General features: G+C 67.8%; 53 protein-coding genes and 3 pseudogenes (1 of these 56 cut by a window edge). 20 read left to right on the top strand and 36 right to left on the bottom strand.

The annotated features are described in order from the left end of the window. Positions 1 to 92: 92 nt before the first annotated feature. On the bottom strand, positions 93 to 254 hold the full coding sequence (locus H5U26_RS14910) for a Wzz/FepE/Etk N-terminal domain-containing protein (protein WP_366055921.1): 162 nt from the start codon (positions 252 to 254) through the stop codon (positions 93 to 95). 125 nt (positions 255 to 379) lie between these two features. On the opposite strand from H5U26_RS14910, the pseudogene H5U26_RS08480 reads away from it, so the two are divergent. Beyond that, positions 380 to 908 (top strand): annotated as a pseudogene (locus tag H5U26_RS08480) (transposase). A 104-nt stretch (positions 909 to 1012) separates the two neighbouring features. Here the strand turns inward: H5U26_RS08480 and H5U26_RS08485 are convergent. The 6 genes and pseudogenes from H5U26_RS08485 to asd form a co-directional block, all read right to left on the bottom strand. Next, positions 1013 to 1861 carry a Wzz/FepE/Etk N-terminal domain-containing protein gene (locus H5U26_RS08485; RefSeq protein WP_290618625.1) on the bottom strand — a complete coding sequence of 283 codons (849 nt, stop codon included), beginning with the start codon at positions 1859 to 1861 and terminating at the stop codon, positions 1013 to 1015. Positions 1862 to 2158: 297 nt separating this feature from the next. Then, a pseudogene (locus H5U26_RS08490) lies at positions 2159 to 2530 on the bottom strand (IS30 family transposase); the annotation flags it as partial. A gap of 19 nt (positions 2531 to 2549) precedes the next feature. Further along, entirely contained in the window at positions 2550 to 3635 is a 1086-nt protein-coding gene (locus H5U26_RS08495; RefSeq protein WP_290618627.1) for an aldo/keto reductase, read from the bottom strand. An 11-nt stretch (positions 3636 to 3646) separates the two neighbouring features. Beyond that, the gene (locus H5U26_RS08500) at positions 3647 to 4150 is read right to left on the bottom strand and encodes a MarR family transcriptional regulator (protein ID WP_290618629.1); all 504 of its coding nucleotides are present in this window, start codon (positions 4148 to 4150) and stop codon (positions 3647 to 3649) included. Next, a complete protein-coding gene (locus H5U26_RS08505; RefSeq protein WP_290618631.1) occupies positions 4147 to 4572 on the bottom strand; it encodes an organic hydroperoxide resistance protein in 426 nt (141 codons plus the stop codon). The genes H5U26_RS08500 and H5U26_RS08505 overlap by 4 nt, the downstream gene beginning before the upstream one ends. 124 nt (positions 4573 to 4696) lie before the next feature. Continuing rightward, entirely contained in the window at positions 4697 to 5587 is an 891-nt protein-coding gene (gene asd, locus H5U26_RS08510) for an archaetidylserine decarboxylase (RefSeq protein ID WP_290618633.1), read from the bottom strand. 128 nt (positions 5588 to 5715) lie between these two features. Between asd and hemC the strand changes: the two genes are divergently transcribed. From hemC to mnmA, 4 genes are read left to right on the top strand one after another with little or no spacing between them, the layout of a single operon-like run. Beyond that, positions 5716 to 6633, top strand: a complete 918-nt coding sequence (hemC, locus tag H5U26_RS08515; protein WP_290618635.1) for a hydroxymethylbilane synthase — start codon at positions 5716 to 5718, stop codon at positions 6631 to 6633. Further along, positions 6626 to 7402 carry a uroporphyrinogen-III synthase gene (locus H5U26_RS08520; protein ID WP_290618637.1) on the top strand — a complete coding sequence of 259 codons (777 nt, stop codon included), beginning with the start codon at positions 6626 to 6628 and terminating at the stop codon, positions 7400 to 7402. Before hemC ends, H5U26_RS08520 begins: the two co-directional genes overlap by 8 nt. A gap of 9 nt (positions 7403 to 7411) precedes the next feature. Continuing rightward, positions 7412 to 7855: an NUDIX hydrolase gene (locus tag H5U26_RS08525; RefSeq protein WP_290618639.1), complete on the top strand. Its 444-nt coding sequence runs from the start codon at positions 7412 to 7414 to the stop codon at positions 7853 to 7855. Further along, the gene (mnmA, locus tag H5U26_RS08530; protein ID WP_290618641.1) at positions 7855 to 9006 is read left to right on the top strand and encodes a tRNA 2-thiouridine(34) synthase MnmA; all 1152 of its coding nucleotides are present in this window, start codon (positions 7855 to 7857) and stop codon (positions 9004 to 9006) included. Before H5U26_RS08525 ends, mnmA begins: the two co-directional genes overlap by 1 nt. Positions 9007 to 9158: 152 nt before the next feature. Here mnmA and H5U26_RS08535 read toward each other — a convergent pair whose 3' ends face one another. The 20 genes from H5U26_RS08535 to gyrA all read right to left on the bottom strand — a co-directional run bounded on the left by H5U26_RS08535 (position 9159) and on the right by gyrA (position 30673). Beyond that, positions 9159 to 9506 (bottom strand): hypothetical protein, encoded by a 348-nt coding sequence (locus tag H5U26_RS08535; protein ID WP_290618643.1) that lies wholly within the window; start codon positions 9504 to 9506, stop codon positions 9159 to 9161. A gap of 31 nt (positions 9507 to 9537) precedes the next feature. Next, the gene (locus tag H5U26_RS08540) at positions 9538 to 10761 is read right to left on the bottom strand and encodes an aromatic ring-hydroxylating dioxygenase subunit alpha (RefSeq protein ID WP_290618645.1); all 1224 of its coding nucleotides are present in this window, start codon (positions 10759 to 10761) and stop codon (positions 9538 to 9540) included. Positions 10762 to 10921: 160 nt separating this feature from the next. Further along, positions 10922 to 11674: an SDR family NAD(P)-dependent oxidoreductase gene (locus H5U26_RS08545; RefSeq protein ID WP_290618647.1), complete on the bottom strand. Its 753-nt coding sequence runs from the start codon at positions 11672 to 11674 to the stop codon at positions 10922 to 10924. A 147-nt stretch (positions 11675 to 11821) separates the two neighbouring features. After that, positions 11822 to 12511 (bottom strand): ABC transporter ATP-binding protein, encoded by a 690-nt coding sequence (locus H5U26_RS08550; RefSeq protein WP_290618649.1) that lies wholly within the window; start codon positions 12509 to 12511, stop codon positions 11822 to 11824. Further along, positions 12504 to 13748, bottom strand: a complete 1245-nt coding sequence (locus tag H5U26_RS08555) for a lipoprotein-releasing ABC transporter permease subunit (RefSeq protein ID WP_290618651.1) — start codon at positions 13746 to 13748, stop codon at positions 12504 to 12506. Before H5U26_RS08555 ends, H5U26_RS08550 begins: the two co-directional genes overlap by 8 nt. Positions 13749 to 13751: 3 nt before the next feature. Next, positions 13752 to 14324, bottom strand: coding sequence for a DUF2946 family protein (locus H5U26_RS08560; protein ID WP_290618652.1), 573 nt, complete (start codon positions 14322 to 14324; stop codon positions 13752 to 13754). Then, positions 14321 to 15676, bottom strand: coding sequence for an MBL fold metallo-hydrolase (locus H5U26_RS08565; RefSeq protein ID WP_290618654.1), 1356 nt, complete (start codon positions 15674 to 15676; stop codon positions 14321 to 14323). Before H5U26_RS08565 ends, H5U26_RS08560 begins: the two co-directional genes overlap by 4 nt. A 22-nt stretch (positions 15677 to 15698) precedes the next feature. Continuing rightward, positions 15699 to 16694 (bottom strand): ADP-glyceromanno-heptose 6-epimerase, encoded by a 996-nt coding sequence (gene rfaD / locus H5U26_RS08570; RefSeq protein ID WP_290618656.1) that lies wholly within the window; start codon positions 16692 to 16694, stop codon positions 15699 to 15701. 2 nt (positions 16695 to 16696) lie between these two features. Then, positions 16697 to 17662 (bottom strand): D-glycero-beta-D-manno-heptose-7-phosphate kinase, encoded by a 966-nt coding sequence (gene rfaE1 / locus H5U26_RS08575; protein WP_290618658.1) that lies wholly within the window; start codon positions 17660 to 17662, stop codon positions 16697 to 16699. A 3-nt stretch (positions 17663 to 17665) separates the two neighbouring features. Beyond that, positions 17666 to 18376, bottom strand: coding sequence for an orotidine-5'-phosphate decarboxylase (gene pyrF / locus H5U26_RS08580; RefSeq protein WP_290618660.1), 711 nt, complete (start codon positions 18374 to 18376; stop codon positions 17666 to 17668). A gap of 28 nt (positions 18377 to 18404) precedes the next feature. After that, positions 18405 to 18698 (bottom strand): LapA family protein, encoded by a 294-nt coding sequence (locus H5U26_RS08585; RefSeq protein WP_290618662.1) that lies wholly within the window; start codon positions 18696 to 18698, stop codon positions 18405 to 18407. A gap of 154 nt (positions 18699 to 18852) precedes the next feature. Further along, positions 18853 to 20529, bottom strand: a complete 1677-nt coding sequence (rpsA, locus tag H5U26_RS08590) for a 30S ribosomal protein S1 (RefSeq protein ID WP_290618664.1) — start codon at positions 20527 to 20529, stop codon at positions 18853 to 18855. Positions 20530 to 20636: 107 nt separating this feature from the next. Beyond that, complete coding sequence (cmk, locus tag H5U26_RS08595; protein ID WP_290618666.1) at positions 20637 to 21335, bottom strand: (d)CMP kinase; 699 nt, start codon at positions 21333 to 21335, stop codon at positions 20637 to 20639. Further along, positions 21332 to 22633, bottom strand: coding sequence for a 3-phosphoshikimate 1-carboxyvinyltransferase (gene aroA, locus H5U26_RS08600; protein ID WP_290618668.1), 1302 nt, complete (start codon positions 22631 to 22633; stop codon positions 21332 to 21334). The genes cmk and aroA overlap by 4 nt, the downstream gene beginning before the upstream one ends. Before the next feature lie 9 nt (positions 22634 to 22642). Beyond that, entirely contained in the window at positions 22643 to 23488 is an 846-nt protein-coding gene (locus H5U26_RS08605; RefSeq protein WP_290618670.1) for a prephenate dehydrogenase/arogenate dehydrogenase family protein, read from the bottom strand. Next, positions 23488 to 24591 carry a histidinol-phosphate transaminase gene (hisC, locus tag H5U26_RS08610; protein WP_290618672.1) on the bottom strand — a complete coding sequence of 368 codons (1104 nt, stop codon included), beginning with the start codon at positions 24589 to 24591 and terminating at the stop codon, positions 23488 to 23490. Before hisC ends, H5U26_RS08605 begins: the two co-directional genes overlap by 1 nt. Beyond that, the gene (pheA, locus tag H5U26_RS08615; RefSeq protein WP_290618674.1) at positions 24588 to 25679 is read right to left on the bottom strand and encodes a prephenate dehydratase; all 1092 of its coding nucleotides are present in this window, start codon (positions 25677 to 25679) and stop codon (positions 24588 to 24590) included. Before pheA ends, hisC begins: the two co-directional genes overlap by 4 nt. A gap of 25 nt (positions 25680 to 25704) precedes the next feature. Then, positions 25705 to 26871 (bottom strand): phosphoglycerate dehydrogenase, encoded by a 1167-nt coding sequence (locus H5U26_RS08620; RefSeq protein ID WP_290618676.1) that lies wholly within the window; start codon positions 26869 to 26871, stop codon positions 25705 to 25707. A gap of 29 nt (positions 26872 to 26900) precedes the next feature. Continuing rightward, positions 26901 to 27983: a 3-phosphoserine/phosphohydroxythreonine transaminase gene (gene serC, locus H5U26_RS08625; protein WP_290618678.1), complete on the bottom strand. Its 1083-nt coding sequence runs from the start codon at positions 27981 to 27983 to the stop codon at positions 26901 to 26903. A 47-nt stretch (positions 27984 to 28030) separates the two neighbouring features. After that, positions 28031 to 30673 carry a DNA gyrase subunit A gene (gene gyrA / locus H5U26_RS08630; RefSeq protein WP_290618679.1) on the bottom strand — a complete coding sequence of 881 codons (2643 nt, stop codon included), beginning with the start codon at positions 30671 to 30673 and terminating at the stop codon, positions 28031 to 28033. Positions 30674 to 30986: 313 nt separating this feature from the next. Here gyrA and fumC point away from each other — a divergent pair, with 313 nt between their 5' ends. The 7 genes and pseudogenes from fumC to H5U26_RS08665 all read left to right on the top strand — a co-directional run bounded on the left by fumC (position 30987) and on the right by H5U26_RS08665 (position 37650). Beyond that, positions 30987 to 32381: a class II fumarate hydratase gene (gene fumC / locus H5U26_RS08635; protein WP_290618681.1), complete on the top strand. Its 1395-nt coding sequence runs from the start codon at positions 30987 to 30989 to the stop codon at positions 32379 to 32381. A 142-nt stretch (positions 32382 to 32523) separates the two neighbouring features. Continuing rightward, a pseudogene (locus tag H5U26_RS08640) lies at positions 32524 to 33389 on the top strand (IS5 family transposase). 164 nt (positions 33390 to 33553) lie between these two features. Then, on the top strand, positions 33554 to 34303 hold the full coding sequence (locus H5U26_RS08645; protein WP_290618683.1) for a hypothetical protein: 750 nt from the start codon (positions 33554 to 33556) through the stop codon (positions 34301 to 34303). Between the two features lie 26 nt (positions 34304 to 34329). After that, positions 34330 to 34644 (top strand): hypothetical protein, encoded by a 315-nt coding sequence (locus H5U26_RS08650; protein WP_290618685.1) that lies wholly within the window; start codon positions 34330 to 34332, stop codon positions 34642 to 34644. Positions 34645 to 34657: 13 nt separating this feature from the next. Then, positions 34658 to 35407, top strand: a complete 750-nt coding sequence (locus H5U26_RS08655; protein WP_290618687.1) for a hypothetical protein — start codon at positions 34658 to 34660, stop codon at positions 35405 to 35407. A gap of 4 nt (positions 35408 to 35411) precedes the next feature. Further along, the gene (locus H5U26_RS08660; protein WP_290618689.1) at positions 35412 to 35882 is read left to right on the top strand and encodes a hypothetical protein; all 471 of its coding nucleotides are present in this window, start codon (positions 35412 to 35414) and stop codon (positions 35880 to 35882) included. A 727-nt stretch (positions 35883 to 36609) separates the two neighbouring features. Further along, positions 36610 to 37650, top strand: coding sequence for a cytochrome-c peroxidase (locus tag H5U26_RS08665; protein ID WP_290618691.1), 1041 nt, complete (start codon positions 36610 to 36612; stop codon positions 37648 to 37650). 282 nt (positions 37651 to 37932) lie between these two features. Here H5U26_RS08665 and gloA read toward each other — a convergent pair whose 3' ends face one another. From gloA to alaC, 4 genes are all read right to left on the bottom strand, one after another. Continuing rightward, positions 37933 to 38325, bottom strand: a complete 393-nt coding sequence (gloA, locus tag H5U26_RS08670) for a lactoylglutathione lyase (RefSeq protein WP_290618693.1) — start codon at positions 38323 to 38325, stop codon at positions 37933 to 37935. A 398-nt stretch (positions 38326 to 38723) separates the two neighbouring features. Then, positions 38724 to 39797: a threonine synthase gene (gene thrC, locus H5U26_RS08675; RefSeq protein ID WP_290618695.1), complete on the bottom strand. Its 1074-nt coding sequence runs from the start codon at positions 39795 to 39797 to the stop codon at positions 38724 to 38726. 1 nt (position 39798) lies between these two features. Then, positions 39799 to 41112, bottom strand: a complete 1314-nt coding sequence (locus H5U26_RS08680; protein ID WP_290618697.1) for a homoserine dehydrogenase — start codon at positions 41110 to 41112, stop codon at positions 39799 to 39801. Continuing rightward, positions 41109 to 42314 carry an alanine transaminase gene (gene alaC / locus H5U26_RS08685; RefSeq protein WP_290618699.1) on the bottom strand — a complete coding sequence of 402 codons (1206 nt, stop codon included), beginning with the start codon at positions 42312 to 42314 and terminating at the stop codon, positions 41109 to 41111. Before alaC ends, H5U26_RS08680 begins: the two co-directional genes overlap by 4 nt. Positions 42315 to 42431: 117 nt before the next feature. Here alaC and H5U26_RS08690 point away from each other — a divergent pair, with 117 nt between their 5' ends. Together H5U26_RS08690 and sulP are read left to right on the top strand one after the other, a co-directional pair. Then, positions 42432 to 42833, top strand: a complete 402-nt coding sequence (locus tag H5U26_RS08690; protein ID WP_290618701.1) for an MTH938/NDUFAF3 family protein — start codon at positions 42432 to 42434, stop codon at positions 42831 to 42833. Between the two features lie 184 nt (positions 42834 to 43017). After that, positions 43018 to 44757: a sulfate permease gene (gene sulP / locus H5U26_RS08695; protein WP_290618703.1), complete on the top strand. Its 1740-nt coding sequence runs from the start codon at positions 43018 to 43020 to the stop codon at positions 44755 to 44757. A 75-nt stretch (positions 44758 to 44832) separates the two neighbouring features. Here sulP and H5U26_RS08700 read toward each other — a convergent pair whose 3' ends face one another. The 3 genes from H5U26_RS08700 to H5U26_RS08710 form a co-directional block, all read right to left on the bottom strand. Further along, positions 44833 to 45573, bottom strand: coding sequence for a metallophosphoesterase (locus tag H5U26_RS08700; protein WP_290618705.1), 741 nt, complete (start codon positions 45571 to 45573; stop codon positions 44833 to 44835). Between the two features lie 47 nt (positions 45574 to 45620). Next, complete coding sequence (locus H5U26_RS08705; protein ID WP_290618707.1) at positions 45621 to 46463, bottom strand: TauD/TfdA family dioxygenase; 843 nt, start codon at positions 46461 to 46463, stop codon at positions 45621 to 45623. 61 nt (positions 46464 to 46524) lie between these two features. Further along, on the bottom strand, positions 46525 to 47208 hold the full coding sequence (locus H5U26_RS08710) for a GntR family transcriptional regulator (protein ID WP_290618709.1): 684 nt from the start codon (positions 47206 to 47208) through the stop codon (positions 46525 to 46527). A 228-nt stretch (positions 47209 to 47436) separates the two neighbouring features. Between H5U26_RS08710 and H5U26_RS08715 the strand changes: the two genes are divergently transcribed. The 6 genes from H5U26_RS08715 (at position 47437) to H5U26_RS08740 (ending at position 53544) form a co-directional block, all read left to right on the top strand. Further along, the gene (locus tag H5U26_RS08715) at positions 47437 to 48111 is read left to right on the top strand and encodes an isochorismatase family cysteine hydrolase (protein WP_290618711.1); all 675 of its coding nucleotides are present in this window, start codon (positions 47437 to 47439) and stop codon (positions 48109 to 48111) included. A gap of 30 nt (positions 48112 to 48141) precedes the next feature. Beyond that, positions 48142 to 49710, top strand: a complete 1569-nt coding sequence (locus H5U26_RS08720) for a hypothetical protein (RefSeq protein ID WP_290618713.1) — start codon at positions 48142 to 48144, stop codon at positions 49708 to 49710. Between the two features lie 92 nt (positions 49711 to 49802). Then, complete coding sequence (locus H5U26_RS08725; protein WP_290618714.1) at positions 49803 to 50615, top strand: outer membrane protein OmpK; 813 nt, start codon at positions 49803 to 49805, stop codon at positions 50613 to 50615. Next, entirely contained in the window at positions 50603 to 52420 is a 1818-nt protein-coding gene (atzF, locus tag H5U26_RS08730) for an allophanate hydrolase (RefSeq protein ID WP_290618716.1), read from the top strand. The genes H5U26_RS08725 and atzF overlap by 13 nt, the downstream gene beginning before the upstream one ends. Positions 52421 to 52501: 81 nt before the next feature. Then, the gene (locus tag H5U26_RS08735; protein WP_290618718.1) at positions 52502 to 53188 is read left to right on the top strand and encodes an isochorismatase family cysteine hydrolase; all 687 of its coding nucleotides are present in this window, start codon (positions 52502 to 52504) and stop codon (positions 53186 to 53188) included. Further along, entirely contained in the window at positions 53185 to 53544 is a 360-nt protein-coding gene (locus H5U26_RS08740; RefSeq protein WP_290618720.1) for a cupin domain-containing protein, read from the top strand. The genes H5U26_RS08735 and H5U26_RS08740 overlap by 4 nt, the downstream gene beginning before the upstream one ends. A 52-nt stretch (positions 53545 to 53596) precedes the next feature. On the opposite strand, the gene H5U26_RS08745 is transcribed toward H5U26_RS08740, so the two are convergent. Both H5U26_RS08745 and clpB read right to left on the bottom strand, forming a co-directional pair. Beyond that, complete coding sequence (locus H5U26_RS08745) at positions 53597 to 53818, bottom strand: hypothetical protein (protein WP_290618722.1); 222 nt, start codon at positions 53816 to 53818, stop codon at positions 53597 to 53599. Between the two features lie 100 nt (positions 53819 to 53918). After that, a protein-coding gene (gene clpB / locus H5U26_RS08750; RefSeq protein ID WP_366055922.1) for an ATP-dependent chaperone ClpB crosses the window boundary here: on the bottom strand, positions 53919 to 56005 show its 3' portion. It continues 508 nt past the right edge of the window; the window shows 2087 of its 2595 coding nt (coding positions 509-2595); its start codon lies off the right edge, out of view; it ends in the stop codon at positions 53919 to 53921.

Consider the following 56005-nt stretch of genomic DNA (forward strand, 5'->3'; position numbering starts at 1 on the left):
TACTCGAGATCGGAAAAGCTCGTTTGCATGACGTCTGCTCACCCCCGCTGCGGACCAGGCCGCATTGTCTCAGGACCAAGGTCTCATGCCACCTAGACGTGGGAATAAATCAGCGTTTCCCTAGCACCGAGTAGAGCACCAAAGATTGCAATGCTTGCGATCAGCACTTTCTGCTGCCAGAGCACCGTGACCAACTGGCGGAGATCGATTTCGTCGCCGGCGTAGCCTTGGGCGCTTGACGATAAAGTATGCATACTGGGAAGGTGTGAATTTTTAGGCAAATGCTTTGGAAGCGCTGATGTATTCCCACCCGTTGGTGGCGTGAGACCTTGGCCCTGAGACAATGCGGTCTGGTCCGCAGCGGGGGTGAGCAGACGTCATGCAAACGAGCTTTTCCGACCTCGAGTACGCCGGAAAGAAGGAGCGGACGCGCCGCGAGCGCTTTCTGGCGCCGTTCTACCCGACCGGCAAGGGCCCCGGCCGACCGCTGCTCGGGCTCTCGCGCATGCTGCGCATGTACGTGGCGCAGCAATACTTCGGACCGTCGGACGAGGGCGTCGAGGAACGCTGTGTACGAAAGCCACGCCATTCGCCGCTGCGTCGACCGGCGACCGGAAACCCCGCGCCAGCCGGTCACCTGGCACGTGGCGCTGCGCCCTGGCATGCGCCGGGCCCTGCCTGACGATGCCCTCGGCCGGCTGCAACAGCGCATCGAGCGCGTCAAGGCGAGCTTGCGGGCGAAGGTCGAGCATCCGTTTTTCGTCATCAAAAACCTGTTCAAGCACCTCAAGGCGCGCTATCGGGGGCTGGCCAAAAACCAGGCGCAGTTGTTCACGCTGTTCGGCCTGGCCAATCGGGTGCTGGCCGGCTGGCGTTTGCGGGCGCGTGACGCCCTGCGCGTGTCCTGAGGACCGGTTCAGGTGCCCAACATCGACCCAATACCCCCAAAACGGCCACCCGCGATCGGCCTGACCCTCATATTTGTTTATTGCCGTAACCGCCTTTCCTTAGGTTATGCCTTCGGCGATGGGGGACCGGTCAGCGTTTCCTTAGACACGAACTCGGCGACCAGGGCGAGCATCACGCCGCCCATCATCCCTAGCACGGCAGTGAGTGCAAGAACCAGTGCCTTCCTCGGCTTGGAAGGCTTGGCCGGCGCGGCGATTTCGCCAATCAGTTCGGTGGGGCGGGTCGCTGGCGGCATCATCTGCTGCGACAGCGATAGCCGCTCGGTTGCTTGCTGATTGAGGGAATCGATGACCGAGCTGCGTTCGAGCATCAGCAGGGACGCCTGGACGTTGTCGTGCTCCTCTAGCTTTTCGGCGAGTTGGGTGAGGTCAGCGTACTGCTGCTTTAGTTCGACGCGCTGCTGGTCGAGGCTCTTGAGGCGCTCGGCGATGGGCTTGAGGTTGTTCTCGAACATCGCCGCGTGGGCTTTCTGTACCCCCCTGACCACGTCGCCCAGCAGGCGCACCGCGTCTTCGGCGGTATCGCCCTCGGCGGTGAGCTGGACGGTGGTCGTCACGCCTTTTTGCACGCTCGCTGCAGCAATAAAGGGCCGCTCGCGTTTGACGCCCGTGGCGACGTCCTCGCCATACTCGGCAAGGATGCGGGATGAGAGTTCCTCCGCGCTTTCGAGTATCACCGGTGGTGCAGCCTCCTCACCCTTGACTTGGCCGACCCTCAACTTGACGCTGGCCTCGTAGACCGGCGCTGTGAGGAACGCGAATGCCGCGCCCCCGGCCAGGCAAAGGAGAAAACTGACCATGATCAGCGCTTTTCTTTTGGCCAGAATTCGCCAGAGCTCGAGCAGGCTGATCTCGTCCTCGTAGGGCTGGGCAGGTGGCGGGGTGGTCAGCATGGTGGCGAACTTGTAGGCGGAATTGGAGATTGTCACACCTGCAGAAAAAAATATAAACCGCCCAAAGTAATGGTGGGCAAGATCCCAACACCGCGTCGGTTCTGCTCGCTGTTCCCAGTGCTATGGTAGGCACCGTCGCTCAAGGGCACCCGGCCCGGGCGAGCGCGCCCATGCTGGTTTTGGCCGCTTCAAGGCTCCAAGGACGCCCCTCAGGCAGCGCCGCAGGTGCACTCATTCTACATAACCGCAAACGGCGGGCAGCCAGGCTCATCTGCTTCATGCCGGCGCAGCTTGGATTCAAGAATCAAGTGCAACACGCTTTGAGAAATTGGCGATTTCTTCGGCCATGGCTTCGTCCGGTGTTCTCCAGTCCAAGGTTTTTCGAGGACGGCCGTTCAGAAGCCGGGCGATGTCGTTGAGCGCGGTCTGGCTGACCTCGGACAGGTCCGTGCCCTTGGGCAGGAATTGGCGCAGCAGGCCGTTGGTGTTTTCGTTGCTGCCGCGCTGCCAGGGCGCGTACGGATCGGCAAACCAGATGTCGATCTTCAACCGCTCGGCCAGCTCGACGTGACGGGCCATCTCGCTGCCGCGATCGTAGGTCAGGCTTTGGCGCAAAAATGCCGGCAGCTTCTTCATTTGCCGCGTGAAGCCTTCCAGCGCGGCATCGGCGCCGCAGCTGCGCGTGGCCTCAGGCCTTCATGTGATCCCGATACTGCGCCATCCTTTTCAGCATCCAGCCCGGATACTCCTCCGGCAGGCGGCTTACTTCATCCAGGGCCGCCAGTTCGTCGGCCGACAGGCGCACGCAGGCCGCCAGGATGTTGTCTTTGAGCTGCTCGGGCCGCCTGGCGCCGAGGATGATGCTGGTGACGGCTTTTTGATGCAGCAGCCAGGCCAGGGCGATGGCGGCCACCGAGACCGGCTGGCCGTCGATCTGTTTTCCGGCGGCGATCTCGCGCATCACTTGGATGACCTGGGCGCCGCGCTGGCGGTTGACCGGCGGGAAGTCGAACTTGGCGCGGCGGTTTTCTTCCGAAACGTTCGGGCCTTCGTATTTGCCGGACAGGTAACCGCCGGCCAGCGGGCTCCACACCATCAGTCCGACTTTTTCGGACTCGAGCATGGGGATGATGTCCCGCTCCAGGTCGCGGCCGACCAGGGTGTAGTAGGCCTGCAGGGAGACGATCGGGCACAGGTGCCGCGCCTGGGTGATGCCGATGGCTTTCATCACTTGCCAGGCCGCCCAGTTGGACAGGCCGACGTAGCGCACGTGGCCGTGCTGCACCAGGATGTTCAAGGCTTCGAGCGTTTCTTCGATCGGCGTGGCCGGGTCGAAGCCGTGGATTTGGTACAGGTCGATGTAGTCGGTTTGCAGGCGCTGCAGGCTGGCCTGGCATTGGCTCATGATGTGGCCGCGCGAGGCGCCGCGGGCGTTGGGGCCCTCGCCCATCGGCCCCAGGACTTTGGTGGCCAGCACGATATCCTCGCGGCGAACGCCGAGATTCTTCAGCGACTGGCCGACGATGCGCTCGCTGTCGCCGTAACTATAGACGTTGGCGGTGTCGATGAAGTTGATGCCGGCCTCGAGGGCGATCTTGATCAGCTCGTCGGCCTGCTCTTGCTGCAGGTTGCCGATCAGGCGCCAAAGATCCTTGCCGCCGCCGAAGGTCATGGCGCCCAGGCACAGTTCGGAGACGAACAGGCCGGAGTTGCCGAGCGTGCGGTAGCGCAGGCCTTGGTCGGCGTCGAAACGCGGTAGCGGGTGCGTGCTCATGGGATACCTCGTCATTCAGTGGGTTGATGGGGAAAAACGCGTCGCGCGGCTTGCTGATCGACGAGCGCTTGCAGGCGCTCGACCAGCGAGGTGGTCTCGCCGTGCAGCAGCACCGCGGTGGCGGCATCCAAACCGATCTGCGCGGCCAGCGTTTCCGGAATCCGCTGCGCCTGCTCACGCAGGGCGCTGGCGCGCGCGGTCAGGGCGACGATCACCCGCCGCTCGTCGGCGCTGTCCCGGCTGCGGGTCACCAGGCCGCCGCGCTCCATGCGCTTGAGCAGCGGGGTGATGGTGCCGGCGTCCAGGTACAGGCAATCGCGCAATTCGCCGACGGTGCTGCTGCCGCGCTGCCACAGCACCAGCAGCACCAGGTACTGCGAGTAGGTCAGCCCGAGCGGCAACAGCAGCGGCCGATACAGGCGCTGCATCAGGTTGGTGGCCGCGTACAGGGGAAAGCAGACCTGGCGGTCCAGGCGCAGCCAGCGGGCGTCGTGCGGGCGCTCGGCGTCGCTCATCGCGTCTTGACGTTAAGCGCGACGTCGATGTTGCCGCGCGTTGCGTTCGAATACGGGCAGACCTGGTGCGCCTGCGCCACCAGCGCCTCGGCGGTGGCCTGATCGACGCCGGCCAGCGTGACTTCCAGCGCCACGGTCAGCGCGAAGCCGCCGCCGGCGTTGGCCTGCAGGCCGACCGTGGCCGCGACCTCGACGTCCTCGTCCTTGATCTTGTGGGCCTGATTGCGGCTGACGTGGATCACCGCGTTGCCGAAACAGGCGGCGTAACCGGCCGCGAACAGCTGCTCGGGATTGGTGGCGCCGCCCTGGCCGCCCAGGCTGGGCGGCATGGCGAGCTTCAGGTCGAGCAGGCCGTCGCTGCTCCTGGCCGTGCCGTTGCGACCGCCGATGGCGTGGACTGTGGTCGAGTACAAAGCGCTCATGCCGCACCTCCAAAAATCGTGGTAGCCGATTATATGGCTAGCCAGGCGTCAGGTGCATGACGCGTCACGTCTGAGTCAGCCGGCCGCCGGCCCGAGCCAGACGCCCGGCCACGGCCGCCGCGGCTTACTGGCCCGCCTCGGCCGGCGGCCAGGCGCCCAGCGCCTGGCCGCAGCGCAGCGCGCTGCCCTCGCGCACGGCGCCGTCCCAGGCAAACGGGCCCGGCGGCAGCAGCAGGATCACCGTCGAGCCCATGGCGAAATGGCCGAGTTCCGCGCCGCGCGCCAGCTGCACGCTGCCGGCGCCGCTGGCCGGGTAGGTCTTGCGCCACAGGCCGCGGCGCGCACCGTGGGGGTTGATCTCGCCGGCCCACACGGTGCTGATGCTCGACACCAGCAGCGCGCCGACCAGCACCACCACCAGCGGCCCGCAGGCGGTATCGAACACGCACACCAGGCGCTCGTTGCGGGCAAACAGGCGGTCGATCCGGCGGACGGTCGCGCCCTGCACCGAAAAAAGCCGCCCCGGCACGTGCGTCATGCTGCGCAGCGTGCCGGCCAGCGGCATGTGCACGCGGTGGTAGTCGCCGGGGGCCAGGTACACGGTGCAGAACGCGCCGCCCGTGAATTCATCGGCCAGCGCAAAGTCGCCGCCGAGCAGCTCCGGCACCGTGTAGCTGCGGCCCTTGGCCTGCAGCAGCCGGTCGCCGGCGATGGCGCCGTGCGCGCTCAGCACGCCGTCGGCCGGGCTGACCAGGGTGCGCTCGTCGCCGGCCAGCGGCCGGGCGCCAGGGCGCAGCGCGCGGGTGAAGAAGCTCGCGAAATCCGGATAGGCGCGCGGGTCCGGCTGCGCGGCGTCGGCCAGGTCGATGTGGTAGGCGCGGATCAGGCCGTCGATCAGCAACTGCTTGAGCCACGGCTGGCGCGCCCGCGCCAGGTGGTAGACCAGGCGCGAGACGGCGTGATGCGGCAGCAGCCACGACGGCAGGCAGGCGAGCTGATCGGAAAGCCAGGACATGACGGGCACCGTGGCGAAGGGTGAGGCATTGTGCGGCGCTGCCCGCGGCGGCGCCAGCCGGCCGGCGGCGACTTGCTAGACTGCCGGGCCGCCCGCCCGCTGATCGAAACCATCCGTCGACCCACGCCATGACCGTCCTGCGCATCGCCACCCGCAAGAGCCCGCTCGCCCTGTGGCAGGCCCACCACGTCGCCGAGCTGCTGCGCCGCTACCATCCGGGCCTGCGCATCGAGCTGGTGGAGATGCTCACCGAGGGCGACCGCATCCTGGACCGGGCGCTCAGCGCCGAAGGCGGCAAAGGGCTGTTCATCAAGGAACTGGAGCAGGGCCTGGCCGACGGCCGCGCGGACCTGGCGGTGCATTCGATGAAGGACGTGCCGGCCGAGCTGCCGCCCGGCTTTGCGCTGCCGGTGTTCTGCGCCGCCGCCGATGCGCGCGATGCGCTGGTGGCGCCGCGGGCCGGCGGCCTGGATGAGCTGCCGCCGGGCGCCCGCGTCGGCACCGCCAGCCTGCGCCGCGGCTGTCAGGTGTTGGCCAGGCGGCCCGACCTGGTGCTGGTGCTGACCCGCGGCAACGTGCAGACGCGCCTTGCCAAGCTGGATCGGGGTGACTGCGACGCCCTGCTGCTGGCCGCCGCGGGTCTGGACCGGCTGGGCCTCGCCGAACGCATCACCGAACGTCTGGATACCGACGTGATGCTGCCGGCAGTGACGCAGGGCGTGCTGGGCCTTGAATGCCGCGAGGGCGACGCCGCCACGCAGGCGCTGATCGCGCCGCTACACGAGCCGGCCACGGCGCTGCGCGTGCAGGCCGAGCGGGCCTTTGCCGGGCGGCTGGGCGGCGGCTGCCACACGCCGCTGGCCGCGCACGCGGTGCTGGACGGCGAGCGGCTGCACCTGACCGGCCTGGTCGGCACGCCGGACGGGCGTCGCATCCTGCGCGAGTCGCTCAGCGGTTCGGCCGACCAGCCGCAGACGCTGGGCCTGGCCTTGGCGCAGGTTCTGCTCGAACGCGGTGCCGGTGAGATTCTGGCCGGCCATGGCTGACACGCATCGGCCGGGCGTGCTGGTCACGCGGCCAGCCGGCCAGGCCCAAGCGCTCGGCGACGGGCTGCGCGCCGCGGGCTTCACGCCGCTTTACTTGCCGACGCTGGCGATCGAGGCTGCCGATCCGGCCCTTGCCGTCGCGGCGCTGCGCGCCGCCCTGCCCTGCGACCTGGCCATCTTCATCAGCGCCAACGCCGTGCAGCACGCCCTGCCGGTCATCGCCGCGGCCGGCGGCCTGCCGGCCGGGTGCACGGTGGCGGCGGTCGGGCCGGCCAGCGCGCGGACGCTCGCCGCTGCCGGTTTTGCCGATGCACTGACACCCAATGCACGCTTCGACAGCGAAGGCCTGCTGACGCTGCCGCAGTTGCACCAGGTGGCCGGCCAGCGGGTGGTGATCTTTCGCGGCGAGGGCGGGCGCACGCTGCTGGCCGACACGCTCGCCGCGCGCGGCGCCGACGTGCGGGCAGTGGTCTGCTACCGACGTGTCGCGGCGGGCGATGCCGCGCAGCTCAAGGACTGGCTGGCACGGGGCACCATCGCCGCGCTGACCGCCACCAGTCGGGCCAGCCTCGACGGCCTGCTGGCGCTGGCCGGACCCGCGGCAGCGCAACTCAAGACCTTGCCGCTGGCCGTGCTCAGCGCGGCGCTCGTCGATTACGCCCAGCACGCCGGCTTTTGCGGGCCGATCATGTCGGCCCGCGAGGCCAGCGACGCCGGTCTGGTGACGGTCGTGCGCGCCCTGCTCGGCTCGCCCACACACCCCCGGTAAAATCCGCCCATGATCTGGACACCCCGCGTCACCGTCGCCGCCATTGTCGAGCGCGATGGCCGTTTCCTGCTGGTCGAGGAACTCGCCGAGGGCCGGCTGGTGCTCAACCAGCCGGCCGGCCACCTGGAACACGGCGAGAGCCTGATCGACGCCTGCCGCCGCGAGACGCTGGAGGAAACCGGCTGGAAGGTCGAGCCCGAATCGGTGGTCGGCCTGTATCGGCGCGTCGAGCCGACCAGCGGCATCACGACGCTGCGCGTCTGTTTCAGCGCCCGGCCCGTGGAGCACTACCCTGACCAGCCGCTCGACACCGGCATCGAACGCGCCGTGTGGCTGGATCGCGAGGCGCTTGCCGCCTGCGCGGACCGGCACCGCACGGAGCTGGTGCTGCGCTGCCTGGACGACTACCTGGCCGGCGCCCGCCACCCGCTGGCGCTGCTCGCGCACGCCTGATGGACGCCCCCTTCGGCCTGCCGCTGCCACCGCCGGCGCGGGTGGTGGTCGGCCTGTCCGGCGGCGTGGATTCGGCCGTCACGGCGCTGCTGCTCAAGCGCGCCGGCTACGAGGTGCTTGGCCTTTTCATGAAGAACTGGGAAGACGACGACCGCTTCGGCGACTGCCCGGCCGAGGCCGACATCGCCGACGTGCAGGCCATCGGCCAGGCGCTCGACATCCCGGTGCAGGTGGTGAACTTTGCCGCCGAATACCGCGAGCAGGTGTTTGCGCATTTCCTGGCCGAGTACCGGCGCGGGCGCACGCCGAATCCGGACATCCTGTGCAACCGCCAGATCAAGTTCGGCGTGTTCCAGCAGCATGCGCTGGCGCTCGGGGCGCAGGCCATCGCCACCGGCCATTACGCCGCGCTCCGGCGCGATGGCAAGCAGGTACATCTGCTGTGCCCGGCTGACCGCGACAAGGACCAGACCTATTTTCTGCACAGCCTGACGCAGGCGCAGCTGGCGCCGGCCGGCATGCCGCTGGCCGGCTTTGCCAAGCGCGCGGTGCGCGCCCTGGCCGCGCAAGAGCGCCTGCCGGTGGCGGACAAGAAGGACTCGACCGGCATCTGCTTCATCGGCGAGCGGCCGTTTCGCGAGTTCCTGAGCCGCTACCTGGTAGCCGAGCCAGGCGACATGCTGGACCCGGAGGGCCACATCGTCGGCCGGCACATCGGCCTGCCCTACTACACGCTCGGCCAGCGCCAGGGCCTGGGCATCGGCGGCGGGCACGGCACGGGCAACGCGCCGTGGTACGTGGCCGGCAAGGACGCCGCGCGCAACACGCTGCACGTGGTGCAGGGGCACGATCATCCGCTGCTGCTCAGCGACAGCCTGCTGTCCGAGGCGGCCACCTGGATCGCCGGCCGCCCGCCGGCCAGCCGCTTTTCCTGCACGGCCAAGACGCGCTACCGGCAAACGGCCGAGGCCTGCAAGGTGGAGGTATTGGACGACGGCCGCTGCGTGGTGCGCTTCGCCCGTCCGCAGCGGGCGGTGACGCCGGGCCAGTCGGTGGTGTTTTATGTCGGTGACGAGTGCCTGGGCGGGGCGGTGATCGACACCACCGTGCCCGTCACCGGCCGTTCAGCGCCGCAGCCGATGCTGGCCTGAACACGCGGCCAGAAGGCGCGCGGCCCTTGCAGGGGCACCCTGCGGCACATCGCTGCGGTGTGTGGGAGGCCCGCCCCGGGCCGAAAACCGGGGCGGGGGATTCGCGGCGGGGGCGCCGCTCCCACAAGGGCACCGCTCCCGCGCGCCCCTGGTCACCAGCCACCGCTGCGGCCCAGGTCCTCGTGGATGATGAAGCGCTCGGGCGGGAAGGTCTTGGTGACGATGGGCGAGTTGAAGCGCTCCACCGGCGCCGAGGCCTCCACGAAGGCGAACGCCAGGTTCAGCAGGTTTTCCTCGGCCGCCGGCAGGGCGCCCAGCGGGAAGCCGTTCAGGTGCTGGATGATGGCATCGAAGCGCGGCATGACGGCGTCGTAAAAGGCACGAATGCGCTGCATGTCGGCACTGATGCGGGCGCGGTTGCGCGCCGCCTCGGTGTCGTGCAGCCAGTACTCGCACAGCGGTTCGAGGTCCGCGAAGGCGTTGGGTAGACGTGCGCTCATGGGATGTGTCTCCTGGTGTTGAACCGCCCGCTCAGGGCCGGCGGCCGTTGACCCACTCGTCGGCCACCCAGTACTGGTGGCGCATGGCGATCTCGGTGTCGCCGATGGTCTGCTCGGTGATCACGCCCGAATCGAAGGCCTTTTGCGAGTACTCCATGGTGCTCATGTCCTCGTACACCGTGTCGCGCAGCACGATGCGCGTGAACTCCTGCGCCAGCCGGTCGCCGGCGGTGTCGGCCTGCACTTGGTAGATGTTCATGTTCCAGATGGTGTCGTTCTCGGACACCGGCCAGAAGTTGTAGGTGAAGTACCAGCCGCGGCCCAGATCGCAGAAGAAGTTCGGGAAGAACACGTTGATGTCGAACCACCACGACTCGTCACCCGACGGATTCAGGCCGCGCGAGTCCCCTTCGTCGGCCTTCACGAAGCCGAAACTGCCGTGCTTGTAGGCGATCGCCTCGGCCGGCGTGGGCTGGATGTCGGTCTTGAGCCAGCACGACACCGAGCGGTGCGGGCCGTAGAAGCGCACCGAGGTCGGCAGCGCCAGCTCAAGATCACCGGCGCCCGGAATGGCGTGCCGGTGCAGGTAGGTGGCGTGGTAGGCCTCCTGGAAGGCATCGATGCACAGCTTCCAGTTGGCCTTCACGCGCGCCGTGTAGTGGGCGATGTGCTGGCACTGGTCGAACGGAAAGCCGTCCATGTCCTTGGCCAGTTGCCCCATGAACTCGGCCAGCGACTGCTTCGGCTGCGGATTCCAGTGCACGAAGATGAAGCCGTTCCAGGTGTCGCAGGCCAGCGCCTTCAGACCCAGCTTGTCCTTGTCCAGGCCGGGGAAGGACTCGATCGCCGGCACCGCCTGCAGGCTGCCGTCCAGACCAAAGCCCCAGCCGTGGAACTCGCAGGTGAAGCCGCGCATGTTGCCGCAGGCTTCGGTCGCCAGCGCCATGCCGCGGTGCGTGCACATGTTGTGGAAGGCGCGCACCGCGCCGTCCTTGCCGCGCACCACCACGATGTTGCTCTTGAACACGTGCAGCTCGCGCGTGAAGTAGTCGCCCGGATTGGGGATTTCCTCCACCCGGCCGACCTGCAGCCAGGCCTGCTTGAAGATCTGCTCGCGCTCGCGCTCGAAATACGCGGCCGAGGTGACCGACTCGGCCGGGATCGGCCCGCTGCCCATGTCCGGCACCGGCGTGCCGAATTTCATCGCGTGACGCGGGCTGAACGGAAACGTGACCGGCGACTGCGGGGCGTTCATGGCGACTCCTCCTGAGTGGGGCCACGCACGCGGCCCGGAACTTTGTGCAACCGAACGGTCGGTTGCCGGGAGTCATTAGAAAGGCTGGTCGCCGCGCCGACTTGATGGCCGTCAAGACCACAGGCGGGCCCGCGAGCCCGCCTGCGGCGCCGACCTGCGACTACTTCGAGCGCATGCCCCCGTCCACGCGCAGCACCGTGCCGGTGATGTAACGCGCCTCGTCGGAAGCCAGGAACACCACCGCGGCGGCGATTTCGTCGGGCTCGGCCCAGCGCCCCAGCGGCGTGCCCTGGGTGATGAAGCCGGCCACTGCCGGGTCGGCGATCAGGTGTTCCGTCATGCCGGTCTTCACGCCGCCGGGCGCCACGCCGTTCACGCGCACGCCGTGGGCGGCGGCTTCGACGCCGATCTGGTTGATCAGACCAATCGTGGCGTACTTGGAGGCCGTGTATGCCGCCCCGCCGCCGCCAGCGCCCAGCCCGGCAACCGAGGCCGTCATGACGATGTTGCCGCCGGTTTTCTTCAGTTCCTTGAAGGCCGCCTGGCAGGTGAAGAAATAGCCTTTCACATTGACGCCGATGACGCGGTCGAACAGCGCCTCGTCGATGTCCGTGAAAGGCAAAAAGCCGTCGAACACGCCGGCGTTGGCGAACACCACGTCCAGCTTGCCATGCGCCGCCACGGCTGCCGCGACCAGTGCCTCGACGCTGGCTTTGTTCGTCGCATCGACTGCCGTGAAAGCCGCCTTGCGGCCGTTGGCGCGGATATCCGCCGCCACAGCCTCGCCGGCCTTGGCGTTGATGTCACCGATCATCACCGCCGCGCCCTGGGCGGCAAAGGCCCGCGCCGTCGCCGCGCCAATCCCTGAACCGCCGCCGGTGACGATCACCGACTTGCCGTCGAAGCGTGCCATTTTTGTATCTCCTCCGAGCCGTGGCGAACCTGCCACGGGGCCAACGATAACCGGACTGCGCGGCACGCCGACAGCCGTCTTTCGGTTAGCGCCCAGGACCGCGTCGCCCCCCGGAATCTCCAAGCGGGAGCAGCGTCCCCGGTCACATCAATCGCTGTCCGCGAGGCGTCCATCGGCCAGCATCAGCCGCCGGTCGAGCAGCTGCGCCAGTTGCGGGTTGTGGGTGACCACCACCAGGCCGCCGCCGCGTTCGCTGCACACCTCGACCAGCTGCCGAAACACCTGCTCGGCGGTGTGCGGGTCCAGGTTGCCGGTCGGTTCGTCGGCCAGGATGCAGCGCGGGCGCGTGACCAGCGCGCGGCCGATGGCGACCCGCTGGCGCTCGCCGCCGGACAGCTGTCCCGGCTTGTGGTGGCCACGCGCGGCAAGACCGAGCCGCTCGAGCATGGCGTCGGCCGCCGCGCCGGCCTGCGCCGGCGCCTGGCCGCCGATCAGCAGCGGCATGGCGATGTTCTCGCGCGCGGTGAATTCGTCGAGCAGGTGGTGGAACTGGTAGATGAAGCCCAGCGACTGGTTGCGCATACGGGAGCGTTCACGCTCACCCAGGCCGGTCAGGCTGCGCCCGTCCACCCACACTTCGCCCCGACTGGCGGCATCCAGGCCGCCCAGCAGGTGCAGCAGCGTGCTCTTGCCGGCGCCGGAGGCGCCCATGACGGCCACGCTCTCGCCGGCCCGGACCGTCAGATCCACGTCGTGCAGCACGGTCAGGGCGCCACCGGCGTCGAGGTAAGTCTTGCCAAGGCCGCGGGCCTCCAGGACCGGCACTTGGTCATTCATAGCGCAGCGCCTCGGCCGGGTCGGTACGGGATGCCCGCCACGCCGGGTACAGCGTGGCCAGCAGCGACAGCAGCAGCGCCAGCGCCGTGATGCGCGTCACGTCGCCCGCCTGCAGGCGCGATGGCAGGCTGGAGATGTAATACACATCGGTCGGCCAGAGGCTGACGTGCAGCGCCCGCTCGAGCCACGGCACCAGGGTTTCGATATTCAGCGCCAGCGCCACCCCGCCGAGCAGGCCCAGCAGCGTGCCGACCACGCCGATGACCGCGCCCTGCACGATGAACACGCCCATCACGCTGCCCGGCGTGGCGCCCATGGTGCGCAGGATGGCGATGTCGGCCCGCTTGTCAGCCACCATCATGACCAGGGTGGAGATGATGTTGAAGGCCGCCACGCCCACGATCAGCGACAGGATGATGAACATCACGGTCTTTTCGGTGCGCACGGCGCGAAAGAAATTGACGTGCTGGCGCGTCCAGTCGCCGACCGCCAGGTACGGCAGGCGCTGACTGAGCCGCTGCGCCACGGCCGGCGCCTGCATCAGGTCAGCCAGGCGCAGGCGTACGCCGCTGACGGCATCGCCCAGGCGCACCAGGCGCTGGGCGTCCTGCATGGCCACCAGCGCCAGCGCGCTGTCGTATTCGTACATGCCGGCCGAAAAGGTGCCGAGCACGGTGAAGCGCTTCATGCGCGGCAGCACGCCGGCCGGCGTGGCGCTGGCCTCCGGGATCAGCACCGTGACCTTGTCGCCCGCCTTGGCACCCATGGCCAGGGCCAGATCGCGCCCCAGGATGATGCCGAACTCGCCCGGCGTCAGCGCGGACAGGGTGGTGCCGGTGGTGTTCAGCGTCAGTTCCGCCACCGTGGGCTCCTGCGCCGGATCGATGCCGCGCAGCAGCACGCCGCTGGCGTTGCCGGCAAACGAGATCATGGCCTCGGTCTCGACGTAGGGCGCGCTGGCCAGCACCTGCGGCTCGGCCGCCACCTGCCGCTGCACCTGCGGCCAGTCGCGCAGCGCGCCGCCGTCCCCGCTGACCGTGACGTGCGCCACCATGCCCAGGATGCGCGAGCGCAGCTCCTCCTCGAAGCCGTTCATGACCGAGATGACGGTGATCAGCGCCATCACGCCCAGGCCGATGCCGGCCATCGACACCAGGCTGATGAACGAAATGAAGTGATTGCGCCGCTTGGCGCGCGTGTAGCGCAGGCCGATGAAGACTTCGTAGGGTTTGAACATGGTTCAGGGGGAGTCGGTCTGGCCGTATTGCTGGCCGGGGTCGCGCACGAAATCGAAGCGTTCCGGCAGGGCCGCACTCGGGCAGTGCTGCAGCGGCAGGCGCCCTTCGGGCAGGTCCAGGAACAGCACCGGCGCATCCAGGCCGCCGACCATCAGATCGGCCAGCGCCGTCTCGTCGGCGGCGCGCCCGTCGGCGTGACACACCCGGTCGGCGAAGTATTCCAGGCTCGCCTCGTCGACCCGACCGGCGCCAAGCGCAGTCCGCAGCGTGAGCACGCCGGTTTCGTCCAGACAGGCCGCCAGCACCGCGCCGGCCGGCTCGCCGGTATGGGCGACCAGCATCCCGTCTGCCGTGACATGCAGGACGTAGGGCGCATAGTCGAGGCGCACGAACACGACCTGCGCGCCGTTTTGCACGAAGTAGCGGCCCTTCGCGTCGCGTGCGTAATGCCGGTTCAGGTGCGCGCGCAGCGACGGGTGCTCCACCGCCGCATCCCGAATCAGCCATGCGCCGCGCCCGGTCAGGCGCAACCAGCCGGCCAGGGGCTGGCCCGGCGACCACGCCGGTTCATTCACCACAAACGCACCCGCTCGCCCTGGATCGGCACCTGCGCCTGCCAGCCGAAGCGCTCCTGCAGGTGCAGGCGCAGCGCATCGGCCGCCGCCGGCTCGCCGTGGGTGACGAATATCCGCTGCGGCGCTGGTATCTGACCCAGCCAGGCGAGGATGCCCTGCCAGTCGGCATGGGCGGACAGGTTCTGGATGCTCGCCACCTCGGCCGCCACCGGCACGTAGCGGCCGTGGATCTTGATTTCGCGCGCGCCGGCCAGCAGCGCCGCGCCGCGCGTGCCGCCGGCCTGGTAGCCGGCGAACAGGAGGGTGTTGTGCGGATTGCCGGCGCGGGCCTTCAGGTGATGCAGCACGCGCCCGCCGGTGGCCATGCCGCTGGCGGAGATGATGATCATCGGATGCGTGCGACTGTTCAGCGCCATCGACTCTTCACGCTCACGCACGTAGGTCGCCGTCGCGCACACGGCGCGGGCCTGACTGGCGCTCAGCCGATGTTCGCTGGCGAAGCGCTGCAGCAGCTCGCTGGCGTCGATGGCCATCGGGCTGTCCAGGAACACCGGCAGGTCAGCAATCGCCTGCTGTTGTTTCAGTTGGTGGATGTAGAACAGCAGCTCCTGCGTGCGGCCGACGGCAAAGGCCGGAATCAGCACCATGCCGCCGCGCGCGGCGGTGCGATTGATGACATCGGCCAGCGCCTGCGCCGGGTCGGTGTCCGGGTGCAGGCGATCGCCGTAAGTGGATTCGACCACCAGGTAATCGACCGGCGGCGCCGGCTGCGGATCGCACATGACCGGATCGCCGGCGCGCCCCAGGTCGCCGCTGAACAGCAGCCGCTGGCCCTCGGTTTCGATTTCCACACTGGCGGCGCCAAGGATGTGCCCGGCCTGCCGAAACCGCACCCGCACGCCCGCGCACGGCTCGAACCACTGGCCAAAGTCCACGCCTTCCAGCGCCGGCAAGGCATCGATGGCGTCCTGCTTGTCGTACAGCGGCAGCGCCGGGTGGTGCTTGGAGAAACCCTTGCGGTTGGCGTACTCGGCGTCCTGCTCCTGCAGGTGGCCGCTGTCGGGCAGCAGCAGGTGACACAGCGCCGCGGTGCCCGGCGTGCACCAGACCCGTCCGCCGTAGCCGTTTTTGATCAGCAGCGGCAGGTAGCCGCTGTGGTCGATGTGGGCGTGGCTGAGCAGCACCGCGTCCAGCGTGCCCGGCTCGAACGGCAGCGGCGCCCAGTTTTGCAGGCGCAGATGCTTGTAGCCCTGGAACAGGCCGCAGTCGACCAGCAGCCGTCGGCCGGCGACTTCCAGCAGGTATTTCGAGCCGGTGACGGTGCCGGCGGCGCCAAGAAAGGTCAGATTCAAGGTTTCATTCCTGGTGGCAGTTTCAGGCGCCGGTCAGCAGCTCGTGCACGTAGGCCGCGACGCCCTGCTCCACCGGCATGAACGCGCCGTCGTAGCCGGCCCGGCGCAGGCCGGTCAGGTCGGCCTGGGTGTAGTTCTGGTAGCGCTCGGCAAGACCCGGTGGGAAGTCGATGTAGCGCACGGCGCCCGAGTCGACCAGCGCCGGCAGATCGAGCGCCGGCTCGCCGGCCGCGGCGCGGCAGGTGTTGATCACCGCCTGCGCCACGCGGTTGAAGCTGGCCGCCGCGCCGCTGCCCAGATTGAACACGCCGCTGGACTGCGGATGGTCCAGAAAATGCAGCACCACCCGCGCCACGTCCTGCACGGCCACGAAATCGCGCTGCTGCTCGCCATCGGCATACCCACCGCTGCCGCGGAACAGCTGCACGCAGGCACGCTCCGAGTACTGCACAAAGAACTGCCGCGCCACCGAGGCCATGCGGCCTTTGTGCGCTTCGCCCGGCCCGTAGACGTTGAAGTAGCGAAAGCCGATCGCCGGCGCCTGCAGGCGCGGCAGCTGCCGGCGCACGTAGTCGTCGAACAGCAGCTTGGAGTAACCGTAGACGTTCAGCGGGCGCTCGTATTCGGGCTGCTCGACAAAGACTTGGCTGGCGCCATAGACGGCGGCCGAGGACGCGTACAGCAAGGGCACACGGGCGGTCTGGCAGTGTTCGAACACGGCCTTCGAGTAGGCGTAGTTGTTGTCCATCATGTAGCGGCCGTTCAGCTCCAGGGTGTCCGAGCAGGCCCCCTGATGCAGCACGGCCGTCAGTTTTGGCAGCCCGCGCCCGGACTCGAGCAGGCGCAGGAATTCCCGCTTGTCCAGATAGTCGGCGATCGCGCAACCGACCAGATTGCGGAACTTGGCCGAGTTGGTCTCCAGGTTGTCCACCACCAGAATGTCGGTCACGCCGCGGGCGTTGAGCGCCCGCACCAGATTGCTGCCGACAAAGCCGGCACCGCCGGTTACCACGTACACGCTCAGTCCTCCTCGGCCAGTTCGGCGGCCACTTCCTGCGCCGTGGCGGTGGCGGTGCCCAGCTTGCCGACCACGATGCCGGCGGCCAGATTCGCCAGATGCACTGCCGCCGCATCACCCAGATCGGCGGCCAGCGCCAGTGCCAGCGCCGCCACCACCGTGTCGCCGGCGCCAGACACGTCGAACACCTCGCGCGCCCGGGCCGGGTCGTGCAGGGCCGGGGCGCCCTTGCGGAACAGGGTCATGCCCTGCTCGCTGCGCGTGACCAGCAGCCGTTCGATGCCCAGCCGGGCCAGCCAGTCGGCGGCCTTCTCATGCAGCTCATCCTCGCTGTGCCAGGGCCCGGCCACGGTGGCGAACTCGCCGCGATTGGGCGTCAGCAGGCTGGCGCCGGCGTAAGGCGCGTAGTCGTGGCCCTTGGGGTCGACGATCACCGGCCGGCCGCGCGCCTGCGCCAGGGCGATCAGCCGCGCCACCTCGGCCAGCGCGCCCTTGCCGTAGTCGGAGGCCACCACCACCTGCGCCCACTCCAGGGTATCCGCAAACACCGCTTGCAGGCCCGCTAGCGCCGCGGCGCCCGGACGGGCCTCGAAGTCGAGCCGGATCAGCTGCTGGCTGCGCGACAGCACGCGCAGCTTCAGCGTGGTCGGCAGCGCCGGATCGCGCAGCAGGCGGGCGTCGATGGTGCTGTCCGCCAGCAGGCTGTCGATGCGCTCTGCCGCCTCGTCCTGACCGGTAATCGCCAGCAGACGCGCCTGACCACCCAGCGCCACCACGTTGCGCGCCACGTTGGCGGCGCCGCCCAGGCGCTCCTCGCTGCCACCCACGGCCACCACGGGAACAGGCGCTTCCGGCGAGATGCGCTCCACCGCCCCGAACCAGTAGCGGTCCAGCATGGCGTCGCCGACCACCAGCACGCGCACGCCGGCCAGACGCGCCAGATGAGCCGGCAACAGGGCGCTGAGCACCGTTCAGGCTCCGTCGAGGCTGGCGGTGATGGCCTGCAAGGCTGCCAACGGATCCGCTGCGCCGGTTATCGGCCGTCCGATGACCAGATAGTCCGCGCCGGCCGCCAGCGCTGCGGCCGGCGCCAGGGTGCGCCGCTGGTCGTCGGGGGCGTCGGCGGGGCCGCGGATGCCGGGCGTGACGAGCCTGAAATCAGGCCCAAGCCCCGCCCGCAGCGGGGCAATCTCCAGCGGCGAGCAGACCACGCCGTCCAGGCCGGCATCGGCACAGCAGCGCGCCAGGCGCAGCACCTGCTCAGCCGGACTCGCCGCCACGCCGACGACGGTCAGCTCGGCCTGATCAAGACTGGTCAGTACCGTGACGCCCACCAGCAACGGGCGATGGCTGGCCGCGCCGACCGCCTCGGCCGCCGCTGCCAGCATGCGCGGGCCACCGCCGGCATGGACGTTGATCATCCACACGCCGAGCGCCGCCGCGCTGCGGCAGGCGCCGGCCACGGTGTTGGGAATGTCGTGGAACTTCAGATCCAGGAACACCTGAAAGCCGCGCTTTTGCAAAGCCTCCACCGCGGCCGGTCCGGCCGCGGTGAACAGCTCCATGCCGACCTTGAGCCGGCACAGCGTGGGGTCCAGTCGGTCCGCCAGCGCCACCGCCTGGCCAAGATCGGGCCGGTCGACGGCAACCACGATGCGGGGTGTAGACGCGGGGCGGATCATCGAGGCAAGGTCGTCTCGAGACATCGGATCACGGCTGCGGCGGCCGCGTGGCGGAGGGTGCCAGCGCCACCAGTTCCGCCTCCAGGCGCCGCAGCTGCGCACGCAGCCGGCGCAATTCGCGGCCATGCTGCCAGCGCCGCGGCAGCGCCGCCAGCCAGCCAATCGCCATGCCCACGCCGACCACGCCAAGCAGCAGATAGGCGAGGCGCAGTTCGCCGCTGCCGACGAGGTAATTGACGCTCACCGGCTGGGTGTTGACGCTGGCGAAAAGTCCGGCCAATACCGACACCATGAGCAGCGCCAGCAGTCGCAATGTGCGCATCAGGCCACCTCCGAAAACAAAAAACGGCATGGCCGCAGCCACGCCGTTCGTGTGAATCCGCGCCGGCACCGCCGGGTCTGCGCATGGCCCATGCCGGCCCAAGAATTCGATCGCACCGGCGGCAGCGGGCCGCCACCGATGCGACCGTGCCTGCTCAGTTGCCCCGATCGCCCAGGTGCTCCTTGAGCAGATCGCCCAGGCTGGTCGTGCCGGTGACGTTGGTGGAACGGTAATCCTCCACCGCCGCGGCTTCTTCCTTGAGCTCCTGCGCCCGGACGGACAGCTGGATGCTGCGCGTCTTGCTGTCGATGGCGATGATCATGGCCTCGACCTCATCGCCGACCTTGAGCACCTCGGTGGCATCCTTGGTCTTGTCCTGCGACGCATCGGAGCCCTTCATGGTGCCCTCGACGCCGGGCGCCAGCTCCAGCAGGACCAACTTCGGCTCGACCTGGGTCACCTTGGCGGTGACACGCGTGCCGCGCGGGTGCTGTTCCACGTAGTCGGTCCAGGCATCGCCCTCGACCTGCTTCATGCCCAGCGAAATACGCTCGCGCTCGGGGTCCACCAGCATGACCACGGCGTTGACCAGATCGCCCTTCTTGAGGTCGCGGATGGCTTCCTCGCCGGGCTTGTCCCAGGAGATGTCGGTCAGATGGACCAGGCCGTCGATGCCGCCGTCCAGTTCCACGAACACGCCAAAATCGGTGATCGACTTGATGCGCCCGCTGACCTTGTCACCCTTGCGGTGCAGGGCGGCGAATTCTTCCCAGGGGTTCATGCGGCACTGCTTCATGCCCAGCGAAATGCGCCGGCGCTCGCCGTCGACGTCCAGGATCATCACCTCGACCTGATCGCCCGGCTGCACCACCTTGGCCGGCTGCACGTTGCGGTTGGTCCAGTCCATCTCGGACATGTGCACCAGGCCCTCGACGCCGTCCTCGATCTCCACGAAGCAGCCGTAATCGGTGACGTTGGTGACCGTGCCGACCAGACGCGTGCCGACCGGATAACGGCGCGCGATATTGACCCACGGGTCTTCCTGCAGCTGCTTCAGACCCAGCGACACGCGCACGCGCTCGCGGTCGAATTTCAGGATCTTGACTTCCAGCTCGTCGCCTACCTTGACCACTTCGCTCGGGTGACGCACGCGCTTCCAGGCCATGTCGGTCACGTGCAGCAGGCCGTCGATGCCGCCCAGATCCACGAACGCACCGTAGTCGGTGAGGTTCTTGACGATGCCGTGCTTGATCTGGCCCTCTTCCAGGCTCTCGATCAGCGCACGGCGCTCCTCGACGTAGCTGTCTTCCAGCACCGCGCGGCGCGACACCACGACGTTGTTGCGCTTGCGGTCGAGCTTGATGCACTTGAACTCGATTTCGCGCCCTTCCAGGTGCGTCACATCGCGCACCGGGCGGATGTCGACCAGGGAGCCGGGCAGGAAGGCCCGCACGTCGCCGATCATGACCGTGAAGCCGCCCTTGACCTTGTCGGTGATGATGCCGGTGATCGGCTCGGACTTCTCGAACGCTTCCTCGAGCACGATCCACTGCTTGTTGAGGCGCGCTTCCTCACGCGACAGCACGGTCTCGCCGTAGCCGTCCTCGATGGCCTTCAGGGCCACCTCGACCACGTCGCCGATGGCGACCTCCAGCTCACCGCGCTCGTTGCGGAATTCCTGGACCGGGATCAGCGCCTCGGACTTCAGGCCGGCGTTGACGGTGACGAAGTTGTTGTCCATGTCGACAACAGTGGCGCGGACGATGGAGCCCGGCTGCAATTTCCTGTTCGACAGGCTTTCTTCCAGCAGGGCGGCGAACGATTCGGTCATGGGTAGTGGCTAACGGTGAGCGGCTTCCGCGATCCGCATTGATTGAAAAACTGCGCTGCCCGCGGGGCTTTCGCCGCGAAACGGAAACGCCGGCCGCGCCCGAACCCTTACGGGACCGGGTCGGTGCCGACCGTCAGACCGCGCTCCTGGCAGTGCCCGGCAATCCGGGCACACACTTCATCCGCCGTCAGGTCGCTGCTGTCGATGAGGACCGCATCGTCCGCCGGGCGCAGCGGGGCAGTGGTACGCGAAGCATCCCGCGCGTCACGCCGCCGCAAATCATCCAAAATGGCGGCAAGACTAGCATCGACGCCGGCCGCGCTCAACTGCAGCCAGCGCCGCCGGGCACGCTGCTCGGCGCTGGCGGTCAGAAAAATCTTCAGCGGCGCCTGCGGAAACACCACCGTGCCCATGTCGCGGCCTTCTGCCACCAGACCCGGCGGACGGGCAAAGGCGCGCTGCAAGGGCAGCAATGCGGTGCGCAGCCCGGCGTGCACCGCCAGGCGCGACGCCGCCCGGGCGCAGGCCTCTTCCCGAATGGCGGCGGTCACGTCGACATCATCCAGCAGCACCTGCAGCGTGTCGGCGTGCAAGCGAAATTCGATTCGCAGGCCAGGCACGCGCCGCGCCAGCGCGTCGCCATCGTCGAGGTCGATTCCGTCCCGCGCGGCGGCCACGGCCACCAGCCGATACAGGGCACCGCTGTCCAGGTAATGCCACCCCAGCCGGCGCGCCAGCAGCAGGCTGACCGTGCCCTTGCCGGCGCCGCCCGGTCCATCGATGGTGACGACTGGCGCCTCGCTCATGCGGCCTCGATGGCCAGGCCGAGGCCGCGCATGATTTCGGCGTAGCCGGGAAACGAGGTGCCGACGTTCACGCAGTCACGAATCCGCACCGGCGCATCGGCGCGCAGCGCGGCCAGGCTGAAGGCCATCGCGATGCGGTGATCGCCATGGCTTTCCACCACCCCACCGCGAAACCGCCCGCCCTGGATGCGCAGGCCGTCCGGCAGCGTTTCGACCGCAATGCCAAGCGCCGTGAGTCCGTTCGCGATGGCGGCGATGCGGTCGCTTTCCTTGACCCGCAGTTCCTGCGCGCCCGTGATCAGCGTTTCGCCCTGTGCGCAGGCGGCGGCCACGGCAATGGCGGGGAATTCGTCGATGGCCAGCGGCACCAGCTCCGGTGACACGGCAATGCCGCGCAGACGGCTGGGCCGCACGCGGATGTCGGCCACCGGCTCGCTGCCGGCCTCGCGCAAATTCAGCAACTCGATGTCACCGCCCATGGCACGCAGGATGTCCAGAATGCCGGTGCGGGTCGGGTTGATGCCGACGTTTTCGATCAGCAGCTCGCCCTGCCCGGCGATCAGCGCCGCCACCAGCGGAAACGCGGCCGAGGAGATGTCGCCCGGTATGGCGAACGAGGTGGCCCGCAGCGGCGTGTCGCCGCCATCGATGCACACCCGCGCGCCGTCCCGCTGCAGCGGCCGGCCGAAGGCGGCCAGCATGCGCTCGGTGTGGTCCCTGGTCGGCGCCGGCTCGGTCACGCAGGTGCGTCCCTGGGCATACAGGCCGGCCAGCAGCAGGCAGGATTTGACCTGTGCGCTGGCCATCGGCAGTACATAGTCGATGCCCCGCAATTGGGCGGTCGGCCGCAACACCAGCGGCGGCGTGTCGCCCTCGGCGGCGCCTATATCGGCACCCATCTGACGCAGCGGCGCGATGACGCGGCGCATCGGCCGGCGCGACAGGGATTCGTCACCGATCAGCGTCACGCCGAAACGCTGCCCGGCCAGGAGACCGGCCAGCAGGCGCATGCCGGTGCCGGCGTTGCCCATGTCGAGCGGTCCTGATGGTGCCCGCAGGCCATGCAGGCCAACGCCCTGCACCGTGACTTCACCGTCATACGGACCGTCGATGCGTACGCCCATGGCGCGAAACGCCGCCGCCGTGGCCAGCGTGTCCGCACCGGCCAGAAAGCCCGTAAAGCGGCTCTCGCCCTCGGCCAGCGCTGCCAGCATGACGGCCCGGTGCGAGATCGACTTGTCGCCCGGAACGCGGCAACGACCACTGATCTGCCCGCCCGACCTAACACGAAAGTCCATGCTGGAACCTCAGGCCGGCGGCAGACGGTGATAGGCGGCCTGGGACGCCGCGAACAGCTTTTCGAGCCGCGCCGCGTCGCCGGCATCCACCGCCGCCGCCAGCTCGCCCAGGCGCTCCATGTAGCGGCGCAGGGTCAGACTCAGCTGCGCCTGATTGGCCAGGGACACGTCCCGCCACATCACAGGATCGCTGCCGGCCAGGCGCGTCATGCTGCGAAAGCCGCTGCCGACCAGCGGGGCGAGCGCGCCGGGCGTTTCGGCAAACTGCCCCATCAGCGTGTAGGCCAGCATCTGCGGCAGATGGCTGGTCAGCGCCAGCGCGGCGTCGTGCTGCTCGGGCGTCATGCTCAGCACCCGGGCGCCGACTTCCTGCCACAGGGCGGTCACGCGCGCGGTGGCGGCTGGATCGGTGTCCGCGGTTGGCGTCAGCACCACCGTGCGCCCGGCAAACATCCCCTCCAGGCTGGCGGCAAAGCCACTGTGCTCGGTGCCGGCAATCGGATGAGCGGGCACGAAATGGGCCGGCAATTGGCCGCACAGGGCCTTCAGATCACGCACCACCGAGCATTTGGTGCTGCCGACGTCCGTGACCACGGCGTCGGCCGCCAGGTGCGGGTGGATAAGGGCATAGACCTCGCGTGTACCTCCGACCGGCACGCCGAGCACGACGATGTCGGCGCTCGCCACGGCAGCCTGCCAATCAGCTTCCACGGCATCGACGATGCCAAGCCCGACGGCCGGCGCGAGGCGCGCGGCATCCCGGCCACAGGCCGTCACCCGATGCCCGCAACGGCGCAGATCCCGCGCCAGCGAGCCGCCGATCAGGCCAAGTCCGATGACGACGACGTGCGCCATCAGCCGGCCAGCGCCTGCGGCAGGGCGGCGAGCAGGCGCTGCATCTGCGCCGGCGTGCCGATGGTGATGCGCAGATGATTCGGCATGCCGTAGGGCGCCAAGGGACGCACGATGACGCCGCGCCGCAGCAGGGCCTCGTACACCGGACCGGCCGGGCGGCCGACATCGACGGCGATGAAGTTGCCGACCGACGGAATGTAGGCCAGCCCCAGCCGCTGGCAGGCTGCGGCCAGCAGGGCCAGGCCCTGCGCGTTCAGCTCCCGGGCGCGGCGCACGTGCTCCTCATCGGCCAGTGCCGCCTCGCCGGCCGCCAGGGCCAGGTTGTTGACGGTGAACGGCTCGCGCAGGCGATTGAGCAGGTCTGCCATCGGGGCGCTGGCCACGCCATAGCCCAGGCGCAGCCCGGCCAGGCCGTAAATCTTCGAGAAGGTGCGCGACACCAGCAGGTTCGGGAACTGTGCCAGCCAGGCCAGACCATTCGGGTAATCCGGCTCGCTGACGTACTCGCAATAGGCCTCGTCCAGCACCACCACGACGTGCGGCGGCAAGGATTCCAGAAACGCCCGCAGCTCGGCGGCCCGGTGCCAGGTGCCGGTAGGGTTGTTCGGGTTGGCCAGGAAAATCACCCGCGTGCGCGGCGTGACCGCCGCGCGCATGGCCGGCAGATCGGCGCCCCAGTCGCGCGCCGGCACCGTGACCACGCGGCCGCCGGCACTGACCGACACGGTGGTGAAGATGGCGAACGCGTACTGCGCCAGCACCACCTCGTCGCCTGGATTCAGGAAAGCCCGCGCCACCAGCTGCAGGATTTCATTGGAACCGTTGCCCAGCACCAACTGGCCGGGCTCGACCGCCAGCGCCGCCGCCAGGGCCTGCTTCAGGGCAAAGCCGTGGCTGTCCGGGTACAGCGCGACCTCGTCCAGAGCCTGGCGCGCCGCGGCCAGACCCAGCGGGCTCGGGCCGAGCGGGTTCTCGTTCGAGGCCAGCTTGATGGCGTCGCGGATACCGTACTCGCGCTCCAGCTCGCTCAACGGCTTGCCCGGCTGGTAGGGCTGGAAGGCGCGCACGCCGGGCGTGGCCAGATCACGGATGGAAAGGCTCATGGCGTATCTCCGGTCGCCCGCGGGTAGGCGCCCAACACCTTGCACAGGGCGGTCACCTCGCGCAGTTCGGTCAATGCCTGCTGCACCGGCGCGTCCTGCACATGGCCCTCGATGTCGATGAAGAACACGTACTGCCAGCGGCCGGTGCGGGCCGGACGCGATTCGATGCGGGTCATGGAGATGCCGTGCCGGCGCAGCGGTTCGAGCAGGCTGGCGAGCGCGCCCGGCCGGTTGCCGGTGGACAGCAGCAGCGAGGTCTTGTCGCGTCCCGATGGCTGCGTGTCGTGCCGGCCGATGACCAGAAAACGCGTGGTGTTGCCCGGCTCGTCCTCGATATTGGCGGCCAGGCGCGTGAGCTCGTACAGGCGCCCGGCCGACTCGCCGGCAATGGCGGCGGCGCCGGCTTCGCTGGCCGCGCGCCGGGCCGCTTCGGCGTTGCTGCTGACCGCCGCGCAGGCCACGCCCGGCAGGTGCCCGGCCAGCCAGCGCCGGCACTGCGCCAGCGACTGGGCGTGCGAATAGATTTGTTTCACGCCGGCCAGGTCGGGCGCCTTGCTCAGCAGCTGCTGATGCACGGCCAGCTCCACCTCGCCGCAGATGGTCAGCGGCGTGCTCAGGAACATGTCCAGCGTGTGCGTGACCGCGCCCTCGGTGGAGTTCTCGATCGGCACCACGCCATAGTCGGCAGCGCCGGCGTCGACCTCGCGAAACACCTGTTCGATGGTGGTCTGCGGCAGGCTGCTGATGGCCTGCCCGAAGTGCTTGTGCGTGGCGTCCTGCGAGAAGGTCCCCGGCGGACCCAGATACGCCACCGTGAGCGGCCGCTCCAGGGCCAGGCAGGCCGACATGATTTCCCGAAAGATGTGCGCGACTGCCTCGTCCGGCAACGGCCCGGGATTGGCAGCGGCCACCTGGCGCAGCACCTGCGCCTCGCGCTCCGGACGGTAGAAGACCGTCTCGCCGGCAGCCTGCTTGACCTCGGCCACCTGCTGCGCGCAGGCCGCCCGCTCGGACAGCAGGCGCAGCAGCTCACCGTCGATCGTGTCGATACGGTGCCGAATCTGGGCCAGCTTGCCGTCCTGCGTCATGCCTCCTCCGTCCGCCTGGCGCCGGTCAGGGACAGCGCACCGCCAGCACGCCCGCGATGGCGCGGATCTTCGCCAGCAGTTCGGCCGGCAGCGGGCGATCCACGTCCACCAGCGTGTAGGCGAGCTCGCCCTTGGACTTGTTGATCATGTCGACGATGTTCAGCTTGGCCTCGGCCAGCGCAGTGGTGATCTGGCCGACCATGTTGGGCACGTTGGCGTTGACCACCGACAGGCGCACCGCACCCTCGGCGCGCGGCATGACCACCCACGGGAAATTGACCGCGTTGGTGATGTTGCCGTTCTCGATGTAGTCGCGCACCTGATCGGCCACCATCACGGCGCAGTTCTCCTCCGCCTCGGCAGTGGAGGCGCCCAGGTGCGGCAGGGCAATGACGCGCGGGTGGCCGATCAGCCCCGGCTTGGGGAAATCGCTCACGTAGTAATGCACCTGCCCGGTCTCCAGCGCGGCGGCCACGGCGTCGGTGTCGACGATGCCGGCGCGGGCGAAGTTCAGCACCGTCAGGCCGGGACGGGCCAGGCGCAGCGTGTCGGCGTTGGCCAGGCCGCGGGTGTGATCGTTCAGCGGCACATGGAAGGTGATGAAATCGGCCTGCGCGAACACCGCCTCGACGCTCGGCGCCCGCTGCACCTGCGACGACAGCTGCCAGGCGCCCTCGACCGTGATGCCCGGGTCGTAGCCGACCACTTTCATGCCCAGCCCCAGGGCGGCGTTGGCCACCAGCCGGCCGATGGCGCCCAGGCCCACCACGCCCAGCGTGCGGCCCGGCAGCTCGAAGCCGGCGAACTGTTTCTTGCCGGCCTCGACCGCGTGCTCCACGGTCTGCGCGTCGCCTTCCAGCGCCTGCGTGTAGGCCCAGGCCTGGCAGATGTTGCGCGCCGCCAGCAGCAGGCCGGCAATCACCAGCTCCTTGACCGCATTGGCGTTGGCGCCCGGCGTGTTGAACACCGGAATGCCGCGCGCCGACAGCGCTGCCACCGGGATGTTGTTCACGCCGGCGCCGGCCCGACCCACGGCCAGCAGCGAGGCCGGCAGGTCCATGCTGTGCAGGTCAGCCGAGCGCAGCAGGATGATGTCCGGATCGGCCAGGTCCTTGCCGATCTGGAAGCGGTCGGCCGGCAGACGCGACAGGCCGACCTTGGAGATGTTGTTCAGCGCGAGTACGCGGTACATGGCGGTATTCCTGCGAAGTGATGTGGCCGTCAGCCGTGGCGGCGCTCGAAGTCGATCATGAAATCGACCAGCGCCTGCACGCCGGCCAGCGGCATGGCGTTGTAGATGCTCGCACGCATGCCGCCGACGCTGCGGTGGCCTTTCAGCTGCACCAGGCCGGCTTTCTTCGCCTCGGCCAGGAACGGCGCATCGAGCTCGGCATTGGCCAGCGTGAACGGCACGTTCATGCGCGAGCGGCTGGCCGGCTCGGTGGGGCAGTTGTAGAAGCCGCTGCGATCGAGCAGGTCGTAGAGCAGGCTGGCCTTCTCTACGTTGGCCCGCTCCACCGCCGCCAGCCCGCCCTGTGCCAGCAGGTGCTTGAACACCAGGCCGGACACGTAGATGGCAAACGTCGGCGGCGTGTTGTAGGCGGAGTCGTTTTCGGCATGGATGGCGTAGTCGAGCATGGTCGGCGCACCCTCGCGGCAGCGGCCGATCAGGTCATCGCGCACGATCACCAGCGTCAGACCGGCCGGGCCGACGTTCTTCTGCGCCCCGGCATAGATCAGCCCGTAGCGACTGACGTCCACCGGCCGCGACAGGATGTGGCTGGAGGCATCCGACACCAGCGGCACTGAACCTGTGTCCGGCGTGTAGTGGTACTCGGTGCCAAAGATGGTGTTGTTGCCGGTGATGTGCACGTAGGCGGCGGCCGGGTCGAGCTTGAGCTCGCTTTGGCCCGGGATGCGGTTGAAGTTGGTCTCGGCACTGCTCGCCGCGATGTTGACCGTGCCGTAGCGCTTGGCCTCGGCGGCGGCTTTCTTGGCCCAGGAGCCGGTCAGCACGTAGTCGGCCTTGCCGCCCGCCGGCAGCAGGTTCAGCGGCAGCATCGAGAACTGCAAGCTAGCGCCGCCCTGCAGGAACAGCACCTTGTAGTTGGCCGGGATGCCCATGAGCGCGCGCAGGTCGGCCTCGGCCTCGGCCTGGATGGCCATGAATTCCTTGCCGCGGTGGCTCATTTCCATCACCGACATGCCGCAGCCGTGCCAGTCGAGCAGCTCATCCCGCACCTGCGCCAGCACCGGCTCGGGCAATACCGCCGGGCCGGCGCTGAAGTTGTATACGCGTGCCATCGTTGTCTCCGTGTCTGGGCCGCCGCGCGGGGCGGCGGCCGTCTGCGTCATGCGTCGGGCGAAACGTCGTCCGGGTTGGTGTCGCCGGGCCGCTCGGCCGGGTCGGCTGCGGTCCGATCGGTCGCGGCGTCATCACCGTCGATCGGCTCGCCTTCGGACTCTTCATCCTCGGGTGCCACCACCGCCAGACCGGCCAGCAGCTCGCCCTCACCCACACCCATCAGCTTCACGCCCTGGGTGTTTCGGCCCAGCAGGGAAATGCTCGCCACCGTGGTGCGGATGGCCGTGCCGGCGTTGGTGACCAGCATCACCTGTTCGGACTCGACCGCCTGCACCGCGCCCACCACCGGGCCATTGCGGGCGCTGGTCTGGATGGAAATCACGCCCATGCCGCCGCGGCCGCGGACCGGGTAATCGGCCAGCGGCGTGCGCTTGCCGTAGCCGTTGGCGGTGACGGTCAGGATATCGCCCTGGGGCTGCGCCACCACCATGCCGATCAGGTTCTGGTCCTGGTGCAGACGCATGCCGCGCACACCGCGCGCATCGCGGCCCATGGGGCGCACGTCGCGCTCGTCGAAACGCAGCACCTTGCCGTCGTCGGTGAACAGCAGCACATGATCGCTGCCGCTGGTGAGCGCCACCGCCACCAGGGCGTCGCCGTCCACGATGTCCAGCGCGATGATGCCGGCGCTGCGCGGGCGGGAGTAATTGGCCAGCGCGGTTTTCTTGATCAGGCCGCGGCGCGAGGCGAACACCACGAAACGCTCGGCGTCGAACTCGCGCACCGGCAGCACGGCGCTGATGCGCTCGCCCTCGCCCAGCGGCAGCAGGTTCACGATCGGCCGCCCGCGGCTGCCGGAGCCGGCCAGCGGCAGCTCGTAGACCTTCAGCCAGTACACCTTGCCGGCGTTCGAGAAGCACAGCAGCGTGTCGTGGCTGTTGGCCACGAACAGGCGCTCGATGAAGTCCTCTTCCTTGACCCGCGCCGCCGAGCGGCCGCGCCCGCCGCGGTGCTGCGAGCGGTACTCGCTGACCCGCTGCGACTTGCAGTAGCCCTGGTGCGAGAAGGTCACCACCAGGTCCTGCTGCGCGATCAGGTCCTCGGATGTCAGGTCCAGGCGGTCGACCATGATCGTCGTGCGCCGCTTGTCGCCGTACTGGTCGCGGATTTCCAGCAGCTCGCGGCGGATCTCGGCCAGCAGGCGCGTGTCGCTGCCCAGGATGTCCAGCAGGTCGGCGATCTGCACCGTCAGCTCGCCGTACTCGTCGACGATCTTGTCCCGTTCCAGCCCCGTCAGGCGCTGCAGACGCATGTCCAGGATGGCCTGCACCTGGCGATCGCTCAGGTAATAGGCGCCATCGATCAGGCCACGGCCGGTCTCGGTCGGGCGCTGCGCGTCCACGCCCAGGGCGCGGGTCAGCATCTCGCCCACGAAACCGGGCGCGAAGCCCTCGGCGGTCAGCTTGGCGCGGGCTTCGTCCGTGGTCTGCGAGCCGCGGATCAGGGCGATCACGCGCTCGATGTTGGCCAGCGCGACAGCCAGGCCTTCCAGGATGTGCAACCGGTCGCGCGCCTTGCGCAGCGCAAACAGTGTGCGCCGGCTGACCACCTCGCGGCGGTGGCGGATGAAGGCTTCGAGCACCTCGTGCAGCGTCAGCTGGCGCGGCTGGCCGTCGACCAGTGCCACCATGTTGATGCCGAACACGGCCTGCAGCTGCGTCTGCTGGTACAGGTGATTGAGCACCACCTCCGGCACCTCGCCGCGGCGCAGCTCGATCACCGCCCGCATGCCGTCCTTGTCGGACTCGTCGCGGATCTCGGTAATGCCCTCGATGCGCTTTTCCTTGACCAGCTCGGCGACTTTTTCCAGCAGATGCGCCTTGTTGACCTGATACGGCAGCTCGAAGATGACCAGGCTCGCCTTGCCGGTCTTCTTGTCCTCCTCGATCTCGACCCGGGCGCGCAGGTAGATCTTGCCGCGGCCGGTGGCGTAGGCCTCGCGGATGCCGGCGGCGCCGTTGATGCTGGCGGCGGTCGGGAAATCCGGCCCCGGCAGGTGCACCATCAGGCCGTCGAGGTCGATGTCCGGGTCGTCGATCAGCGCCACGCAGGCGTTGACCACCTCGACCAGGTTGTGCGGCGGGATGTTGGTGGCCATGCCCACGGCAATGCCAGTGGAGCCGTTGACCAGCAGGTTCGGCAGGCGCGACGGCAGCACCGCCGGTTCGCGTTCCTTGCCGTCGTAATTGGGCACGAAATCGACCGTGTCCATGTCGATGTCGGCCAGCAGCTCGCTGGCGATCCGCGACAGGCGCGATTCGGTGTAGCGCATGGCGGCCGGCGAGTCGCCGTCCACCGAGCCGAAGTTGCCCTGGCCGTCGATCAGCGGGTAGCGCAGCGAGAACGGCTGCGCCATGCGCACCAGCGTGTCGTAGATGGCCGAGTCGCCGTGCGGGTGGTACTTACCCATCACCTCGCCGACCACGCGCGCCGACTTCACGTGCGCGCGGTTCCAGTGGTGGCCGGATTCGTGCATGGCATACAGCACGCGCCGGTGCACCGGCTTGAGACCATCCTTCACGTCCGGCAGGGCGCGCCCGACGATGACGCTCATGGAGTAGTCGAGGTAGGAGCGCTTGAGCTCGTCCTCGATGTTCGCGGCAATAACTTCGCGGGCGAACTCGGTCATGCTGTCGCCAAATTAAGGAATGTGGGTATGGATTCGGGGGCGCCTGGGCCGCCACAAACGACGCTCGCGCGGACCCCGCCAGCAGGCTCGGACGCGCGGCATAAATCGCTCCGGTGCGGCGCGAAGTCTAGCACAGGGGGCCTGCCGTCCCGACTCGCCACGGCCGGGACAAACCCGCTGCGTTGTCGCAGGCGCTTGCCCGAACTTGTGCCCGGTTACCGCACCGGGGCGGTCGATACCACCCGGCCGGGGCCGCCGCGCCCGGTAGAATTCCGGCCTCGCGAAGTCACCCATTTCAATACGGAGTCAGGCAATGTCCTTTCGCATCGAGCGCGACACCATGGGCGAGCTGGAAGTCCCGGCCGACCGCTACTGGGGCGCGCAAACCGCCCGCAGCCTGAAGTTCTTCGCCATCGGCGGCGAGCGCGAGCGCATGCCACTGGAAGTGATCCACGCCTTTGGCGTGCTGAAACAGGCCGCTGCGCTGACCAACGCCGATCTTGGCCTGATGCCGCAGGACAAAGCCGACCTGATCGCCCGCGCGGCGGCCGAAGTGGCCGACGGCAAGCTCGACGACCACTTCCCGCTGGCGGTGTGGCAGACCGGCTCCGGCACCCAGAGCAACATGAACGTGAACGAGGTGATCGCCAACCGCGCCATCGAAATGGCCGGCGGCGAACTGGGCTCCAAAAAGCCCGTCCACCCGAACGACGACGTCAACAAGAGCCAGTCCTCGAACGACACCTTCCCCACTGCCATGCACATCGCCGCCGCGCGCGAGGTGCACGACGCGCTGCTGCCGGCCCTGCGCCACCTGCGCGACGTGCTGGCCAGAAAAGCTGCCCAGTTCGAGTCCATCATCAAGGTCGGCCGCACCCACATGATGGACGCCGTGCCGCTGACCCTGGGCCAGGAATTCAGCGGCTACGTGCACCAGCTGAACGACGTCATCGACGCCGTGGACAGTGCCCTGCCGCGCCTGTACCAACTGGCCATCGGCGGCACCGCGGTCGGCACTGGTCTCAATACCCATCCGCGGTTTGCCGATGCGGTGGCCGACCGCATCGCGGAACTGACCGCGCTGCCCTTCATCACCGCGCCGAACAAGTTCGCGGCGCTGGCCGCGCACGACGCCATCGTGTGGATGAGCGGCGCGCTCAAGACCGCCGCCGCCGCGTGCATGAAGATCGCCAACGACTTCCGCCTGCTGGGCTCCGGCCCGCGCTGCGGCATCGGCGAGCTGTACCTGCCGGAGAACGAACCGGGCAGCTCGATCATGCCCGGCAAGGTCAACCCGACGCAGTCCGAGGCGCTGACCATGGTGGCCGCGCAGGTGTTCGGCAACGACGTCGCCATCAACTTCGGTGGCGCCAGCGGGCACCTGGAACTGAATGTCTTCAAGCCGCTGCTGATCAGGAACCTGTTGCAATCGGTCCGCCTGCTGACCGACGCCAGCCGTTCCTTTGCCGACCACTGCGCCGCCGGCACGGTGGCCAACGAGGCACAGATCGCCCAGTACCTGGACCGCAACCTGATGCTGGTGACGGCACTGAATCCGCACATCGGCTACGACAATGCCGCCAAGGCAGCCAAGAAGGCGCACCACGAGAACCTGACGCTCAAGGAATCCGTGGTCGCACTCGGCCTGCTCAGCCCCGAGGATTTCGACCGCCTGATCCGCCCGGCGGACATGCTGGGGCCGGGCTGAGCCCGACGCCGTTCGCGGCGGCGCCGTACCCGTGCGCAAAGTGATGTAACGCGGCAGGCGGATCACGCTCAGCGCCAGGGAACCCCAATAAACGAATCGGCGTCGAGGTACGATTCAGCTACTGAAACTGGGGGCGATGCGGATGACGCAAGCAACGCTTGAGGTGCTGGCGTTTGCGACCAAGAAAAAGGCGGATTTGGCGCGAAGCCTTCCTCGCCGAGATGGAGTGCGTGGTGTACTGAGCTGCGTTGGAGGCGGTCATCGAGCCGCATTACCCGAAGGCTGGCCGCCGTGGCACCCAGCCCGAAGCGCTGGGTGCGATGCTGCGCATCTACCTCATGCAGCAGGGGCACGCGCGCTCTCCGGCGCGGGCATGGAGGACGCGCTATACAAGATCGAGTCCATGCGCCGCCTCGCCGGTCTGGAGTTGATCTACAGCGTGCTCGAAGACTGCGGACTGCTGCTCAAGGGCGGCACGATGGTCGATGCGACCATCATCCATGCCCCGACGTCGACGAAGAACAGGCCAAAGCGCGAAACCTCAAGATACTCCAGACCGAGAAGGGCAACCAGTGGTACTTCGGCATGAATATCCACATCGGGGCCGACGTCGACAGCGGTCTGACGCACGCCGTGTCGGTAACCCCGGCCCATGCGCCGGGCATCAGCCAACTGCCGGACCTGCTGCGGGAGGGCGACCGGACCGAGTTCGGTGACAAGAAGGGCTACGTGAACTACCGGATCAAGCGGGCGGCCCACCGGCCCGGCGCCTGCTGGGCGGTGGCCCTGAAGGCGAGTACGCGGCGCCCGCTGACGGCGGCCAACAAGCGCACCCACCGGCGCCGGTCGCGTATGCGCAATCAGGCGGAGCACCTCCTTCGGGCACTCAAATGCCCGCTTGGCTACGTCCGGGTGCGCTACAAGGGTTCTGTCAAGAGCGTCGTCCAGGTCTGCACGCTGATCAATCCGGCGAACCTGCACCTGATGCGCAAGCGGATGCTGGCATGACCGGTATAGATCCACCCCAGTGCCCCCCGCAAACAAGGCGCCCAGCCCCCAAAGGGCCATCCGGGGCACCTCGATTCGCGCCAATCCGCAAAAACCCCAGCTCGCGGGAGCGGGGGGAATTACACGATTTGTCAGAGGGTCCGTACCTACAGGAGTGAAATGGCATGAACTACAAAAAGCTCAGCCTGATTCTGATATCGGGAGGCGCGGCAATCGTCGTGCTGTCGGTGGTGTGGTTTCTGGCGGCGTACGCGGAGGCGATGGACAGCATCGGCCGGTTTGGCGGAAAAGACATGGCCGCCAAAATGATGGCCTGCCTGTATTCTTCCCCCGCCATCTGCCAGGGGGCTGGCATTTTCAGCGATACTCCGTTGTATAGCCCCGTCGGGTTCTGGATCGGCGTCATCGCCCTGCTCGCCGGCATCGCGGTCCGGTTTGCGACCACGAGTAGTGCTGCGCCGGGCAAATCCGTGTCAGCCGGCACCGCAGAGAACCTCGTGTCCGGCGGAATCCTGACATTCATCCCCCCGGACCAGTACGCCCGGTACAGTTACATCCTGACGCTGAGCGGCGCCGTGGGCGGCTTGATCCTGATGCCCCTGGGAATCGTTGCACTGGCCGGCTGCGTGCTGGCCCTGCTTGGGCTCACCGCGTACCGACCTCGCCTGAACGCCCTAACCATTCCCCACCTCGGCCTGATCTGCCTGATTGTCGCAGCGGCTGCGCTGCTCCTGTTTGTCACCCGGGGCACGTTCCTGTTTCTGCTCGCGGCGCTGGCGCAGATCGCCTGCCTGTACGTGGGCTTCAACAGCTATCGGCATGGCCGAGTGATCACTGCGCAGAATCTTAAAGAGGAGGTTCTGATGGCCCTGAAACCGGGAACGTCTCCGCCCTCCGATCATGAACAGCCCTGACTACCTGAACCGGATGGAGTGAACCCATGCGCAGAAACCTGTTCAACCTCAAGCGCGGGCTGTCCCTGCTGCCGGTGCTGTTGCTCACCGCGTGTGGCCGCGACTTCCAACCGGGCGCATACGTGGACCCGCAGTACGGCACTACCTACGAATTCGGCGAGGACGGTCGGGGCAAGCTGATCGGCGGTGTGCCCGGCACCCCCAGCTTCACCTACCAGGTCAGTGCCGACGCGGTGACCACCTCCGGTGCGGTCAACCTGACCCTGAAACGTATCAATGACAAGACCCTGGAGCGTCCCGATGGCACGCGGTTGGTACTGCGCGACGATGGACGGCAATAGAGAGGTGCACGCCATGATGACGGTCGTTTCCCGTTTCATTCGAGGGCTTGCGCTGGCGCTGCTCGCCCTGAGCGGCCCGGCCGCCGCCGAGGAAAGCGAAAGCCCATTCGACATCCTGGGGTTTCGCCTGGGCATGACCCCCGAACAAGTGGCCTCCGTGTTTCGTCAGCTCAATCCCGACATGGACCTGAAAACCGATCATCGCCATTTCCGGTACTCCGACGGCCTGGCCGATCACCAGACCGAGTCCTTCGTGGGCAGGCTCAGTGGCAACATCCGCCTGGACGGCAAGACGAAATCCACGCTTTATGTTGCAGTCGAGTTTTCTCCGCCGCCCGAAGGCGGCAGGGCGGTGCAGATCGTGCGCAGCGACAGCAACATCGTCAACCCGGTCACATTGGCCGAATACCGCGACGCGCTGATCGCCAAATACGGCCCTCCCAGTGCCGAGCGATACGGCTTGCAGTGGCACTTCCCGGCTGACCGGACGCTTTGCTCAAACAGTGCGAACGGTCCGGTCGCGGGTCAACTGGGCACCCTCGCGCAGGGTCGCGACCGCGCGCAGAAACTCGCCGATCCTTCCCAGTGCGCGTCGTACCTGAGCTTCCGGATGACGGGCGACCCGGTAACCGATGTCTACGCCAGGCTGATAGACGTCGAGCATGCCATCCGTAGCCAGCTCGCGGCCAATGCCTGGGTGGCCCGCCAGCAGGCCGAAGCGGTCGAGGCACGAAAGGCCAAGGGCAAGGGCCCGGAGCTGTAACGCCATGAGAAGCGCGCTTCTGTTGGCCAGCCTGCTCGCAACCAGTGCGGCTCATGCCGGGGAACCTATTCCGCCCGCCATCGAAGCACTGCTCGAACAGACGGCCGAGCGACGCAGTGCACTGGTCGCTCACGAGGGGAAGGGCTTTTCCTACCGCAGCTACGGCAGCAATGAACTGCTGTACGCCGTCGGCGATCTCGATGGTGACGGACGCCCGGAAATCGCCGCCCGTCTAGTGTATTTCATGGGTGTCGGCTCCTACGACCTCGTCGACATCTTTGCCGATCGCGGCAACGGCTACGAGCAGGTGGACTTCATCAATCTGTACAACGTGGGCCTTGAAGATAAGGTGGAATCCCTGGCGATCCGCAACGGCCTGCTGCATATCGAAACGGTTGGCAGGGAAAGAGGCACCAAGGTCAGCAAATCCGGCGCGTTTCCCTGGCCCGCACCGGAATCGATCAACAGAAAGTGACGCGGCAGCGTATAGGCCGAACAAAGGATCTCTTTGCGGTGGGCAGCCGTATCTCAGCTCAGGTCGTCAGCCCGCGGGCGTAAGCGCAGCGCATTGCACCGTATGACGGCTCTATTCGATGCAATGCGGCTTCGCCTTGTTGCACCCTTGTATTAACCCTTCGTTTGAAGGTGGTTGGGATGAGCCTGCGAAACCAACAGCTCACGACATATCGTTACAAGCGAAACAATGGAAAAGAAAAGCGATATCGGCGTGCTGATGCAAAAGGCGGCACTTGCTTCTTCACCGTGAATATTGCGTAACTTCGACTTCGCTTGCTGGCGGACTATGTGGCGATTGTGTTGGCGAAGGTCAAGCATGTGTTTCGCCATCTGAAGATTCGTTTCGGCTACGCCAGGGTGCGCTACCGGGAGGCTGGCGAACAATTTGAGTCGCTTCGTGTGCCTGGCGGCGCTGTCGAAGGTGCTCGCGGGCGACGCGTACGTGCACCGTCAGGGCAAGGGGCGCCCTGAACAGGAAAAAGCCCGGAAAACAGAGCCGAATCAAGGACGAATGAGTGGAATCGTGCGAAAAATCACTTTCCAGGAAGCGAAATATGCGACGGGCTGCGCTTCGTGCAGAGGTGCCTTAAGGATTTGTTAAGCATATTGTGGCGTACTTTCCGTTGAGCGCAGAGGGCTGGCCCCTGATTGATTTGAGCGTTGGAAATTAGCGAGAGTATCTTGATATGAAAGAGCGCAGGATCGTATCCGGAATCCGCCGACTTGGCTTTTTGCTATTGGGCATCACCGCGGGGGCGCAGGCTTTCGAGCCGTTGCCGGAAAAACCCATTGCACCGGCCACGAACCCAACCACACCGGCCAAGGTGGCCCTGGGCAAGGCGCTGTATTTCGATCCGCGCCTGAGTGTGGACGGCTCGGTGTCCTGCAACTCCTGCCACAACGTGATGGGGGGCGGCGAAGATGGCCGACCATTCTCCATGGGGGTGCGTGGGCAATTGGGCGGCCGCTCATCGCCCACGGTTTGGAATGCCGCTTTCCTGTCGGTGCAGTTCTGGGATGGACGCGCGCCCAGCCTGGAGGAACAGGCCAAGGGACCGATGATCAACCCCGTTGAGATGGGTAACCCCGATCATGCCGCGGTGGTCAAGCGCCTGCAAGGAATCGAGGGATACAAGCCCTTGTTCAAGCAAGCCTTCAACGCGCCGGAGATCACCATCGACCGGGTCGCGCAGGCCATTGCTGCCTACGAGCGGACCTTGATCACCCCCGACAGCTCCCTGGATCGTTATCTGAAGGGGGACAAGAAAGCGCTGAACGAGAGCCAGCTGCGTGGCATGCAGGCGTTCCAGGATGTCGGTTGCGTGGCCTGCCACAGCGGGGCGGCTTTCGCCGGTCCGACCTTGCCCGAAGGACAGGGGTTTTACCAGAAGTTCCCGACCTTTCCCGGCAGTGCCTATGACGCGAAATATCGTCTGACGGAAGATACGGGCCGCTTTCAGGTGACCCATCAGGAAGCCGATCGCCACATGTTTCGGGTGCCAACGCTGCGCAATGTCGCCTTGACCGCGCCCTATCTCCACAATGGCTCCGTATCGACGCTGGAGGAGGCGGTGCGCGTCATGGCGAAGGTCCAGCTGAACAAGGATCTGGACGATGGGCAAGTGCGCGATCTGACCGCCTTCCTCAGCGCCCTGACCGGAACCTTTCCCCACCAGGAAATGCCCCAGCTGCCGCCGACTCCGGGCCGAACCGCGTTTGCGCCGTGAAGTGCACTGAATTCCGCTTGGGCGCCATCAGGCCAGCCCGGTTGGGCTGACGCGGGAAGCCCAACCTAACGCCACAAGCCATGCACTACCGACGGCCTGATGCACTGCGCGCGCAGCCCGCCGTAGGGCACAGTAACGCAGCGCATTGCGCCGTCTGAAGGTTCTATCCGCTGCAATGCGGCTTCGCCTTGTTGCACCCGACGGCGGGCTGGCGGTGCACCTTCATCGTGTGCACAGCGAAGGAAATGCGCCCCGGCGCGATTCTCCGGGGCGCTAAAGGCATCAGTCGCTGCGCTGCGGCGAGAGCAGTTCGATCTTGTAGCCGTCGGGGTCCTCGACGAAGGCGAGGATGCTGGAGCCGTGCTTCATCGGCCCCGGCTCGCGGGTGATCTTGCCGCCACGAGCGCGGATGTCCTCGCAGGCCTTGTAGACGTCCTCGACCTCCAGGGCGATGTGGCCGTAGCCGGTGCCCGGCTCGTACTTGTCGACGCCCCAGTTGTAGGTCAGCTCGATCACGCTGTTGTGCGACTCGTCGCCGTAGCCGACGAACGCCAGGGTGAACTGGCCGTCCGGGTAATCCTTGCGGCGCAGCAGGGTCATGCCCAGCACTTCGGTGTAGAAGGCGATGGATTTGTCCAGGTCGCCGACACGCAGCATGGTATGCAGCAGTCTCATGGGGTGCGTACTCCTCGATCAGGCCCCGCCGCGGGCTTCCAGAACACGACCCCGGCTCATGGCCGAGGCCCGTCTGGCTCGGGTTTGCAAGCTTACCAGAACAGCTTTCGGTCCTTGCCCAGGCGTTGCTGGGTAAAGATTCAGTCAGATTCGTTCGCTTTCCACGCAGCGCATCGGCACGAAAATCGGTGCAATCGAGCCCGTAGAGCTTGCTCAGGTCGTTGAAGACTTCAATGAACTTGTCGGCGGCCCAGCCTTCGCAGCAGCCCGCGCAACAATCGCGGCGCATTGCGCCCGTATTGTCTTGAGATGATCGCCCGGCGAAGCCGGGCTCTACAGTTCTCCGATGTCGGGTCGGCCGTCAGTCTCGGTTCGAACCCCGGCGCGGCCGGAAATTCCTACCGGCCGCGCTCCAGCCGGCGCAGGATGGCCGCCTCCAGGGTGGCGCGGTCGGCCTTGACGGGTTTCAGGTCCGGCGCGCTGCGCAGGGCGATGTCCGGATCCTTCAGGCCGTTGCCGGTCAGGGTGCAGACCAGTGTCTTGCCGGCCGGGATGCGGCCGGATTGCAGGTCGCGCAGCGCGCCGCCGATGGACGCCGCCGAAGCCGGTTCGCAGAACACGCCCTCTTCCATCGCCAGCAGTTTCTGGGCGGCGAGGATTTCGTCGTCGGTCAGCGCCGCGAACCAGCCGCCGGACTCGCGCTGGGCGGCGATGGCCTTGTCCCAGGACTGCGGGTGGCCGATGCGGATGGCGGTGGCGATGGTCTCCGGCTGGTCGATCGGGTGGCCGGCCACGAACGGCGCCGCGCCGGCGGCCTGGTAGCCGGCCATAACCGGCAGGTGGCAGCGCCCGGCGGTGTGGTACTGCGTGTAGCCCATCCAGTAGGCGCTGATGTTGCCGGCGTTGCCGACCGGCAGGCAGTGGTAGTCCGGCGCCCGGCCGAGCGTGTCGACGATCTCGAAGGCGGCGGTTTTCTGCCCCTGCAGGCGGTGTGGGTTGACCGAGTTGACCAGCGTGACCGGCGCGGTCTGCGCCAGTTCCTTGACCAGCGCCATGCCGTCGTCGAAGTTGCCGGCGATCTGCAGCACTTCGGCGCCGTGCACGATGGCCTGCGCCAGCTTCCCCAGCGCGATCTTGCCTTCCGGAATCAGCACGAACGACACGATGCCGGCGCGCGCCGCGTAGGCCGCCGCCGAGGCCGAGGTGTTGCCGGTGGAGGCGCAGATGATGGCGCGGCTGCCCTCGTGTACCGCCATCGACACGGCGGCGGTCATGCCGCGGTCCTTGAACGAGCCGGTCGGGTTCAGGCCCTCGAACTTGACGTAGATGTCGGCGTCGACGCCCAGCCGGCGCGGGATGTTGCGCAGGCGGATCAGCGGCGTGTTGCCTTCCAGCAGGCTCACCGGCGCGACGCCGGCCGGCAGGTCCAGCCAGTCCCAGTAACGGGCGATCAGGCCCTCGTAGGCGCTCATATCAGTGCTCCAGGTGGTCCAGGCGCAGGCTCACCACGCGGCCTTCGATGCTGGGCAGCGCCTCGATGCGGGCGATGGCCTCGCGCAGGGCGCGCTCACGGACGGTGTGGGTGAGCAGGATGACTGCCACGTGGCTCTCGCCGGGCGGCGGTTCCTTTTGCAGGATGGCCTCGATGCTGATGTGCTGGTCGGCCAGGATGCGCGTGACATCGGCCAGCACGCCCGGCCGGTCGAGCGCGGTCAGGCGCAGGTAGAAGGCAGTCTCCACGGCGTCGATCGGCAGGATCGGCAGCGCCTGCAGGCGGTCGTGGTGGAAGGCCAGGTACGGCACGCGGTGTTCGGGGTCGATGGTCAGGGCGCGGGCGATGTCGATCAGGTCCGCCACCACCGCCGAGGCGGTCGGCCCGGCGCCGGCGCCGGCGCCGTAGTACAGGCTCTGGCCGAGCGCGTCGCTGTCGACCAGCACGGCGTTGATCACGCCGTCCACCTGCGCCAGCAGATGCCGCTGCGGCAGCAGCGTCGGGTGCACGCGCAGCTGCACGCCGCGCTCGCTGCGCCGGGCGATGCCCAGCAACTTCAGGCGATAGCCGAGCTGGCCGGCGTAGTCCACATCCACCGCCGACAGGTCGCGGATGCCTTCCACGTGCACCTCGTCGAAGCACAGCGGCATGCCAAAGGCGATGGCAGCCAGGATCGCCAGCTTGTGGGCGGCGTCCACGCCGTCGATGTCGAAGCTCGGGTCGGCCTCGGCGTAGCCCAGGCGCTGGGCCTCGGCCAGCGCGGTGGCAAAGTCCAGGCCCGCATCGCGCATCTGCGTGAGGATGTAGTTCGAGGTGCCGTTGATGATGCCGGCCAGGCCGTGGATGCGGTTGCCGGCCAGGCCCTCGCGCAGGGTCTTGATGATGGGGATACCGCCGGCCACCGCGGCCTCGAAGCCGACTGCCACGCCGGCGCGCCGGGCGGCTTCGAAAATCTCGTTGCCGTGGTGGGCGATCAGCGCTTTGTTGGCGGTGACCACGTGCTTGCCGGCGTTGATGGCCGCCAGCATCAGTGCCCGCGCCGGCTCGATGCCGCCGATCAGCTCGGCAACGATGTCGATGTCCGGGTGGTGGACCAGCTCGAAGGGATCGGCCAGCAGGTGCACCTGCCCGGCCAGCGCGCTGCGCCGGCGGCGCGGGTCTTTGACCGCGGCGTGGGTGACGCGCAGCGGTCGCCCGGCGCGGCGGGCGATTTCGTCGCCGTTGCGGGCCAGCAGCTCCAGCGTGCCGCCGCCGACCGTGCCCAGGCCCAGCAGGCCGATGCGTACCGCGTTCATGCGCCGGCCTGCGCCGGCTGGGCTTCGTGGCCGCGCAGCATGCGGCGGATGGAACGCACCGCCTGGCGCGTGCGGTGTTCGTTCTCGATCAGGCCAAAGCGCACGTATTCGTCCCCATATTCACCAAAACCGATGCCCGGCGACACCGCCACGTGGGCCTCGGTCAGCAGGCGCTTGCTGAATTCGAGCGAGCCCAGCGCCCGGTACGGCTCCGGAATGCGCGCCCACACGAACATGGTCGCCTTGGGTTTCTCGACCGCCCAGCCGGCGGCGTTCAGGCCCTCGCACAGCACGTCGCGCCGGCTCTGGTACATGGCGGCGATCTCGCGCACGCAGTCTTGCGGGCCCTCGAGCGCGGCGATGGCGGCGACTTGGATCGGCGTGAAGGTGCCGTAGTCCAGGTAGGACTTGATGCGCGCCAGTGCGCCGACCAGGGTCGGGTTGCCGCACATGAAGCCGACCCGCCAGCCGGGCATGTTGTAGCTCTTCGACAGCGTGTAGGCCTCGACGGCGATGTCCTTGGCGCCCGGCACCTGCAGGATGGACGGCGCCTGGTAGCCGTCGAAGGCGATCTCGGCGTAGGCCAGATCGTGGATGATCCAGATCTCGTTCTCGCGGGCGATGCGCACCACACGCTCGAAGAAATCCAGGTCCACGCAGGCGGTGGTCGGGTTGCTGGGGAAGTTCAGCACCAGGAACTTCGGCCGCGGCCAGCAGTTGCGGATGGCGTTCTCCAGCTCCTCGAAGAAATCCAGCCCCGGCAGCATCGGCACGTGGCGGATGTCCGCACCGGCGATCACGAAGCCGTAGGGATGGATCGGGTAGGTGGGATTGGGCACCAGCACGGCGTCGCCCGGGCCCACGGTGGCCAGCGCCAGATGGGCCAGACCTTCCTTGGAGCCGATGGTGACGATGGCCTCGCTGTCCGGGTTCAGGGTCACGTCGTAGCGGCGCTTGTACCAGGTGCAGATGGCCCGGCGCAGGCGCGGGATGCCCTTGGAGACCGAATAGCGGTGCGTGTCGCCGCGGCGGGCGGCCTCGATCAGCTTCTCGACGATGTGCGGCGGCGTCGGCTGGTCCGGGTTGCCCATGCCGAAGTCGACCACGTCCTCGCCGCGCTGGCGGGCCTGCGCCTTCAGCTCGTTGACGATGTTGAACACATACGGCGGCAGGCGCTCGATGCGCGGGAAACTGTCCTTCATGGAACGTCCGGGCCGGGAGGCTTGGGGGGCGGAGAAGTGCCGGTACGCGCACGGGACGCCGGTACGGGTCGATAATCCGGACCGTCGGGTGCGTCATCGGAAGGGCCGAAATTCTAAATGAAAATCCACATCGAACGAGGCGCCACCTACCGCGTGCAGGCTTACGATGCCCTCAGCGTGGCGGTGGCGCGCGGCGAGGCCGTGCAGACGCTGACCGCCCCTGCCCTGCTGCAACCGGAGGTTGCCCCGGCCGAATGGGCCATCGGGCAGGCAACCGCGCAGGCACCGCCGCCGCTGGCAGCCTTCGAAGCGCTGCTGGAGCACGCACCCGAACTGGTGCTGTACGGCAGCGGCGCGCGGCTGCACTTTCCGGGTGCGCAGGTAATGCGCCTGTTCCACGCCCGCGGCATCGGCTTCGAGACCATGGACACCTTTGCCGCCTGTCGCACGTACAACGTGCTGAGCATGGAAGGCCGGCGCGTGCTGGCGGCGCTGCTGATCGGACCGCTCGACGGGTGAGAGAGGTGCTGCGACGCCAGGCACATTGGGCCCGAGTCGGGCCTCCCACAATTAAAGACGCAAGGATTAAGGAATAAAGAGGGCGCATCCCCCAGCGGGAGGTGCTCAGTCGTTGAAAGGCCACCAAAAACTCTCAACGGCCTGGTAAGAACTTTTGGCACACGCAGCGGAGATCCGGACCTACATGATCGCCTTGGTTGAAGCACACCGCGCCGGGCTGTTCGGCCGCAAGCACTGGCTGCCGAACCTGGTGTCCGGCGTCATCGTCGGCATCGTGGCGCTGCCGCTGGCAATGGCGTTCGCCATTGCGTCCGGCGCCAAGCCGGAGCAGGGCCTGTACACCGCCATCATCGCGGGCTTTCTGGTATCGGCCTTCGGTGGCAGCCGGCTGCAGATCGCCGGCCCGACCGGCGCCTTCATCGTCATCCTGTCCGGCATCACGGCCAAGTACGGCATTGCCGGCCTGCAGATCGCCACCCTGATGGCCGGCGTGATCCTGCTGCTGCTGGGCCTGGCGCGCCTGGGCACCATCATCCGCTTCATCCCGGACCCGGTGATCCTGGGCTTCACGGCCGGCATCGGGGTGATCATCTGGGTCGGCCAGTGGCGGGATTTCTTTGGCCTGCCGGCGGTAAGCGGCGAGCACTTTCACGAGAAGCTGTGGCAGTTGCTGCAGGCCTTGCCACACCTGCATCCGACCACCACGGCGCTGGCGGCCCTGTCACTTGCGCTCGTGATAGTGACGCCCAGGCTGCCCGGCATGAAGCGCGTGCCCGGACCGCTGGTCGCGCTGGTGGTGGCGAGCGTGCTGCAGGCGGTGTTTCAGTTCGACGGCGTGCGCACCATCGGCAGTGCGTTCGGCGGCATTCCGCAGAACCTGCCGACGCTGCAACTGCCGCAGCTCACGACCAGCGAGGTGATCGCCCTGATCGGCCCGGCCTTCACCATCGCCATGCTGGGTGCCATCGAGTCGCTGCTGTCGGCGGTGGTGGCGGACGGCATGGCCGGCACGCGCCACAACTCCAATCAGGAGCTCATCGGCCAGGGCATCGCCAACATCGTGACGCCGCTGTTCGGCGGCATCGCCGCCACCGGCGCCATTGCCCGCACGGCCACCAACATTCGCAATGGCGGCACCAGTCCGCTGGCCGGCATGGTGCACGCCCTGACGCTGGTGCTGATCGTGCTGTTCCTGGCGCCGCTGGCGGTAAACGTGCCGTTGGCGGCACTGGCGGCGATTCTGTTCATCGTGGCCTGGAACATGAGCGAGGTGCGGCATTTCGTGCGGATGGTCAAGCGTGCGCCCCGCGCCGACGTGGCGATTCTGCTGGTGACCTTCGCCCTGACCGTGTTCGCCGACCTGGTGGTGGCGGTCAACATCGGCGTCATCCTGGCCACGCTGCACTTCCTGCGCCGCATGGCGACCAGCGTCGAGGTGCGCCAGGCAACCGAACAGGAACTGAGCCAGGAGTTTGCGCATCTGGGTCTGGTCAGGCTGCCGCCGGGCGTGCTGGTCTACACCGTCGAAGGGCCGTTCTTTTTCGGTGCGGTGGAGAATTTCGAGCGCGCCCTGGCCGGCACCCACACCGACCCGCGCGTGCTCATCATCCGCCTGCGCTGGGTGCCGTTCATCGACATCACCGGCTTGCAGACCCTGGAAGAGGTGATTCGCGACCTGCACCAGCGCGGCGTGCGGGTGATGCTGCTGGGCGCCAATGGGCGCGTGCAGGGCAAGCTGGAACGGGCCGGCATCATCGATCTGATCGGGGCAGACAACAGCTTTGCCGCCTTCGGCGATGCGCTGGCCGTGTGCCGGGAACTGGCCGAGCACGATCCAAAAATGGCGCACGACCGGGCGGTGCTGCTCAGCGAGACCGCCGACTCGATCGTCGTGACTTCGCCATCAGGCGAGAACGGCAAGTGAGGCTGGTCCGAGTCCCAACGACGACGGGCGCCGGTCGATCGGCGTCCTGAAAAAGCCCGCGCGAACGCCGCCCGGTCAACGCGCCGGCGTCACCCGGCAAACCCTTACCTCCGCCGGTGCGCCAGGGCTCAGCTGCACACTCAGAAAGCTGCCCGGCTCGCCCAGCACCGGGTGCGGGGCGCCGCTGTACCAGGCGGTGGTCGCACCGGCTGATACGTCCCGTGCGCAGTGGATGTGGCCCAGCGCCAGGTAGTCGAAATCGGCGTTCTCGATTTCGTGCGCGTGGATCGGCGAGGAATTGCGCGACTCACCCGCCACCGGCACATGCACGCCATGCGCCAGGCCGAGGTACCACAGGTCCGGATCGGGCCGGGCCGGCGGATCGGCCAGCGGCCGGTGGCCTGGATGGTGATCGACCAGCCCCCGTCCCCACACGGCCACGCTCAGCTCGGGCAGGGTCAGCGTCTGCCCGGCCGGGTCCAGCAGCAGGTGCAGGCCGGCGGCGGCGAAGTCGTGGCGGTGGTAGACGGCGTTCTCGGCCAGGCAGTCGTGGTTGCCGGGAATCATCACCACCGGGAACGGCAGGTTCGCCAGGCGCTCGCAGGCCCACTCGACGGTGTCGACGGTGGCGCGGTTGTGATCGAACAGGTCGCCCGCCAGCAGCAGCAGGTCCGGCCGGCCGGCGCAGATGGCCTCCAGCAGGCCATCGAACAGGGCGCGGTCGCGGTCGCGGCGGGCGCGGTTCCAGTCGCCGCCGTAGTAGTCACTGTCGAGGTGAATGTCCGAGCAATGAGCCAGACGCAGGGCGCGATGCATGGCGATTCGTAGGCACTGTGGGGGGCTGCAAAGATACCACCCGCGCCCTAGGCCGGCCGCTGGGCACCCAGCGAGATGCGGTGCATGACGCGCCGATGGCCGTGGTAGTCGTTGATCGGGTTGTGTTGGGTGCAGCGGTTGTCCCACAGGGCGAGCGTGCCGACCTGCCAGCGCAGGCGGCAGGTGAACTCCGGCCGGCACAGATGGGCGAACAGGTAGTTCAGCAGCGGCGCGCTCTCGTCCTCGGTCATGTCCTCGAAACGCACCGTGTGGCCGCCGTTGACATACAGCAGCTTGCGGCCGGTTTCCGGATGCGTGCGCACCACCGGGTGCACGGCGCTGAGCGCGGCGCCGGGGGCGAGCCTGGCGCCGCTTTCGGCCAGGCGATCCTCGCGCGTCTTGGTGACATCGGCCTTGGCCGAGCTGTTGACGGCGCGCAGACCGTCCAGCACCCGGCGCAGACCGTCCGACAGCGTCTCGTAGGCCAGGTACATGTTGGCGAACAGCGTGTCGCCCCCGACCGGCGGCAGCTCGCGCGCCAGCAGCATGGCGGCGATGGGCGGCGTTTCCAGATAGGCCGTGTCAGAGTGCCAGAGGCCACCGAAATTGACCCGCTCGTGCGCCAGTTTGACCACCGGCACGATCAGCGGGTAGCCGTCCAGGCCGCGCAGCATGGGGTACTCGACCGGCTCGGCGATGCGCCGGGCAAACGCCAGGTACTGTTCGGCAGTCAGATGCTGGTCGCGAAAGAACAGCACCAGGTGCTGCAACCAGGCGTGGCGTATCTCGGCCAGGACCGGGTCAGGCAATTCATGGCTCAGGTCCACAGCGCCGACCTGCGCACCAAGAGCGCCCGCCACCGGGGCCACGCTGATGTGCCGGTATTCCATCTTCCCCTCCACACGGGCAGGGTGCCCGCGACCAGCATAGCCCGGCGGCAGCCTGTCTGGCCTATTTGGCCCGGGCGCGGATGCGCTGTTGGGCCAGCTGGGTCAGGGTGATGGCCTTGGCCACGTCCGCGCTCTTGCGGATGTGGCGCAGCAGCAGGGTCTTGGCCGCATCCACGTCGCGCTCCAGCAGGCGCTGCAGGATTTCATGGTGCTCGGCATAGGTGTGGTCCACGCGCGTGGCCTCGGTGAAGTCCAGCCGGCGCACGATGTGGATGTGTTCGTTCACGTCCTTCAGATAGCCCGCCAGGACGGCATTGCCGGCGCCACCGGCCAGTGCCATGTGGAAGCCCTCGTCGCGCGCCACCATGGTTTCCACGGGCGGCGGTTGCTGGGGGGCATGTTTGGGGTCCCAGACGGCGGCCAGTTTCTTGATCTGATTGTCCGGCATGGACACGCAGGCCAGCTCCAGGGCGCGCATTTCGAGTGCGATGCGCACGTCGTAGTAGTGGTTGATGGTCTCGATGTCGATCTCGCGCACGAAACAGCCCTGCTTGGGGCGAATCGTCAGGTACCCCTCTGCCGACAGACGCTGCAGGGCCTCGCGTACCGGCGTGCGACTGACACCGAAACGGACCGCGAGCTCGTTCTCGGTCACCCGGGCGCCCGGATACAGGCTGAAGCTCAGGATCATGTCCTTGAGCTGGCGGTAGATGTCGCGTGGGCTGGCAGCAGGACGGGACGGCATGTGCGCCTCCGACGGAGTCTTGGGTACGCACCATTGTATGCAAGCGAAGCGCCTCAGTGGTGCATCCAGGTGCGCCGATCGCCATTGGCGCATGCGGCGGGGGGATCGCTGACACAGCAATTCCATTGCGTTGCCCCGCCGCGCGGCAGCTGGCACGCCTTTTGAATATCACGATGTATGCAAGAAACCGGTGGCCGACACCGGACTTGCGACCAGGGAGCGACCGCCATGATCGAAATCACCGCCAAACCCTACCCGCTGCGTCTGGACCCGGCCAGCAGCGCGCTGATCGTCATCGACATGCAGCGCGATTTCCTGGAACCGGGCGGCTTCGGCGCCATGCTGGGCAACGACGTGTCCCTGCTGCGCAGTGCCATCGTGCCGTGCCAGCGTCTGCTCGAGGTGGCCCGCAAGGCCGGGATGCTGGTCATCCACACCCGCGAGGGGCACCGGCCGGATTTGAGCGATGCGCCGCCGGCCAAGCTCGCCCGCGGCAAGGGCCCAACCCGCATCGGCGACCTCGGCCCGATGGGCCGCATCCTGATCCGCGGCGAGCCCGGCCACGATTTCATCCCGGAGCTGTACCCGCTGCCGGGCGAGGTCGTGCTGGACAAACCCGGCAAGGGCTCGTTCTGCCAGACCGATCTGGCGCTGATTCTGGCCAACCGCGGCATCCGCAGCCTGCTGGTGGCCGGCGTCACCACCGAGGTGTGCGTGCACACCACCGTGCGCGAGGCCAACGACCGCGGCTTCGAGTGCCTGGTGGTCAGCGACGCGGTGGCCTCGTACTTCCCGGAGTTTCACCGCGTGGCGCTGGACATGATCAGCGCCCAGGGCGGCATTTTCGGCTGGGTTGCCGACTCGACCGCCGTGTGTGCCGCCCTGACCCGTATTGCTGCCTGATTCCGTTCCACCCACCCGCGAGGCCCCGCCATGAACAGCACCGCTCCAAAACTCTGGTCGCCCGGCGACTGGAACGCCTTCTTCGGCTTCGGCACCAACATCCTGGTCAACCTGCTCACGCTGACGGCGCTGCTGCGCTACGTCATCAAGCTGCCGGACGACATCGTGTTCGGACGCATCCTGCCGGCCACCGGGCTGATGCTGTTCCTGTCCACGATCTACTACGCCTGGCTGGCCTATAAATTGGCGAAGAAAGAAGGCCGCGACACGGTCTGCGCGTTGCCATCGGGCATCAGCGTGCCGCACATGTTCGTGGTGGTGTTCGTGATCATGCTGCCGATCGCGGCCGCCAGCGGTGACCCAATCAAGGGCTGGGAGGCGGGGCTGACCTGGGTATTCGTGCAGAGCTTCGTGCTCATGGCGGGCGGCTTTGTCGCGCCCTGGATCAAGAAGATCACCCCGCGCGCGGCGCTGCTGGGGGCGCTCGCCGGCGTGTCGATCGCCTTCATCGCCATGCGCCCGGCGCTGGAGATGTACATGGACCCGGTGATCGGCCTGGCCTGCTTTGCCATCCTGCTGGCGAGCTGGTTCGGCGGCGTGCGCTACTGGAAGGGCATCCCGGCCGGTCTGGTGGCGATCGGCGTCGGTTCGCTGATTGCCTGGGGCGGACTGGCGTTTGGCTTCAACTTCGGCGGCATGAGTCTGGACAAGCTCGGCGCGTCGTTCGCGAGCTTCGGCTTCTCGGTGCCGCTGCCGGCGATCGGCCATGTGTTCGGTGGCTTCGAGTACCTGGCGGTGATCCTGGTCACCGCCATTCCGTTCGGCATCTACGACCTGGTCGAGGCCATGGACAACGTGGAAAGCGCCGAGGCCGGCGGCGACCACTTCCCCACCACCCGCGTCATCACCGCCGACGGCGTGGTGAGCCTGATCGGCTGCCTGCTGGGCAACCCCTTCATCAACGCCGTGTACATCGGCCACCCGGGCTGGAAGGCCATCGGCGGGCGCATCGGTTATTCGGCGGCCACCGGCGTGATGGTGCTGATCCTGTCCTGGTTCGGCATTCTGGCAGTGATGATGGCGCTGATTCCGGTGGTGGCCATCTCGCCGATCCTGCTCTACATCGGCATGCTGATCGGCGCCCAGGCCTTCCAGGAAACGCCCAAGAACCACGCCCCGGCCATCATCCTGTCGCTGATCCCGCAGGTAGCCGGCTGGGGCAAGCTGATGATCGACAACGCACTCGGCGCCGCCGGCACCAACGCCGCCGCGGTCGGCCTCGACAAGCTGGCCGGCACTGGGGTGCTCTACCACGGCCTGGAACTGCTCGGCAGCGGCGCCATCCTGACCAGCCTGATCCTGGCGGCCGTCACGGCCTGCATCATCGACCGCGCCTATGGCCGGGCGGCGGGCTTCGCGCTGGCCGGCTCCGTGCTGACCTTCTTCGGGTTCATGCACAGCGAGGCGATCGGCCTGGCGCAGAGCCCGACCGTGGCCTTCGGCTACCTGGTGGTGGCCGGCGGGCTGTTTGGCCTGGCACGCCAGGCGGCTGCCCAACCGGCCGGCATGGGGGCCGTGGCCCTCGAAGCGGCCGACTGATCCCGGGCGGGCTCGGTGTTGCCGATCCCGCCCTTTTTTCTGATGCCCATTGCATACATCGTCGCATTCAAAAACCTCGCAGGAGTCGTATCATGAAAAGCACCCGCACCTTCGCCCCGTTGCGTGCCCTGCCCGCCCTGGCGCTGACGGCCGGGCTGGCCACGCCAGCCGCGCAGGCCGGCTCGGCGCTGTTCGCCACCACCAACATCCAGTACCTGCATGGCACCAGCTACGCCGACTTCGACCCCGACGGCGGATTCAGCCACACCGACGAGGCCAGCATCATCACCATCGAGCACTTCAACGCCTGGAAGTACGGCGACAATTTCATCTTCGTCGACATCACCAACCCGGACCGCGAGGGCGACGCCTTCGGCACCACCACCGAGGCCGACGGGAGCTTCTATGCGGAACTCTCGCCGCGGCTGTCGATCGGCAAGATGTTCTTCGACAAGGAGCTGTCGTGGGGCATCGTCAAGGACGTGCTGTTCACTTCCACGCTCGAAATCCCCGAGTCGCCGGTCGAGCAGACCTGGCTGTACGGCCTGGCGGTGGACCTGAACTTGCCCAAGTTCCAGTTCTTCCAGGTCAACTGGTACATCCGCGACAACCAGGCCTCGGGCATCGACACCGGCCAGCAGGTGACGCTGGCCTGGGCGCTGCCGTTCAAGGTCGGCCCGCTGCCGCTGGTGTTCGAGGGCTTCTTCGACTACGCCTGGGGCGAGGATCCGCTGCAGGACAACATCATCACCGCGCCGCGCCTGCTGGTGGATGTGGGCGACCTGGTCGGCTTCGGGGCCGGCAAGCTGCAAGCCGGCGTCGAGTATCAGATCTGGCGCAACAAGTTCGGCATCGACGACATGGACGAGGACGTGGCCCAGGCGATGGTGAAGTGGATCTGGTGACGATGAGTCCGGCCAGCGGCGGGGGTACCCCGCCCCTGCCCGACCTGCACACGCTGCGGCGTGCGCTGGCCGACGGCCAGACGGCGCAGGCGGTCATCGAGCAGGTCATCGCCCGGCGGCGGGCGGTGGCCGCCGATGGCATATGGATAACGCCGGTGCCCGACGCGGCGCTGCGGGAGCGGGCCAGGCAACTCGATGCCGGCCCGCGCGGACCGCTGTTCGGCATTCCGTTCGCCGTCAAGGACAACATCGACGTGGCCGGCCTGCCGACCACCGCCGCCTGCCCGGCCTTCGCTTACAGTCCGGAAACGACCGCGCCGGCAGTGCAGAAGTTGCTGGACGCCGGCGCCATCCTGGTAGGCAAGACCAACCTCGACCAGTTTGCCACCGGCCTGACCGGCACCCGCACGCCATACGGCGCGCCGGCCAACGCCTTCGATGCCGACTATATCTGCGGCGGCTCCAGCTCCGGCTCCGCGCTGGCAGTGACCCACGGTCTGGTCAGCTTTGCGCTGGGCACCGACACCGCCGGCTCCGGCCGCGTGCCGGCGGCGCTGGGCAATCTGGTCGGCCTTAAACCCAGCCCGGGCCTGGTCAGCGCCCGCGGCGCACTGCCGGCCTGTCGCTCGCTGGACTGCGTGTCGGTGTTCGCGCTGACCTGCGCCGATGCGCAGGCAGTGCTGGATGTAATTGCCGGTTTCGATGTGCAGGACCCGTTCTCGCGCGTATTTCAGGCCGCCCCGTCGATCGCGCGCCCGCTACGCTTTGGCGTGCCCCTGCCTGCCCAGCGCGAGTTTTTTGGCGATGGTGCGAGCGCCGCGGCCTTCGAGCGGGCGCTGGACGCACTCAAGACCCTGGGTGGCGAACCGGTAGACGTCGATTACACGCCGTTTCGTGACGCCGCCCGACTGCTCTACGACGGCCCCTGGCTGGCTGAGCGTCATCTGGCAATCCGCGAGTTTCTGGCGGCCCGGCCGGAGGCGCTGTTGCCGGTGGTGCGCGACATCATCCAGGGCGGCAGCGGGTACAGCGCCGATGATGCGTTTGCCGCCCAATACCGACTGCAGGCCCTGCGTCAGGCGCTGCGACCGGTATGGGACACCATCGACCTGCTGGTCACGCCGACCATCGGCACCCCCTATACCCGTGCCGCGGTGCTCGCCGATCCGGTCGGCCTTAACACGAATCTGGGCTACTACACCAACCATATGAACCTGCTGGACCTGTGCGCGGTGGCGGTGCCATGCGGATTCCTGCCGTCTGGCCTTCCGTTTGGCGTGACCCTGCAGGCACCGGCCGGCAACGACCGTGCGCTGCTGGTGCTGGCCGACCGGCTGCACCGGGCGCTCAACGAAACGCTCGGTGCCACCGGCCTGCCGCTGGCCGCCACGCCGCCGTTGGCCGACGACTCCCAAGGCGAAGCCCTGTTCCCGATCGCGGTCTGCGGCGGCCACATGCAGGGCCTGCCGCTGAACGGCGAACTGACCGGCCTGGGCGGCCGGCTGCGCGAGCGCACTCGGACCGCGCCCGCCTATCGCCTGTACGCGTTGGCGGGCTTCAGCCCACCACGCCCCGGCCTGGTGCGTGACCCGCCCGGTTCGAGCATCGAGCTCGAAGTCTGGACCCTGCCGCTGGCCGCGGTCGGACCCTTTCTGGCCGGCGTGCCGGCACCACTGGCTATCGGCAGCGTCCAGCTGGCCGACGGCAGCTGTGTGAAAGGCTTTCTGTGCGAGGGCCACGCCGTGAGCGACGCGACGGACATCACGTCCCTGGGCGGTTGGCGGGCCTGGCTGGCGAGCCGCTGAATCCATTGCACGGAAATTGCTTTGTTGTCGCACAAACGACACGGCCCCGAATCGCCTTCACTCCCATCGAGAATCGACACCATGCCAGAACGCTTCCTGGACGCCGAGCCCTACCCCTGGCCGTTCAATGGCGACCTGCGCCCGGAAAACACGGCACTGATCATCATCGACATGCAGACCGACTTTTGCGGTCCTGGCGGCTATGTCGACACGATGGGCTACGACATCTCCCTCACGCGCGCGCCGATCGAGCCGATTCGCGCCGTGCTGGCGGCGTTTCGGACCGGTGGCTTTCACGTCATCCACACCCGCGAGGGGCACCGGCCGGACCTGTCCGACCTGCCGGCCAACAAGCGCTGGCGCTCGCGGCGCATCGGCGCCGGCATCGGTGACCCTGGTCCCTGCGGCAGGATTCTGGTGCGCGGCGAGCCGGGCTGGGACATCATCCCCGAACTGGCGCCGCTGCCCGGCGAGCCCATCATCGACAAGCCGGGCAAGGGCAGCTTCTGCGCCACCGACCTCGAATTGCTGCTGCATACGCGCGGCATACGCAATCTGGTGTTGACCGGCATCACCACCGACGTGTGCGTGCACACCACGATGCGCGAGGCGAACGACCGTGGCTTCGAGTGCCTGCTGCTGGCAGACTGCTGCGGGGCGACCGATCACGGCAATCACCTGGCGGCACTGAACATGATCAAGATGCAAGGCGGGGTGTTCGGGGCTGTGGCCGAGTCGGCGGCGCTGCTGGCCGGCCTGCGCGCGTGACGGCGCATTCAACGGCGTTCGCCAATCTGCTGCAACGCGCCGCCGAGCCGGACCAGCTGCACTGGCAGATGTTGCGGCCGGGCGTGGAGTTTCATGCCCTGTACGGCCAGCCGGGGGTTGGGCCCGCCGCAGCGCTGCTGCGCTACCTCCCGGGGGCCACGGTGCCGGAGCACCAGCACACCGACTACGAACACATTCTTGTGTTGCAAGGCTCGCAACGCGACGGCAACGGGCACTACCCGGCCGGGACCCTGCTGGTGAGTCCGCCGGGCAGCCGGCATGCCGTGGTCAGCGATGATGGCTGCCTGGTGCTGGCAATCTGGTCGGCGCCGATCGAATTCGCCACCGACGCGTGAGCGCGCCGCGGCGCCGGCCAAGCGCCGCCGCGGCGTTCTTCACGAAAGCGGCTTATTCGGCCGCGTCGTCTTTCATGTCCTCGACCGTCTTGTCGATCTTCTCGCCAGCCTCCTCGGCCGGACCCTGCTGGCCGGCGTCCTCGACGGCGTCCTTGGCCTGCTCGACGGCCTGATCCACTTTCTCGCCGGCCTGTTCGGCCGGACCCTTCTCGCTGCAGCCGACCAGGGTCAAGCACGCCAGCGCCGACAGGATGATCAAAGGCTTGTTACTCATGCGCACACTCCAGGATGTGATCGAAACACGCCGCATGCCCCTCCCGGGCAACGCGGCCCCGCCGCCGTGACGGGGCCGCCAGCTTACCAGCGTGCTGGCGTCAGGCCACCGCCTCGTTCGGCGACTGCTTGTGGAACACCAGGCCATCGCCGGCCACGTCGACCTGGATGCCGTCGCCGTCGGCCAGCTTGCCGCCCAGAAGATCACGCGCGAGCGCGTTTTCCACGTGCTGCTGGATGGCGCGCTTCAGCGGCCGGGCGCCGTACACCGGGTCGAAGCCGACGTTGGCCAGCCAGTCGAGCGCCTGGTCGGTAAAGCTGATCGTCATGTCCCGCTCGGCCAGGCGCGCCCGCAGCGCACCGATCTGGATGTCGACGATCCGGCGCAGTTGCTCGCGGCCGAGCGCGTGGAACACCACCGTCTCGTCGATACGGTTGATGAACTCCGGCCGGAACTGGTGGCGCAGCACGTCCATTACGGCCGCCTTGATGGTGTCGTAAGGCTGGCCGGCCAGCTCCTGGATGCGGTCCGAGCCCAGGTTCGAGGTCATCACCACGATGGTGTTGCGGAAATCCACCGTGCGGCCGTGGCCGTCGGTCAGGCGGCCGTCGTCGAGCACCTGCAGCAGCACGTTGAATACGTCACGGTGCGCCTTCTCGATCTCGTCGAGCAGGATCACGCTGTACGGGCGTCGGCGCACGCGCTCGGTGAGCTGGCCGCCTTCCTCGTAGCCGACATAGCCCGGCGGGGCGCCGATAAGCCGCGCCACCGAGTGCTGCTCCATATACTCGGACATGTCGATGCGCACGATGGCCTGCTCGGTGTCGAACAGGAAGCCGGCCAGCGCCTTGCACAGCTCGGTCTTGCCGACGCCGGTCGGTCCCAGGAACAGGAACGAGCCGATGGGGCGTTCGTGCGCCGTGAGCCCGGCCCGCGAGCGACGGATGGCGTCGGCCACCGCGCGCACCGCCTCATCCTGGCCGACCACGCGCTGGTGCAGCGCGTCCTCGATGTGCAGCAGTTTCTCGCGCTCGGATTCGAGCATCTTGGCCACCGGGATGCCGGTCCAGCGCGAGATGACCTCGGCGATTTCCTGCTCGGTCACTTCGCTGCGCAGCAGCTTGCGCGGGCCCTGTTCGGCGCTGGCGGCATTCTCCAGCTGGCGTTTCAGTTCCGGGATGCGGCCGTACTGGATCTCGGCCGCACGCTCCAGGTTGCCGGCCCGGCGCGCGGTCTCGAATTCCTGATTCAGGCGGTCGAGCTCCTCCTTGATGGACTGCGTGCCACCCACGGCCGCCTTCTCGGCGCGCCAGATTTCCTCCAGGTCCGCGTACTCGCGCGACAGGCGGCCAATTTCCTCGTCGATGGTCGCCAGGCGCTTGCGCGAGGCCTCGTCCGGCTCCTTCTCCAGCGCCAGGCGTTCCATCTTCAGCTGGATCAGGCGCCGGTCAAGGCGGTCCATGGCCTCGGGCTTGGAGTCGATCTCCATGCGGATGCGGCTGGCCGCCTCATCGACCAGGTCGATGGCCTTGTCCGGCAGCTTGCGCCCAGAGATATAACGATGCGACAGCGTGGCCGCGGCGACGATGGCCGGGTCGGTGATCTCCACGCCGTGGTGGACCTCGTAGCGTTCCTTCAGACCGCGCAGGATGGCGATCGTGTCTTCCACCGACGGCTCATCGACCAGCACCTGCTGGAAACGGCGCTCCAGCGCGGCGTCCTTCTCGATGTACTTGCGGTACTCGTCCAGCGTGGTGGCGCCCACGCAGTGCAGCTCGCCGCGCGCCAGGGCGGGCTTGAGCATGTTGCCGGCGTCCATGGAGCCCTCGGCCTTGCCGGCGCCGACCATGGTGTGGATCTCGTCGATGAACAGGATGATCCGGCCTTCCTGCTTGGACAGCTCGTTCAGCACCGCCTTGAGGCGCTCCTCGAACTCGCCGCGGAACTTGGCGCCGGCGATCAGCGCGCCCATGTCCAACGCCAGCACGCGCTTGTCCTTGAGCCCCTCCGGCACCTCGCCGTTGACGATGCGCTGGGCCAGGCCCTCGACGATGGCGGTCTTGCCCACGCCCGGCTCGCCGATCAGCACCGGATTGTTCTTGGTGCGCCGCTGCAGCACCTGGATGGCGCGACGGATTTCCTCGTCGCGGCCGATCACCGGATCGAGCTTGCCCTGACGGGCGCGTT

The sequence above is a fragment of the Immundisolibacter sp. genome (assembly GCF_014359565.1).
Classification (GTDB): domain Bacteria; phylum Pseudomonadota; class Gammaproteobacteria; order Immundisolibacterales; family Immundisolibacteraceae; genus Immundisolibacter.

Bases quoted from the DNA above. Each gene is read 5' to 3' on its own strand.
- gyrA (WP_290618679.1), bottom strand. From the start codon at position 30,673: ATGACCGAGTTCGCCCGCGAAGTTATTGCCGCGAACATCGAGGACGAG.
- H5U26_RS08680 (WP_290618697.1), bottom strand. From the start codon at position 41,112: ATGAACGCGGTACGCATCGGCCTGCTGGGCCTGGGCACGGTCGGCGGC.
- H5U26_RS08655 (WP_290618687.1), top strand. From the start codon at position 34,658: ATGATGACGGTCGTTTCCCGTTTCATTCGAGGGCTTGCGCTGGCGCTG.
- H5U26_RS14910 (WP_366055921.1), bottom strand. From the start codon at position 254: ATGCATACTTTATCGTCAAGCGCCCAAGGCTACGCCGGCGACGAAATC.
- H5U26_RS08505 (WP_290618631.1), bottom strand. From the start codon at position 4,572: ATGAGCGCTTTGTACTCGACCACAGTCCACGCCATCGGCGGTCGCAAC.
- pheA (WP_290618674.1), bottom strand. From the start codon at position 25,679: ATGACGCAGGACGGCAAGCTGGCCCAGATTCGGCACCGTATCGACACG.
- sulP (WP_290618703.1), top strand. From the start codon at position 43,018: ATGATCGCCTTGGTTGAAGCACACCGCGCCGGGCTGTTCGGCCGCAAG.
- alaC (WP_290618699.1), bottom strand. From the start codon at position 42,314: ATGAAGGACAGTTTCCCGCGCATCGAGCGCCTGCCGCCGTATGTGTTC.
- hisC (WP_290618672.1), bottom strand. From the start codon at position 24,591: ATGAGCCTTTCCATCCGTGATCTGGCCACGCCCGGCGTGCGCGCCTTC.
- H5U26_RS08660 (WP_290618689.1), top strand. From the start codon at position 35,412: ATGAGAAGCGCGCTTCTGTTGGCCAGCCTGCTCGCAACCAGTGCGGCT.
- cmk (WP_290618666.1), bottom strand. From the start codon at position 21,335: ATGAGCGAGGCGCCAGTCGTCACCATCGATGGACCGGGCGGCGCCGGC.
- rpsA (WP_290618664.1), bottom strand. From the start codon at position 20,529: ATGACCGAATCGTTCGCCGCCCTGCTGGAAGAAAGCCTGTCGAACAGG.
- H5U26_RS08495 (WP_290618627.1), bottom strand. From the start codon at position 3,635: ATGAGCACGCACCCGCTACCGCGTTTCGACGCCGACCAAGGCCTGCGC.
- H5U26_RS08735 (WP_290618718.1), top strand. From the start codon at position 52,502: ATGCCAGAACGCTTCCTGGACGCCGAGCCCTACCCCTGGCCGTTCAAT.
- H5U26_RS08725 (WP_290618714.1), top strand. From the start codon at position 49,803: ATGAAAAGCACCCGCACCTTCGCCCCGTTGCGTGCCCTGCCCGCCCTG.
- H5U26_RS08665 (WP_290618691.1), top strand. From the start codon at position 36,610: ATGAAAGAGCGCAGGATCGTATCCGGAATCCGCCGACTTGGCTTTTTG.
- H5U26_RS08605 (WP_290618670.1), bottom strand. From the start codon at position 23,488: ATGGCGCACGTCGTCGTCATCGGACTTGGCCTGATCGGCGGCTCGCTG.
- H5U26_RS08485 (WP_290618625.1), bottom strand. From the start codon at position 1,861: ATGCTGACCACCCCGCCACCTGCCCAGCCCTACGAGGACGAGATCAGC.
- H5U26_RS08550 (WP_290618649.1), bottom strand. From the start codon at position 12,511: ATGAATGACCAAGTGCCGGTCCTGGAGGCCCGCGGCCTTGGCAAGACT.
- H5U26_RS08710 (WP_290618709.1), bottom strand. From the start codon at position 47,208: ATGCCGTCCCGTCCTGCTGCCAGCCCACGCGACATCTACCGCCAGCTC.
- serC (WP_290618678.1), bottom strand. From the start codon at position 27,983: ATGGCACGCGTATACAACTTCAGCGCCGGCCCGGCGGTATTGCCCGAG.
- hemC (WP_290618635.1), top strand. From the start codon at position 5,716: ATGACCGTCCTGCGCATCGCCACCCGCAAGAGCCCGCTCGCCCTGTGG.
- thrC (WP_290618695.1), bottom strand. From the start codon at position 39,797: ATGAGCGCCTACGAGGGCCTGATCGCCCGTTACTGGGACTGGCTGGAC.
- H5U26_RS08720 (WP_290618713.1), top strand. From the start codon at position 48,142: ATGAACAGCACCGCTCCAAAACTCTGGTCGCCCGGCGACTGGAACGCC.
- H5U26_RS08690 (WP_290618701.1), top strand. From the start codon at position 42,432: ATGAAAATCCACATCGAACGAGGCGCCACCTACCGCGTGCAGGCTTAC.
- H5U26_RS08700 (WP_290618705.1), bottom strand. From the start codon at position 45,573: ATGCATCGCGCCCTGCGTCTGGCTCATTGCTCGGACATTCACCTCGAC.
- mnmA (WP_290618641.1), top strand. From the start codon at position 7,855: ATGGACGCCCCCTTCGGCCTGCCGCTGCCACCGCCGGCGCGGGTGGTG.
- H5U26_RS08585 (WP_290618662.1), bottom strand. From the start codon at position 18,698: ATGCGCACATTGCGACTGCTGGCGCTGCTCATGGTGTCGGTATTGGCC.
- gloA (WP_290618693.1), bottom strand. From the start codon at position 38,325: ATGAGACTGCTGCATACCATGCTGCGTGTCGGCGACCTGGACAAATCC.
- H5U26_RS08545 (WP_290618647.1), bottom strand. From the start codon at position 11,674: ATGGCACGCTTCGACGGCAAGTCGGTGATCGTCACCGGCGGCGGTTCA.
- H5U26_RS08745 (WP_290618722.1), bottom strand. From the start codon at position 53,818: ATGAGTAACAAGCCTTTGATCATCCTGTCGGCGCTGGCGTGCTTGACC.
- H5U26_RS08525 (WP_290618639.1), top strand. From the start codon at position 7,412: ATGATCTGGACACCCCGCGTCACCGTCGCCGCCATTGTCGAGCGCGAT.
- H5U26_RS08540 (WP_290618645.1), bottom strand. From the start codon at position 10,761: ATGAACGCCCCGCAGTCGCCGGTCACGTTTCCGTTCAGCCCGCGTCAC.
- H5U26_RS08645 (WP_290618683.1), top strand. From the start codon at position 33,554: ATGAACTACAAAAAGCTCAGCCTGATTCTGATATCGGGAGGCGCGGCA.
- H5U26_RS08520 (WP_290618637.1), top strand. From the start codon at position 6,626: ATGGCTGACACGCATCGGCCGGGCGTGCTGGTCACGCGGCCAGCCGGC.
- H5U26_RS08555 (WP_290618651.1), bottom strand. From the start codon at position 13,748: ATGTTCAAACCCTACGAAGTCTTCATCGGCCTGCGCTACACGCGCGCC.
- H5U26_RS08705 (WP_290618707.1), bottom strand. From the start codon at position 46,463: ATGGAATACCGGCACATCAGCGTGGCCCCGGTGGCGGGCGCTCTTGGT.
- fumC (WP_290618681.1), top strand. From the start codon at position 30,987: ATGTCCTTTCGCATCGAGCGCGACACCATGGGCGAGCTGGAAGTCCCG.
- H5U26_RS08535 (WP_290618643.1), bottom strand. From the start codon at position 9,506: ATGAGCGCACGTCTACCCAACGCCTTCGCGGACCTCGAACCGCTGTGC.
- pyrF (WP_290618660.1), bottom strand. From the start codon at position 18,376: ATGATCCGCCCCGCGTCTACACCCCGCATCGTGGTTGCCGTCGACCGG.
- H5U26_RS08620 (WP_290618676.1), bottom strand. From the start codon at position 26,871: ATGTACCGCGTACTCGCGCTGAACAACATCTCCAAGGTCGGCCTGTCG.
- asd (WP_290618633.1), bottom strand. From the start codon at position 5,587: ATGTCCTGGCTTTCCGATCAGCTCGCCTGCCTGCCGTCGTGGCTGCTG.
- aroA (WP_290618668.1), bottom strand. From the start codon at position 22,633: ATGGACTTTCGTGTTAGGTCGGGCGGGCAGATCAGTGGTCGTTGCCGC.
- H5U26_RS08500 (WP_290618629.1), bottom strand. From the start codon at position 4,150: ATGAGCGACGCCGAGCGCCCGCACGACGCCCGCTGGCTGCGCCTGGAC.
- H5U26_RS08650 (WP_290618685.1), top strand. From the start codon at position 34,330: ATGCGCAGAAACCTGTTCAACCTCAAGCGCGGGCTGTCCCTGCTGCCG.
- H5U26_RS08715 (WP_290618711.1), top strand. From the start codon at position 47,437: ATGATCGAAATCACCGCCAAACCCTACCCGCTGCGTCTGGACCCGGCC.